Genomic DNA, 57671 nt, shown 5'->3' on the forward strand with positions numbered 1-57671 from the left:
GACTTGCATGTGTTAAGCCTGTAGCTAGCGTTCATCCTGAGCCAGGATCAAACTCTCCATTGTAAAATATGTTTTGGTGATAAGTGATGGGTGATAAATGATAATGGATACCATGTTAACCCAAACGCTTCACCGAGTAATCTCTGTTTCAGAACGCTTATCCTAAAAGTATCAAGTTAAAAAGCACCTATTCTTTTATTCCTTAATTGTTTTGAGGCGATGCCTCAAAAGCAGGAACAATGAATTGATCGGTTCGTTTCTTTTACCCATCTGAATGACAAATAATGTCAGACAGACGCTTCTTGTACTACTTCTCTGTTTATGTAAATATTTTCAAAGAACTCTTTCTTCTATGCTTTAACTAACTTGCCAGGAGGCTTGTTTTGTAAAGCGAGTGCAAAGGTATACAGAATTTCCGTACCCTCCAAACATTTTGAAGAAAAAGTTTCAAAAAAGTGCACTTTTTCTTCTTTCAGGCCTAATTTGAAGCTTAATAATCGGTTTACACCTTATATAATATAAGCAACATACAACCGTAATAAAAGCAATCACACATCATTCTCATGCCTCTTTAAATTCAACGGAACAGTATCAACAAGGGGCAGAGGCTCTATCTTTGAATAAAAAAAGTCAGAGATTAGCCTAACGACCCACCCGATGCACACCGGTTTACAGTCCTCTGAAGGCAGAAGACTACTGCTTATCACGCTCACGAATCTCTACACGACGAATCTTACCAGAGATAGTTTTAGGCAAAGCATCCACAAATTCAATGATACGCGGATACTTATAAGGAGCAGTCACACGTTTAACATGACCCTGCAACTCCTTTATGAGCGCCTCTTTATCCTTATCCTTCCACTCCTTAGCAAGGACAACAGTAGCCTTAACAACCATACCACGAATTTCATCAGGTACACCCGTAACTGCACACTCAACGACCGCTGGATGCGTCATTAACGCACTCTCTACCTCAAACGGACCAATACGATAGCCCGAGCTCTTAATGACATCATCAGCACGACCTACAAACCAAAAGTATCCTTCCTCATCACGCCAAGCCAAATCGCCTGTATGATAGAGATTATCATGCCACACCTTCTCCGTCAGTTCTGTATCCCGATAATAACCCTTAAAGAGCCCCAACGGTTTTCCTGCACTGGTATCGATACATATCTCACCCTTCTCACCATCTTCACACGGTGTTCCGTCAGGCCTCAACAATTGTATATCATACTGAGGATTAGGCTTTCCCATACTTCCAGGTTTAGGTTTAACCCAAGGGAAAGTACCCAAAGTCATCGTTGTTTCAGTCTGTCCAAATCCCTCCATCATTTTAACTCCAACGAGGTCGAAGAACTTTTGGAACACAACAGGCTCAAGTGCTTCTCCTGCCGTAGTACAGTATCTTAGCGAAGAGAGGTCGTATTTTGAGAAATCTTCTTGCAGCATAAAGCGATAGATAGTAGGTGGAGCACAGAACGATGTAATGTGATATTTCTCCATCATACGCATAATCTTCTCAGCCGTAAATTTCTCATGATCATACACAAAGACCGTTGCACCGGCAAACCACTGCCCATAAAGCTTACCCCACACAGCCTTTCCCCAACCAGTATCAGCCACCGTCAGATGGACACTATCCTCATCGAGGTTATGCCAAAAGACACCCGTAATAAGATGGCCCAGTGCATAGAGATAATCATGTGCCACCATCTTCGGCTCTCCACTGGTACCACTTGTGAAATACATCAGCATCGTGTCTTCATTGGAGTTTACCTTCTCTGGACGAACAAAGGCCGGTGCCTTCTCCAATTCGGCAAACCAATCATGAAAGCCTTCAGCCACAGGCTTATTTCTCTCAGCCAATGAGTTAACAGCAACGAGCATTTCAACTGTTGGACTCTCCGCCATAGCCTGCAGAACCTGCGTCGTTACGTATTCATCATTGACACATATAATAGCCTTCACCGACGCACGTTGATTACGATAGACAATATCACTTGCCGTCAACATGTGGGTTGCAGGGATAGCCACAGCCCCTATCTTACACAAAGCCATCATTGAAAGCCACCATTGATAATGGCGTTTCAAAATCAGCATAACCTTATCTCCACGTCGGATACCAAGACTTAGGAAATAAGCAGCAGCTTGATCGGTCTGCTCTTTGAACTCCGCATACGTAGCTTTCAGCTCCTCTCCACGCTCACTGGTCCACAACAAAGCCAACTTATCAGGTGCCACTTTCGCCCATTCGTCCATGACATCATAAGCAAAGTTAAATGTTTCAGGGACTTTGAAATGCAAGTGTTCTCGAAAATCTGCCTCTGACGTGAAATGTGTTTGCGTCAAATATCTTTCTATCATCTTATCCTATTGAATTAAAATCATGGTCTATAGACTACTCTATAGCACATAAATATACATTAAAAGACCAAACCCTTCTCTAAGTCTCACGATATTCCATCGTTTACTTAGAGTTATTGAGTAAATTAAAAACCTAAAATATAATTGCCAAGAAGCGCATCGTCACGTTATCCAAAGCACGCATACAGTGAGGCTGATTAGCATCAAAATAAATACAATCGCCTGGTTCTAAGACAAATTTCTTATCCCCTATTCGCAGGTCCATACGGCCTTCCCAAACCATATTGAACTCTTGTCCAGGGTGTATATCCATATTTACAGGGGCATCTTCAGGCTTCGGCTCAACCGTCACAAGGAAGGGGTCGGCTCGACGCCCACTGAATCCGCTTGCTAAACTCTGATATTTATATGCGAACTTACGCTCTACGCTCATACCTTTCCCCCTACGTGTAAGGAAATAAGAACACATGTGTGGCTCCTCACCAAACATCAAAGCGTCCAATGCAATACCGTACTTTTGAGACAACTTATACAGTCTACTAACCGACAAGTCGTTCTCACCCGCTTCCATCTTTAGATATTTATCCTCCGTGACACCGCAGGTCTCTGCCATTTCCTGTACTGAGAGGTCTAAAGATTCACGTAACCCTTTTAATCTTTCGCCTATTTGCTTTATCGCTTCTTCCATAATTCAACATACTACTTTACTCTCCGCAAAAGTAATAAATAAAACCATATCGACATTAAAAAGTAACAAGTATTCGATAAAATAAGCATTAAATAATTAAATTTATACACACTTGTAGGATGTTTGTGCATATAAATAGTAACTTAAAAGCGTAATCTGACAAAGCTAAATAAGCCTACACAGAAATAGAGGATATTTATAAAAGAAGAAGGAAGAACCCTAAACATGCCCGTATGATTTGTAAAGATATTTTGGCGAACTTTTCCTTCTCCATTCGAAGAGAGCCTTGACTTGTTACAAGAAGATGCCCTTCTTCATCCAAGAACATGCCCTTCAAGAAGCAAGAAGACGCCTTTCTTGGAGCAAGAAGGGCGTCTTCTATATCGTTATTCACAACATACTGATTACTTGTTGGTTACAGATTCTATTATAAGAGATAATACACTCCTATTTCGAAGATACTTGTCGAGACCAACTGTAATAGTTTTTTACGCTTCACCTAAGTCCTCCGAAATATGGAGTAGCGACCAAGCTACCACTAAGAAGATAGGATAAGCCATAAATAAAGCTCGTTGCGTAAAGCCCTATTCAAAGGAAATACGCAACGAGCTAACGTCGTATATAGTTGATTACTACCTACGTCTTATCCTATCTCTGGGATTACGTAAGACAAAGCATCCAGCACTTGCCCACGAGTAGAACCCTCACGAAGAGCGATGAAGATGGTATCATCGCCAGCAATAGAACCTAAGATGTAAGGAGAATCCAAGTTATCAATATCGTATGCAATAGCACTGGCGTAGCCAGGGCGCGTCTTGACAATAGCCAACTGACCAGAGATGTTCACCGAGATATACCCACTTCGCTGCAACATCTCAGTTGCCTTACGAGGCGTTGTCACCCGTCGGTACATAGTTTCATTTGGTAGAACATAAACGTACTTACCGTTCATTGAAGCGGCCTTAGCCACCTTCAACTGTTTTAGGTCACGACTCAACGTAGCCTGCGTCAGCTTAAATCCCTCTTGTTCCAATACCCTCAATACTTCTTCTTGGGAACTTAGTTCCATACTTGAAATAAGCATTTTCAATGTTTCAAGTCTGCTGTTTTTTACCTTCATAACCCGTATATAAATTCTAATTCGGCTGCAAAAGTATGCAATTACACCGATATATGCAAATAAAAACGTATAAATTAAGAAGAAAGAGTATTATTATACCGCATCATGTTGCATAAATACTCAATAATAAAACATACATACTTCCAAACTTATCTCCACCTATCAGTCATCCTATCACATTACGTCTCTTAAAGCTAACCTTATTGTTATGACTATCTAAAAGCACAGTGACGAGACAAGAAAACAGAGGAACATGTATCTACAAAACATCAGAGGAATTGTGTAACCCCCATGTGAAGCTTACTTATAAGACACTTGTTACACCATTATATATATCCCCCCGTCATTCTGTCAATATCTTACGTGCATGGAGAACACTCTCTTCCGTAGGAGGTTTCACGTCTGTGAGTTTATAAGGAATGCCCAACTGCTCCCATTTATAGACTCCCAAGTCATGGTAAGGCAGCACCTCAACACGCTCCACATTGCTTAACGTGTCTATGAAAGAACGAAGTCTGTGCAACGACTCATCATCGTCATTAATACCAGGGACTAAGACATGTCTTATCCACACAGGTTTATGAATATCCGACAGATAACGTGCACAATCTAAGATATTCTCATTCTCCCACCCCGTAAGCCGTTTATGGGCATCATTGTCAATATGCTTTATGTCTAATAAGACTAAGTCGGTATATTTCATTAATGCTTCAAAAGCCGAGAAACGACCATCCTTTCTGCTGAAAGGTTGGGCAGAAGTGTCAAGACAAGTATTGATACCTAAGTCCTTAGCCTTATGGAATAGCTCGGTCAAGGGCTGTATCTGTAGCAGCGCCTCACCCCCACTCACCGTGATGCCACCCTTCTCACCCCAATAGCTGCGGTATCTAAGTGCTTGTGAAAGGACATCATCAACAGAGCGGAGGTTACCCCCCGCCCTGTCCCATGTGTCTGGATTATGACAGTACTGGCACCGCATAGCACATCCTTTAAGGAAGATGACGAAACGAATACCAGGCCCATCAACCGACCCGAACGACTCTACAGAGTGCACTCGCAGCATCGTCTCGGATGTCGGCAAATCCGATAATTCAATATGTTGACTATTCACTTTACATTGATCCATGTGCTCGACGAGCAATAACGTCCATCTGCTGCTCACGTGTGAGGTCGATGAACTTCACAGCGTAGCCACTCACACGGATGGTAAAGTTAGCATACTCCTCCTTCTCAGGGTGCTCCATACAGTCGATTAGTTTGTCTACACCAAAGACGTTCACGTTCAAATGGTGTGCACCACGGTCGAAGTAGCCATCCATAACACCCACGAGCGTGTTGACACGTTCCTCATCATTGTGGCCAAGAGCGTCTGGGCTAATCGTCTGAGTGTTTGAGATACCGTCAAGCGCATACTCGTATGGGAGCTTGGCAGTTGAGTTCAACGATGCTAACAAGCCATTCTGCTCTGCGCCATAAGACGGGTTAGCACCCGGCGCAAGCGGTGCGCCAGCTGGACGACCATCTGGCATATTACCTGTAAACTTACCATATACCACGTTTGAAGTGATGGTAAGGATACTTGTTGTAGGTTCAGAGTGACGATAGGTGTGGTGTTTACGAATCATATCCATGAAGGTCTTTAACAACCATACAGCTATATCGTCAGCACGATCATCGTCGTTACCATAACGAGGGAAGTCACCCTCCGTCTTATACTCTATTGGGAAACCAGTCTCATCACGTATGATGTTCACCTTAGCATACTTGATAGCCGAGATTGAGTCGACCACATGACTGAAGCCAGCAATACCCGTTGCGAAAGTACGACGTACATCAGTATCAATGAGAGCGAGCTCTGCAGCCTCATAGAAGTACTTATCGTGCATGTAATGAATGAGGTTCAATGTGTTTACATAGACACCCGCCAACCACTCCATCATATCCATGAAGCGAGGCATAAACTCCTCGTAGGTAACAACATCACCCTCTATTGGACGGTAAGCAGGTCCACACTGCTCACGTGTCTTACTGTCAACGCCACCACTAATAGCGTATGTAAGACATTTAGCGAGGTTTGCACGAGCACCAAAGAACTGCATCTCCTTACCTGTCTGGGTAGCAGATACACAGCAACAGATAGAGTAGTCGTCGCCCCAGATTGGTCGCATCACGTCATCATTCTCGTATTGTATAGAGCTGGTAGAGATAGATATCTTTGCAGCATAGTCCTTGAAATGCTTTGGAAGACGTGAGCTATAGAGCACGGTGAGGTTAGGCTCTGGTGAAGGACCCATATTCTCAAGTGTATGAAGGAAGCGGAAGTCATTCTTAGTAACCATAGAACGGCCATCCATACCTAATCCTGCCACCTCGAGCGTAGCCCATACAGGGTCGCCAGAGAAGAGCTGGTTGTATGAAGGAATACGTGCAAACTTAACCATACGGAACTTCATAACCAAGTGGTCGATAAGTTCTTGTGCCTCTTTCTCCGTTAGTGTGCCTTCTTTGAAGTCTCGTTGAATGTAGATATCGAGGAAGGTTGAGATGCGACCCACCGACATCGCCGCACCGTTCTGGGTCTTTATGGCTGCTAAATAGCCAAAGTAAAGCCACTGAACAGCCTCATGTGCATTGTTAGCAGGCTCAGAAATGTCATAACCATAGATAGCTGCCATCTCCTTCATCTCCTTGAGAGCCTTTATCTGCATAGAGATCTCTTCACGTAAACGGATTATCTCTTCGGTCATCGTACCGTCTCCACAGTTGCGAAGGTCCTTTGCTTTCTCGTTGATAAGGAAGTCTACACCATAAAGTGCAACTCGACGATAGTCACCAACGATACGTCCACGACCGTAGGTATCAGGGAGTCCTGTAAGAATATGGTTGTGTCTTACAAGTTTCATCTCGTCTGTATAAGCATCGAAGACACCATCGTTATGTGTCTTACAATACTTTGTGAAGATTTCATGTAGCTTTTCAGAAGGTTCATAACCGTAGGTTGTGCAAGCTTGCTCAGCCATCTTGATACCACCATACGGCATAAACGCACGCTTCAGAGGTTTATCAGTTTGTAAACCAACAATTTTCTCCAAATCCTTGGTTCCTTCTCCGATGTAGCCAGGGCCGTAGGCAGTCATACTGGAAACGACCTCGGTCTCCATGTCTAACACACCATTCTTAGCACGTTCCTGCTTTTGCAGCTCTTTGAGCATGCCCCAAAGTTTGTTTGTTGCGGCTGTAGGTTCTTCAAGGAATGAAGCATCACCATCATAACTTTCGTAATTATCTTGGATAAACTGACGCATATTGACTTCGTCGAGCCACTTTGTACCAGTGAATCCTCTCCAGGCTTTTTTCATAAATGTCTGTTTGTTACGTTGTGAAATATTTAATACTTTTAGCTATAACACATCATACTTACAAAGTACTATGTATTACAGTGACCAAAGTTAGGCAAAAAAAGCGTAATAGCAAGTAATTGAACACATTATTATACATAAAATACATAAAAGTAGGTATGCCTTTCGTAAAGTCGAAGCGAAAATGATAATAACACGTAACCCACCTTATTATATAAAGCAAAAACCATAATATCTAAAAAAATGAAAAAACATGTACTACATTTGTCAGTATCTAATCTTTCCATTATCTTTGCGTTTGAATGGCATGACATTTGTACATTCAAACATAGATGGCACATTTCTTTTGAGCCAATAACCCATTGATAACAAATTAAAAAGAATGAATATGAACTTTGACAATTTCACTAACGTAACAAACACACAAGAGCGTGACTTAGAGATGTCACGTGTCTTCCCTTCCTTAATGCGTAAGGTTTATATATGGATGACTATGGCGCTTGCTATCACTGGCGTCGTAGCATACGGCGCGGGGAACTCTCCTGCGCTCATCCAGTTCCTTTACATGGGTAGAGGTGCTATGATTGTCATGGCATTAGTAGAGTTTGGTATCGTCTGGTATCTATCTTCACGCATTGACAAACTGTCTCTCACAGCAGCAACAATATGGTTCATTATCTTTGCTACTGTCAATGGACTCACATTAGGATGGATTTTCGCAGCCTTCTCATCAGCGGCCATCACGAAGACATTCCTTGTAACAGCAGGAACCTTCGGAGCAATGGCGTTGATAGGTTCTACTACTAAGAAGGACTTGACGAAGATGGGTGGTATCCTCTTCATGGCCCTTATCGGTCTTATCATTGCAGGTCTTGTGAACATCTTCCTAAAGAGTGCAATGTTCGATTTCATCGTAAGTGGTATCGGTGTACTTGTCTTTACAGGACTTACTGCATGGGACGCTCAAAAGATTAAGCGCAACCTTCAGATGGCACCAGATGCTGACGAGGGTGCTCAGAAGATAGCACTCCTTGGTGCATTGAGCCTCTACCTTGATTTCATCAACCTCTTCCTCTATCTTCTCCGTTTCTTCGGTAACAACAGAAACTAATCAGACAAGAGAAATAAACATCTAAGGACAGCCGCATTACGACTGTCCTTTTTTTATTGTCCTACGTAAAAGAAGACATGAGTTTTCTATCAGCTCCTAATTTCTTGACCATAGATATAAGGCAAAAACACCAAGATTATTTTTATTTTCAGTTGCTGTCTTATTTAACATTTAGCGTAACTATCCTATTATCTAACTACTTACACGACCACAAAGGATGATAGATATGACAGGAAAAATTGTTTTTAGCAAATTGAGTTATCAGTAATGACCACTCTCATCACACATGAAATGTGAAAGAGAGCATGCCTTTTCAGAACGCTTAGACTATGGATAACAAATAAAAACATCCCCAGACGAGTTTATTCATAACGCCTTACTCACTCTTAGTATTAGGTCATCATCTGGCTTCCCTACCCTCATCTATCAATATCCGAACATCTCGGACAACTTGTCCGAACGCTTCGGACAAAGTGTCCGGAGGCCTCGGACAGATTGTCCGAAGCCTCCGGACACATGATGAAAACGGCAGATAGCAACCGTATTTCAGCTTACAGAGATGGGAAGAGACCACATATACCAAACAAGCACAGGGTTAATACTATTTCAAGTACACGTTGAAGGCAGTTTTCTTAATAATTATATACATAATAACACACTAAATATTAATCAAAAGAGACCCATCATTAACCCAATTTTAAATAAAATTTAAAGAAAATAGAAAGCCCTAATTTAGCTTGTGTAATCAAAAAATAATCAATACATTTGCACTTATAAGAAATATTATTAATTACTAAAATCGTATGAAAAAAAGTATCTTTAGCGTATGCGTTAGTGCCCTACTCTTATTAGGTTCCATGCCTGCAATGGCACAGTTCAACATTGGTAAAGCAGCAGGTGGTGCTACGAAAGTGCTAAAAGCAGCCACATTAACAGATGCCGACATGGCAAAGTATGTAAAAGAGTATATTGAATGGATGGATGAGCACAACCACGTTTGTGACGCAAATAGTCCTTACACGAAGCGTCTGAATAGACTGACAAAGGGACTGACATCGGTTGAAGGCATCCCTTTGAACTTTAAGGTGTACTATGTTATAGACGTTAATGCCTTTGCTTGTCCTGATGGTAGTGTTCGTGTCTTCTCTTCTCTGATGGACGCAATGACCGATGATGAGTTGTTAGGTGTTATCGGACATGAGCTTGGACACGTCGCACACAAGGACTCAAAGAAGCGATTCCGCACAGCTTTGCTTACCTCTGCCTTGAAAGACGGTATCTCTTCAACCAACGGTGTGGCTTCATCTCTTAGCCAGTCACAGCTTGGCGACCTTGGTGAGGCTCTCCTTCAAGCTAACTATTCACAGAAACAAGAGAGTAAGGCTGACGCCTACGGCTATGATTTCCTCAAGGAGAACGATAAGAACCCATGGGCTATGGCACTTGCATTCGAGCGTCTCAAGAAATTAGAAGAGGATGCTGGCGTTCAAAAAGATAGTAAATGGCAGCGCATGTTCTCATCTCATCCAGACCTCGACAAACGTATCAAGACTATGAGTAAGCGTGCTGAGAGAGATGGATTCACCCGTCCAGAGAACAAGATGCCAGAGAAGATTGTACGTGAAGAGCCTGCACAGACTCAGCAAACAACTGAGAAGACGGTCAGCAACCGCACTCCAAGAAAGCAAACCGTTGGTAAGCGCCCAGCTGGCAAACGCCCTGTAGGCAAGCGTCCTGCACGTCCTGCACACAGACGTAGATAATAATTACCTGTTTGTTCGTGACTTCCTGTCAACGAACAAACACGAAAAAGAGAGGGTATCAGAAAGCCTGTCGGAAGGACAATGGCATATCTGATACCCTCTCTTACTTTATGTTATCTTGAAAGAGATAAACTCTATCCTTTCACTAAAACTGATTCTCAACAATATCGGATAGTACATCCTTGATATCTAAACCAGCTGCTCGTACCTGTTGAGGGATGAAGCTGGTAGCTGTCATACCAGGAGTAGTATTGATTTCGAGCATGTTGATGACATCATTACCGTCCTTATCCTTTGAAATGATATAGTCAATACGGATGATACCATTGGCATGAAGGATGTCATAGATGCGACTGGTCTCGGCTGCTACACGCTTAGCTGTCTCCTCAGACATACGGGCTGGGGTGATTTCCTCAACCTGACCGTTATACTTAGCATTGTAGTCAAAGAACTCGTTGCTGGTTACTACCTCCGTAGCAGGGAATACAACAGACTTATTCTTAGTCTTATAAACACCCTGAGAGATTTCCATTCCATCCATGAAAGCCTCTATCATCACCTCATCACTCTGCATAAAAGCAACACGAAGAGCTGGTGCTAACTGGTCGATATTCTTCACCTTTGACACACCAAAGCTACTTCCATCAGAAGAAGGCTTAACGAAGCAAGGCATACCAAGACGCTTTTCTATCTCTGCCTCATCGTACTCTTCACCACGACGGAGCAAGATGCTGTCTGCTACCTTTATCCCAAAGTTGCGTAGATAGTTATTAAGAACATATTTATCAAAGGTCAAAGCCTCAACCAACACACCTCCTGTTGAGTAAGGAAGATGGAGAAGGTCGAAATAGCCTTGCATTACCCCGTTCTCACCAGGCTGTCCATGAATTGTAATATAAGCATAATCAAACTCCGTACGCTTACCGTTCATGACAAAAGAGAAGTCGTTCTTATCGATTGGAGCCAGATTTCCATCAGGCAATTCAACATTCCAATCGAGACCTCTTACGTCTACTATATATATATTGTAACGCTCCTTATCAAAGAAAGAGTATAACCCTTGTCCTGAACGCATAGATACATCATGCTCTGATGAGTCGCCACCACAAACGATAGCAATTGTACGCTTTAATTCTTTCATTGTGCCTTTTTTATTTTTATTCCCTCTTTTCCCTTGCTGAGAAGGATATTTTTTATTCCCTTCGTAGGGCTTATTTGGGTTATTATTATTTCTATCTTTATGAATAGTCAATGGTATGGACGAATTAAAAACCTACTAATAAGCGATTTACCCAACCATCAACTCACAATTTCACTACTCGTCAGCTTGTTTGCTTGCTAAGCCTCCAACGTAGCTTCTCCATTTCTCTATCAATGTGGCAAGGTCGTTTGGAAGTTCACTCGTAAAGTCCATCTGCTCGCCCGTAACGGGATGAACGAATCCTAATGTCCGTGCATGGAGTGCTTGTCGGTCGCAGATAGCAAGACAGTTATGGATGAACGCCTTATAAGAACTCGACCGTTGCCCACGCAGAATCTCCGTTCCTCCATAACGCTCGTCCCCGAACAAAGGATGACCAATATGTTTCATGTGTGCACGAATCTGGTGTGTACGCCCCGTTTCAAGGATACACTCGATAAGTGTTGTATAGCCGAAACGCTCAATGACACGATAATGTGTGACAGCAGACTTACCGATCTCCGAATCAGGAGGGAATACTGTCATCCGCAATCTATCCTTCGGATCACGCGCAATGTTCCCTTCGATGCGCCCTTCATCATCTGTCAGATTACCCCAAACAAGGGCATTATAGCTGCGATGGGTTGTCTTATTAAAGAACTGTTTACCCAAGGCTGTCTTCGCATCAGGCGTCTTTGCAATCACCAAAAGGCCACTCGTGTCCTTGTCTATTCTATGTACCAACCCAACCTCAGGGTCATTAGGGTCGAAGGAAGGCATATCCCGCAGATGCCAAGCCACTGCGTTGATCAATGTACCATGGAAGTTGCCTGCTCCAGGATGTACGACAAGACCTGCCGGCTTGTTTACTACCATCAAGACATTGTCCTCATAGACAATATCTAAGGGTATATCCTCTGCCTCTATCGTATTATCATGCTTTGGACGGTCGAGCATTAAGGTGATAACATCCTCTGGACGCACCTTATAATTACTCTTCACTGGTGCGTTATTCACATGGATATACCCAGCATCAGCAGCCTTCTGAATACGGTTACGACTGGAGTGTTGCATCCGTTCAAAGAGGAACTTATCAATACGGACAGGCTCTTGCCCTTTGTCTACCACGACACGGAAGTGCTCATACAATGTTCCCTCCCCTTCTCCACTGCCTTCAGTAGGAAGGAGATCATCGTTAAGCTCATCGTCAAAAACAATCTCTTCTTCTGTTGTCATCGTAAACTACTCTTTTGATCTAACCGAAGATGGGTCGGTAGGTAAGCCCGACTGTGAAGAGGGACCCGAACTATTAGCGCCCGACCTTCCACGGCTATCTTTTATCTCGTTGCCATTCTCATCAACAGGCACCTCTACATATTCCTCTACCTCATCGTATTTAGGAACCTTCTCCTCTACTTCCACGTCTTCATACTCAGGCTCATTCAGTCCTGCTGTATCAGAGATTTGACGTGTACCATCACCCACCTGCAAGACAATCACAGCATCAGACGGAACACGATCGCCTGCTTGTACATGCTTACCATTAACTAAGATGCCATAAATCCAGTCTTTCTCACCTGGGATATATTCTGGTTCACCGACCTTAAAGCCCATAGAGAGCAACTGAGCCTGCGCCTCACGAAGCGAGTTATTATCAATAATATCAGGGATGACAAGCGATGGAGCGCTCGCAGCATTAATCGTTACATAAATTACATGGGTAGACTTAACGCGCTTACCACCTGCTGGCGATTGTTCAAGAATACAATCAGCAGGAAGCTCCTTCACATATCCTGTATCCGTAACCTCGATTGTCAGTCCTACTTTATCCATAATATCCACAGCATCATCATACTGCTTATGAATAACATTCGGCACGACGATAGACTCACCATGGAGTGTATAGTAGTCAAGCCCAAACCTGACTCCTATCGAGAGTATCAGCACAAGGATGACAATAGCAAGGATATTACCCCAGATATATGTGCTGTTAAATTTGTGGAAGAATTCTCTTGATGTCATTCAACTTGTCTCTTTTTCTTCTAACTAATCAACTCGTAGTATTCTCAAATAACTTGTTTACTCGTTTACTTGTCAACTCGTAGTATTCTCAAATAACTTGTTTACTCGTTTACTTGTCAACTCGCAGTATTCTCAAATAACTTGTTTATTCGTTTACTTGTCAACTCGCAGTATTCTCAAATAACCTGTTTACTCGTCAACCTGTCAACTTGTCTACCTACCAACTCACCAACTTGTCAACTCATAATTCTATCTGGCAAAGTTAGATAAAAAAACGGAAAGAAGCAAAGAATACTCTCTACTTCTTTCCGTTTTCACCTATTTCCTCATCAAGGACAGGCGTACTCATTTACTTTCCGTGATGCTCGTCAGAAACAGTTAACTTCTTACGACCCTTGGCACGACGGGCAGCTAATACGCGACGACCGTTCTTTGTTGCCATTCTCTCGCGGAAACCATGCTTGTTGACACGGCGACGATTGTGCGGCTGAAATGTTCTTTTCATTTTCTTATCCTATTTTATTGTTATTATGCAAATTATCAGTACGGCAGGACAAAGCCTGCCATTATGGGTTGCAAAATTACTTAATCTTTTTGAATTAACCAAGAAAACGATGATTTTTACGCCCTTTATTTACGTTTTTTTCTATATTTTCTGTAACTTTGCACCGCATTTACAAGATAACAGCATATAAAAAATAACAAATTAGATATTAACAGATTATGATTAATTCACAGGAAATCAAGATCGGAACATGTATCCGTCTCGATGGTAAAATTTGGACTTGCATCGACTTCCAGCACCGCAAGCCAGGTAAAGGAAACACTGTTATGATTACCAAACTAAAGAATGTATCAGACGGCCGTGTGCTTGAGCGTACATTCCAGGTAGGTTTCAAACTTGAAGATGTACGTGTTGAGCGTCGCCCTTACCAGTATCTTTATCAGGATCCAACGGGTTACATCTTCATGAATCAGGAGACTTTCGAACAGATTCCTATCCCTAAGCACCAGATTACTGGTTCTGACTACATGAAAGAAGGTGACGTTGTAGAGGTTGTTACAGACACTTCTGACGGCACTATCCTCCTCGCTGAGATGCCTGTTAAGACTACCTTGACTATCACACACAGCGAGCCAGGCGTTAAGGGTAACACTGCTACAAACGCAACAAAGCCTGCTACGCTTGAGACAGGTGCTGTTGTTCGTGTTCCTCTCTTCATCAATGAGGGTGAAGTTATCCAGATTGACACTCGCGATGGTAGCTACTTGGGCCGTGTAAACGCCTAAGTCTTGCCTGTCGGAAGACAGATATTATCATCAAATAGCATATAGAATAGGATATGTCAGACGCCTGGCATATCCTATTTTTTTTGCTTCCTTCATTCCTTAAAAGCCTATCACTAAATCTAACTCCTTACTTTCCTCAATTCTTAACGATAGAATACTGTAACCTATTTCTTGCTTTCCTCATTCCTTAAAAACCTATCACTAAATCTTATTCCTCACTTTCCCCAATTCTTGGCGATAGAATACTGTAACCGATTTCTTGCTATCCTCATTCCTTAAAAGCCTATCACTAAATCTTATTCCTCACTTTCCACAATTCTTGACGATAGAATACTGTAACCGATTTCTTGCTTTCCTCATTCCTTAAAAGCTTATTATAGGATAAGAGAAAAGAGTATAACGGCCCATTCGCAAGGCTCAACCCATCATTTGATTACACCTTTCTACCATCTTCACAACTCGTTCTACAGTAGGAGAAAAGTTCCACCTCCAAATTATTTTCACGACAGGAAAGATTTATTTTCATGAAGAAAAATATTTTTTTTCATGACAAGAAATATTTTTTTCATGAAAATAATTCGAGACCTAACGCCACTCTACCTTCATCTTATCCTTTTTATTAAGTTCTAAAAACCTCATTCTACCATACAAATAACGTCACTTTTCCACATCACCAACTCCCCCACCTCCCTGTTATCATGCCTTATAACGTCCCCAACTACCCTATTACCCTGTCTCAAACATCTCCTGTCCACTCTGTTACCATGTCTTAAAACCACCCCACTCTACCCTGTTACCCTGTCTTAAACATCCTCTGTCTACTCTGTTACCATGTCTCAAAACCTCCCCACTCTACCCTGTTACCCTGTCTTTAACATACCCCGTCTACTCTGTTACCATGTCTTAAAACCACCCCACTCTACCCTGTTACCCTGTCTTAAACATACCCTGTCTACTCCACTAAGTTATTTTTTTCAATTCAAAATTCCCATATATGCTACTTTTGCATTACCTTTGCGGATATGGAGAATATGAACCTTGGGGCAGACGTAAAGCCCACTAATTACACCATCAACGTACGAGGGCAGCTCATCGACTTGAGTCATCCACTCGTCATGGGTATCATGAATGTAACACCCGACTCTTTCTTTGCTGGCAGTCGGGTACAGACAGAGGAAGCTATCCGCCAACGTGCACACCAGATAATGGCTGAGGGAGCAAAGATTATTGACGTCGGTGCATGCTCAACACGCCCTGGCGGCGAGGTTGTCAGTGCTGATGAAGAGATGCGTCGACTGGCTTTTGCACTCCCCATCATACGAGATGCCGAGCCAGATGCTATCCTTTCTATCGATACCTTCCGTGCGTCAATAGCCAAACGAACGATAGAAGAGTTTGGTGCCGACATCATTAATGATGTTGAAGAAGGCAAAGATCCAAACATGTTCCCTTCTGTCGCCGAATTAGGTGCACCTTATATATTAATGTCTACGGCAGCCAATCTGCACGACATGCTCATCGACTTCTCACGTGAAGTGCAAGAACTACGTGCTTTAGGACAGAAAGACATCATCCTCGACCCAGGCTTTGGCTTTGGAAAAGGGGCCGTTGACGGTAACTACACACTACTGAGCGTGATGGAGCGACTGCAGGTAATGGAACTACCTATACTCGTTGGCATTAGTCGTAAGCGTATGATTCATCAGCTCTTAGGCATAACAGCCGCAGAGAGTCTTAACGGTACAACCGTTCTGAACACTATCTCCCTCATGAAAGGAGCCAATATTCTTCGTGTTCACGACGTTCGTCCTGCCGTTGAAGCAGTGAGAATCGTTGAGGCAATGCGCCAGAATGCCGAGCAGTAAGCTCGATTTTACACATTAATTATAACCCAACAGATAACCCATACTTCACCCACTATCAGCTATCCTCTGCCCTACATGGTCAGAGACGATGGTAAAAAGACGGGGAGTAGTTTTGTAATTATGTTTTTTCCATTTGGTATAAAGGATGTAATCGACATCGTGCTGGTAGCATTGATGCTCTACTATAGTTACCGATTGATGAAAGAGTCGCGTTCGCTGAACGTCTTTATCGGTATCATGGTATTCATTATCGTGTGGCTCATTGTCAGTCAAGTGTTAGAGATGCGCTTATTAGGTAGTATCTTAGACAAGCTCGTTTCGGTGGGAGTCATCGGTCTTATCGTTCTGTTCCAAGAAGATATACGTCACTTCCTCTATAGCCTTGGCGCACACCGAAAGGTGAATAACATCATGAAACTATTCACAAGAAAAGGCAATAAAGGCGAGGTAGACAAAGAGACCATTATGCCTATCGTCATGGCCTGTATGAGTATGAGTCGTGGAAAGGTTGGTGCACTGATTGTCATAGAGCGTGGTGTGATGTTGGAAGACATCGTTGAGACTGGTGACCTGATTGATGCTCGTATCGACCAACGCCTAATAGAGAACATCTTCTTTAAGAACTCACCCCTTCATGACGGTGCGATGGTGATTTCAAAACGCCGTATCAAAGCAGCAGGTTGCATCCTTCCTGTAAGTCATAAGCAGGATATTCCAAAGGAACTTGGCCTTCGCCATCGTGCAGCCATGGGTATCTCGCAAGACTCAGACGCCTTGGCTATCATCGTATCAGAGGAGACGGGCCGCATTAGTGTTGCCATGCACGGTGAGTTCCAACTACGTCTTTCAGCCGAGCAGTTGGAGAGTATCCTCACAAAAGAGATTGTCACTGTGTGATGGGTGTTGGGTGTTGGGTGGTAGGTGTTGATGAATAGCGATGAATGATAGGTGTTGGGGGATGAGTGGTAGATGTTGGGGGATGAGTGGTAGATGTTGATGAATACTTATAAAGGGTGTTGGATAAAATGTAAATCAGCAACCAACATTCAACACTCAACACCCATCAACCAATATCACCATTCATCAACACCTAACATTCAACACCTATCACCCATGACTCAACACCTAATTAAGCATTAAGTTCATCTCAAGGCTATCATCCTTAAAGATATAATCAGCTAACTCGGCAATCGTTAGTGAGCGCGTATCAGGCAACGGTCGATTTGTTCGAACGACGTGTCCTCGCTTGATTTGGAAGTATGTGTTGTTCATTGGAATATCCGAATCGTCATACACACGGATATTCTCTGTACGTTCAGGATGGCGTTGCGCATAGAGTTCTAATGCTTTCTCCGCATTGATAACACGTATCATAGCAGGGATATCTTTGGTCTCTTGCTGTTCAGTCGGGTTAAGCGTCAATGTGAGACGATTGTCCTCCTTAATAATCTCCAACCCTTCCTCGTCATGTAAGAGTACACAGTCTTTCTTACGTTGCCACTCATCAAAGGTCTTAAAGTCCATCTTGTCAACCTCCTTCGGATCCGGAGTACAAGTGATGTTACGTGTGTAACCACATCGAGCATACCAGTCATAAAGCCATTCCTCAGCAGGTATTAATGTGGCAAAGACAATATCCTTGTGATAAAGACGGAAATGAGCCTGTGACATAAGGTTGTTGCCCATGTTCTGCTTGCGGTACTCCTCTCGTACACTCACACCACTAATATAAGCTGTTCGCACCTCTTCTGAATAATACTTCATCGTATAAGGGAGCGTCTGAAGAGCTGCCACTGTATGCTGATTAACCTGACAAATAACGTTATACTCAGGTTTGAAGACACGTGAGAAATAAAGTTGAATAAAGGGTTCAACGTCATGGAAGGTGTCACGCCATAGTGCTATCGTCTCCTCCTTAATCTCCTCCTGTGTCTCTTCCTGCGCCAGAGGGTATTTCTCCATGATAACATTCTTCTCCAAGAGGATGTCTGGCTTATAAGAAAGCTTCGCATATCGGAGACCCTCTATACCAAGGTCTTCCTCACGATTCATATACTCATATTGTTCTGGGAGATGCTGTGCGAACTCCTGATTGATGATAGAGAAAGCTCCTTCGTAGGCCGTGTCAGCCTTCTCAACACACACGTCAAAGACCGTATTCGTAATAGGACAGCCAAAGGTAAAGGCTATCAGCTTGCCATCTACCCATATTGTCCCACCGAGAGCACCAATCTCATCCCACAAGTCGAAGACACGTGTCATTGAACGAAGCTCCTCTGATAGTTCTTCAGACTCGTCTGTATCGTCCTTTGTGACAGCTCTCCATGACTCTTCCACAGCGATACACTCTGGTATCATGTCCTTTGTTAGTGGTCGATACTCATAGTTTGGGAAACTCTTACGGAACTTATTACAGTGGTTACGCTTCCCTTGTAGCTTCTTACCAGATAGTGTTGCCAGCTTTTCTCGTGTGTAGATATAATCGAAGTGGTCGCGGTCTGGCTTAATATAAAAGGTCTCTGGGAAGGTTTCCTCTAATATTTTCGTCATATAAGAACATACGCCTAACATCAAGAAGGGATGACCCAAGATGATAGCATCGTCTCGCATCTGACGGACAACAGCAGCAAAACACTCTCGCATCCCCTCCTCCCACTTGCATTTCCACACCGGAGCCATATAAGCAAGATGGTGTCCTGTATAGAAACGGAACACTAAGAAGCCATCAACCTCAGCTATTTGCGTATTATATAAGAACCTCCATGAAATGATGTTGGCAAAGCTTAAGTCGCAATTCATGCGGTCGCCACACAGCGTATAACGCTGTATTAATTCACGGTCGGTCGTCTTTACATCATGAAACTTAATCATATAATTATCTACATTGTTTAGATTACAAAGATAACCAGAAAACTTTAGACTCGCAAAGGCAGGCTTGTTTTTATTCTTATAAGGGTGAAATAAAATGGTATCTCCTATCATCATATAAGCTAATGTAAGTAGATAGCGTCCTATTTAGCCCCGATTACCATTGATGTACACTATCTGCACATGCGGTGTGAAGTCCCTGTACAACTACGAAAGAAGGTAAAATAGGAGCATTTTCACCCCTACCACATTCAAAAGACAGCCATAGTAAGGTCATTACTAAAAATGTTTAGCAAACAGCATAATTCTGTTTTAGAAGAGAAAACAATAATTATGTTTGGCATTACAACTTTCTTTTGCTATCTTTGCATAGCAAAACTGAATTTATAATAAATACATTTTAAGATACAAATATGGACTTATTAGAGCAAATCGTTGCACGTGCTAAAGCCGACAAGCAGCGTATCGTGCTCCCCGAGGCAGAAGAGGAGCGTACCTTAAGAGCAGCTGACAGAGTGTTGGCTGACGACATCGCCAATCTGATCCTCATTGGAAACCCAGCCAACATACGTAAGCTTGCCACAGAGTGGGGGCTTAAGAACATTGACAAGGCTACCATTGTCGACCCAGAAAACAACCCAAAGAGTGAAGAGTATGCCGCTAAATTGGCCGAACTACGCCAAAAGAAGGGTATGACATTAGAGCAGGCTCGTGAGCTGGTAACCAAGAACAATCTTTACCTCGGCTGTATGATTATTAAGACGGATGGTGCTGATGGACAGATTTCTGGTGCCCTCTCTACAACAGGAGATACCCTTCGTCCTGCCTTACAGATTATTAAATGTGCACCAGGGATTAGCTGTGTGAGTGGTGCTATGCTCATTCTTACACACGAGGAACAGTATGGTGAGAACGGAATTGTCGTTATGGGCGACGTTGCTGTTACTCCTAACCCAACAGCCGACCAGTTGGCTCAGATCGCATATACCACCGCTGAGACCGCAAAGAGCGTTGCTGGCTTCCAGAACCCATACGTTGCTATGTTGAGCTTCTCTACTAAAGGCTCTGCACAAGACGCTAAGGACCGCGAGACAGGTAAGAGTGTTTATATCATCGATAAGGTCGTTGAGGCTACAAAGATTGCCAAAGAGAAGTTCCCAGAACTGAAGGTTGATGGCGAGCTGCAGGCAGATGCCGCATTAGTCCCAGCCGTTGCTGCAAAGAAGGCACCAGGTTCTGACATTGCTGGTAAGGCTAACGTGCTCGTTGTTCCTAACCTTGAGGTGGGCAACATCGGCTATAAACTGATTGAGCGCCTCGGTGGTGCGAAGGCTATTGGCCCTATCCTCCAAGGTATAGCACGTCCTGTAAACGACCTCTCACGTGGCTGCTGCGTCGATGACATCTATTATATGGTAGCTATCACAGCGTGTCAAGCACAGGACGCAAAGAGGTAAACTGAAATCAAAAGTGCTGATCTAATAGTTATTACTTCGTCTGTTGCACTATTAGAAACCAGCAAGACTCAAAATCAATATTACTAACAACATCATTCAATAATCACAATTACGTATATGAAGATATTAGTTTTAAACTGCGGAAGTAGTTCTATTAAATACAAACTGTACGATATGGCAGACGAGTCTGTACTGGCTCAGGGTATCGTTGAACGCATTGGTCTTGATGAGGCATTCATCAAAGTGAAACTTGACAACGGTGAGAAGAAGCAGATTATGGCTGACCTTCCTACCCACAAGGAGGGTGTTGCACTCGTATTCAAGGTGCTCCTCGACCCAGAGATGGGTGCTTTGAAGAGCTTGGACGAGATAGACGCTGTTGGTCATCGTGTCGTACAAGGTGGCGATCTATTTGAGAAGAGCTGCATCGTAACCAAGGAAGTGGAGGAAGGTATCGAGAGTCTTATCGACCTTGCACCTGTTCATAACGCAGGACACTTGCGTGGTTTGCGTGCTGTTGACGCTTTAATGCCCCACACACCACAGGTAGTAGTATTCGACAATGCGTTCCACAGCACCATGCCTGATTACGCTTACCTCTATGCAGTGCCTTACGAGTTCTACAAGAAGTACCATGTTCGCCGCTACGGCTTCCATGGAACGAGCCATCGTTACGTGTCACACCGTGTCTGTGAGATGCTTGGTGTTGACATTAAGACACAGAAGATTATCACTTGTCACATCGGTAATGGTGCTTCAATGGCTGCTATCAAGAACGGTAAGGTCATCGACACCTCTATGGGACTTACCCCATTGGCAGGTTTGATGATGGGTTCACGCTCTGGCGACATCGACCCTTCTGCCGTTACATACCTAATGGAGAAACTCGGAAAGAAGCCACAGGAGATGGCAGACTTCCTTAATAAGGAGTCTGGTGTACTTGGTATTACAGGCATCAGCTCGGACATGCGCGACATTGAGAACGCTGACAACGCTGGCGACAAGATGGCTCATCTGGCATTACAGATGTACACCTATCGTATTAAGAAGTACATCGGTGCTTACGCAGCAGCAATGAATGGTGTGGACATCATCGTTTGGACAGCTGGTGTGGGTGAGAATCAGACTGGTCTTCGTTGGGATGCTTGCAAGGACATGGAGTATCTTGGCATTAAACTCGACAAGGAACGCAACATGTGCCGAGGTGAGGAAAAGGTACTCTCTACCGACGACTCAAAGGTAAAGGTTGTCCTTGTTCCAACAGACGAAGAGATTGTTATTGCACGCGACACACAGGACTTGGTCAGAGACTTGAAGAAGTAAACATCGTAACTTAGACGTATTAGGCGGTTATAGACATCCCATAGGGAGCTATAACCGCCTATATTTGTATAAAGACATTGTCGAATAACGATAAAGACACATACAAACGCGAAAGGTAGTTGTCTCACGACAACTACCTTTCTTTTGACTAAACTTAATCTACAAACCTGAGTTTTATTTTTATATTATGAATGTCTTAAATCAAATCAAAGGCTGAACACCAGTCTTCTTCTCTATCGGTAATGGTTTAATGTCCATCCCTCTTAAAGACAATGCAAAGTTACGCTTTTGTTTGATAACCTCCAAATTCTTTTGCGAAAATTTATATTTTATACTCAAAATGGGTCCATTTGTCTTTACAAATAGGAAATTTTTACGTTTGTTAAGGCTTACTTTCACCCTCTACATACTCCTCTAAGAACATGTGTTCACCATCGAAGACGGCGTAAGTAAACTGCCATATCCAATCGCCAAGGATGAGCATACGCACTTTTCGCGACAGCGTGAGATCCAGTTCGATGTGGCGATGACCATAGATAAAGTAGTCTATATCCTTATGAGTAGCCATATACTTCTTCGTATATTGCACCAGATACTCCTTGTCTTCGCCCAAGTAGGGTATTTCCTTCCCATCGACACGTTTCAATCTACTCTTCTTTGCCCAGTTAAGGCCCAACTGCATTCCCCACCAAGGGTGGAAGAAGTTAAGCAGTCGTTGACAGAAACGATTATGAAACACCTCCCGAAGAAAGCGAAACATTGGGTCTGGATCACCCAAGCCATCGCCATGTGCCAGATAGAACACCTTATCATAGATTTCCGTTGTCACTGGTTTGCGATGAAGGATGACACCACACTCCTCCTCTAAATAGCCGTAGGTCCATAGGTCATGATTACCTGTAAAGAAATGGACCTCCACTCCCATGTCCGTCAACTCAGACACTTTCCCAAGGAAGCGAGTAAATCCTTTGGGGACAACATACTTATACTCATTCCAAAAGTCGAACATATCTCCAAGGAGATAGACCGCGGCAGCCTTATGCTTAATGCTATCCAAGAAGCGTACAAGGCGGCGTTCGTGTGTTCGACGGTGGTCAATGGCAAGTGAGCCAAGGTGGGCATCAGAAAGGAAATAGATATTTTTCATATCATTGGGAGGGTGAATGGGTGATGAAAGGTGGGTGATTTCGGAGGGAGTTCTGAGGTAGTACCTCAGAAGCGGGGACCCAGCTGGGGACGAGGGGACACCTCTGGCCTAACGAAGAAGGAGCGAGGATGCTTAGTCGAAGCCTAATTCAACACGTGCCTCTTCTGACATCATGCTCTGATCCCAGACCGGTTCAAACACAAGATTAATGTTTGCAGTCTTAACACCCTCAACACTCTCCACCTTTGTGCGCACATCTTCAAATATAAAGTCAGCTGCTGGGCAGGATGGAGAAGTAAAGGTCATATCCATGTCAAGGTTACCCTCATCATCAAGATCAATCTTATAGATCATACCAAGGTCATAGATATTCACAGGTATCTCTGGGTCGTAAACGGTCTTCAACACATCAACGATACTCTCTTCTATCTTTGTTTTCTCTTCTATTGTCATATCTTTTAATATCCTTTTAAGGTGAATTACTCTTTGTGATGATAGTACACACGAGCGCAATAAAAGCTTGCTTTGACATTGCCGAGTGCCGCCTATCTTCTGCAAAGATAGTGCAAACGAGTGCAATGAAAGCTTGCTTTGACATTGCTGAGTGCCGCCTATCTTCTGCAAAGATAGTGCAAACGAGCGCAATGAAAGCTTGCTTTGACATTGCCGAGTGCCGCCTATCTTCTGCAAAGATAGTAATTAAAAACAATAAACACAATAAATCCACATGGAAAGGTTCAGTCTTAAAGGCTGAAAATATCGTATTCCACGAATTATTTTCATGAAAAGAAATATTTATTGTCATGAAGAAAAATATTTTTTATCGTGAAAATAAATATTTCCGTTCATGAACATAAACCCAAGCTAAGCGATGAGTCGTATTAAGACAGGTCTAAACAAGACATTAATATGCCATGCCAACGAGGACAAAAGGGGGTGTAGATATTCCGCAAAGAGGGCAAGAAAAATCAACTAAGAGGGTCATTTCAGGTTAAACAAAGTTACGATTACATTCCTCTCCACGAAAAACAATTACGAAAAAGGGTATATAAGAAAACTTTTATGTAAGTTTGCAAAAAACAAATAGATAGCTATGCGTAGACAAGTCGTACTTTTCCTCTTGCTATTACTACTCCCCTTGGCCTCACTTCAGGCCCAGGAGGTGCTGGTATGCGATGGCGTCTCACATTTCCCAATACGTGATGTTTTAGTCATTGCAGACGGTAAGAATATCGGACTAACCACATGGAAAGGCCTCATCACCCTACCCGATACCTTCCAAACAGCCAGCTTCAAAAAGAAAGGATACGCACCAGAGAAACTGTTACGCAATGAGGTTTTACGCGACACGGTGTTTCTCTATCCCGCAGAACATTACTTAGATGAAGTCATAGTGACAGGCAAACAGATTGTTGACGGACGTGAACTCTTAAAGAGAATGCCGAAACGTGACATCTTAGAGAAGAGACCACCCAGTGGACTTGGTGGCTTCGATTTAGGTCTTATACTTGACAAACGATACCGTAGAGACCGTAGGCATGTTAAGACTTTACGTGAGATTTTTAAGAAAATGGACGGTTTAGAGGATAAGGAAGACCCTATCCTCAAGGCCTATCGACAGACACAACAGGAATTAAAAGCCGACTCTATTCAGAAAAAAAACGAAGAGAAAGAGCCGAAGAGATAGCTTTCAATGCAAATAAAGGTTAAATACAAGATTAATAAAGCAATCTTTTTGTATAGTTTACTTGACTTTTAGAAAGGTAAATGTTACTTTTGTAGCGTGATAGAAATCTTTTCTTATTAATCAAAAAAGCTACTTTATGAAAGCAGACTACCTTTTACCCCACATCTTTAGGAAGATTGGTTGGATTATTTTCACCCCCTGTTGTGTCATGCTCTTGGTTTCCTGGTTAGGTATCAACGACTGGTTTAATGATGACAGACTGAGTTTTATTACCTTACACATTGGGAACCTTAATTTCTTTGCGCCTGAACAAGAGGGTCGTTCTTTCTTTTATTTTGCACAGGAAGACATGTTCTCTGAACTTGTCTACTGTTTGACCTTTCTCTCTCTATATATGATAGCATTTTCAAAGAATATAGTTGAGGATGAATATGTTGAACATCTCCGCATGCGTTCATTATTATGGGCATTGAAAGTAAATACGATTTTCTTTATTATCTTCACTTGGTTCTGCTTTGGTATGGTTTATATAACTTTATTAATGCTCTCAATGTTCAGCATATTCCTGCTGTTTCACTTCCGTTTTCTGTACGAACTACATAAAAGAAGAATAGGTAATGAAGAATAATATAAGAGTAGAACGAGCTATAAAACGCATGACTCAAGCGCAATTAGCAGAACTTATTGGAGTGTCCCGACAAACAATTGTCGCCATCGAAAGCGAGAAGTATGTTCCCTCAACAGTTCTCAGTCTGAAGATTGCACGTGTTTTCAATAAACGTGTAGATGATATTTTCGAACTTGAAGAGGGCGATTAAGGATTTATGTTTACCCCCCTATAAGCTCCCTCCTATTGGTAATCATGATTCTAACAGTCACTTTTCATTTTTGGAATAAACCATAAAAAAGCCCGATAGACAAGGTGACAACATATCACACCTGCCTCATCGGGCTCAAAATATACTCAAGTTATGGAAAAGTTCTATTCGTTATATCAAACCACGGATACGGTCGTCAAAGGCTGAAAGGGCAGCCTTCGCACCTTCTCCCATAGCGATTGTAATCTGTTTGTAAGGCACCGTTGTAACGTCACCAGCAGCATATACGCCCCTTAGACTGGTTCGATTGGTTGCGTCAATGACAATCTCATTGCGAGGACTAACCTCCACCTCGTCTCTGAAAGCATCACTGTTTGGCGATAGACCAATCTGAACAAAGACACCATCCAAGGCTATATTACGCTCCTCATCATTGGTACGATCCTTCACGGTAATGCCCGTTAGCTTCTTACCATCGCCCAAGAGAGCTGTTGTCTGAGTAGAGAGAAACACATCAACATTGGTCAAGCTGGCCACTTTCTGCTGTAGTACCTCATCAGCACGCATAGAGTCAGCAAACTCAAGGACGGTCACATGGCGGCAAATACCAGCCAAATCAATGGCTGCTTCGATACCAGAATTACCGCCACCGATGACTGCTACGTCCTTACCCTTATAGAAAGGACCATCGCAATGAGGGCAGAAATGCTCGCCATGACCAATATATTTATCCTCATCAGGCAGCCCAAGTCGACGCCAACTTGCACCTGTTGCAATCACAACAGCTGGTGCGGTAAAGGTTTCACCACCCCTTACAGAGACAGTCTTAACAGCCTCCTTTAGGTTAGTTGCCACCACCTTACGATTGTCGAATACATCTATTGAATATTCATTGATATGTGTGCGGAGGTCAGCAGCAAGTTGTGTACCAGTCGTCTTAGCAACAGAAATAAGATTCTCGATACCCGTCGTGTCGTTTACCTGTCCTCCGATGCGCTCAGCAACGATAGCTACACGCAAGCCTTTGCGGGCAGAATAGATAGCAGACGACGCTCCAGCAGGACCACCACCAAGTACGATAACATCATAATCACGTACGGTTTGCACGGAGTTAGCGTCATGGTCGGTGCCAACCTTGTCTTCTAACTCTTGGAGAAGGACGCCGAGGTCGCCACGACCAGTGTGTAATGGTTCACCATTGATGTACACTGACGGTACACCCTGTATGTTCAAACGTTGTATCTCATCCTGGTATAGCCCCCCATCAACCATCTCATTGCTGATATTAGGGTTGATAAGTGCCATTACGTTGAGTGCCTGAACAACGTCAGGGCAGTTGGTACAGGTGAGAGAAACGTAGGTTTGAAGGCGTATTTCACCCTTCAGTGCCTTGATACGAGCCGTTATCGCCTCATCAGGAAGGTTCTTACCCTGTCCGTCAGCATTAAGTACAGCGAGGAGCAAGGAGGTAAACTCATGTCCGTTAGGTATGCCTCGGAAGCTGATACCCGTCTCCTCACCATTACGAAGAATACTGAATGAGAACTGTTCTCCTTCTTGGTAAACAGCCTTAACCTTGTCGGAAGTAGAAGCGATGTCCTCTATGAAGGAAGAGAACTCAGCCGAGTTCTCGTCATTACTATTGCGTGTAACGCTAAGCGTTATATCAGATGAGAGCGAAGCAAAGACACCCTTCACCTGTTCAAGTATGTTTGAATCTAACATGGGGCTTGTAAATTTCTCTATACATTATAAAGAATGGAGAGATAAAGTACGGTGACCTATCTCTCCATTATAACTACTATGACAGTCTTATGTCTGTTATTACAGATAATAAGTCTTAGAGCTTACCTACGAGGTCGATGCTTGGCTTCAAGGTCTCACCGCCCTGCTTCCACTTAGCTGGGCAAACCTCACCATCGTGAGAAGCAACGAAGAGAGCAGCCTCAACCTTACGTACCAACTCATCAGCATTACGACCAATGCTGTTGTCTTGTATTTCTGCAATCTTAACAAGGCCTTCTGGGTTTACAAGGAATGTACCACGATAAGCGACGCCCTCGTCCTCTTTATAAACACCGAAGCCACGGCTCAATACGCCAGTTGGGTCAGCAAGCATAGTGTACTTAATCTTCTTGATTGTATCAGAGGCATCGTGCCATGCTTTATGTACGAAGTGAGTATCAGTACTAACTGAGAACACCTCTACACCAAGGCCCTTAAGCTGCTCATACTTATCAGCCAAATCCTCCAACTCCGTAGGACATACGAAGGTAAAGTCAGCTGGATAGAAGAAGAAGAGTGCCCATTTGCCCTCGATATCCTTGCTTGAAACGGTCTTAAACTGTCCGTCCTGAAATGCCTGAACGGTAAACTCTGGTGCGTGTGCATTGATAATTGGTTCCATATCTAACTTAATTCTATTTATGTGATTATACTTTTTTGTTTCGCAGTGCAAAGTTAGTATTTGTAATCATTACAGCCAATAGATAAAATCTATGTGCTGATAAATAAAATCTATCAAGCCCCACTACACTACTGATTATCAATAGGTTACACTCTGGTAAAAGCCGAATTAAAAGATTGATAGTCGCTGTTTTTTGTGTTGGGTGGTAGTTGGTGGATGGTAGGTGATGGGTGGTAAGTGTTTATGAATACTGATGAATAGGTGTTAAGTGATGGGTGATTATAAATACTGAGGAATGGGTGGTGAGGGATAAGGAATACTGGGGATGGGTGGAGAGGAATACTGATACGGAGCTTATATGGGGAGAAAACGATACTTATTAATGATGATGGAGGGGTGAAAGTAGTCACTATAAAGGATGAAAAAGACGAGTATAAAGAATAAAAACACGATGAAGACACGGTTATTCGACTTTTTTTATCTATTTTTGTCATAGTCTATATATTGTATTAAAAGCATGACACTACAACAATTAGAATATGTAATGGCAGTCTATCGACTGAAACATTTCGCAAAGGCAGCCGATGATTGCAATGTTACACAGCCTACCCTTAGTTCGATGATACAGAAGTTAGAGGACGAATTAGGGGTTAAAATCTTTGATCGTAAGCGTCAACCAATACAACCAACACAAGCGGGAATGAAGGTGATAGAGGAGGCGTGGAAGGTTCTTAACCGTGCAAAGAAACTCAGACAGACTATCGACGAGGAGCGACAGACCCTTACAGGCACCTTTGAAGTGGCTGTGCTTCCAACGATAGCACCTTATCTTATCCCCCGTTTCTTCCCCCAGTTGATGAATGAACACCCCGAGATGGATGTGAGAATCACGGAGATGAAGACCGAAGACATGCGCAAAGCACTTCGAAGGGGTACTATCGACGCTGGTATATTAGCACGGGTTGACGGCTTGGAAGAGATGAACTGTACGTCACTCTACCGTGAACAGTTCTTTGCATACGTAGCTGAAGACGACCCACTGTACGTTAAAGAGTTCATTCGTCCAGCCGACTTGTCTGGTGAATACCTATGGTTACTCGACGAAGGACATTGTTTTCGCGACCAACTTGTGAAGTTCTGCCAGCTAAAGTCGGCCGCATTAAGTAAGAAGAGCTATAACTTAGGAAGCATAGAGACCTTTATGCGCATTGTAGAGAACGGTAAGGGAGTCACCTTCATACCGCAACTTGCACTCTCACAGCTCACCAAGGAGCAACACCGACTCGTACGTCCTTTTGCGCACCCAGTGCCCTCTCGCGAGATTATCCTTATGACTTCGCCTAATTTCATACGTCATACACTACTCCGAATGCTCGTTGACAGAATAAAAGAGTCACTCCCTGATGACATTCAAGACTAATGTTTTAGCAGCTTCACCTAAGTGATAATGCACGCAGAAAACGATAAGCCCCAGTTATATCTACCATAGCTGGGGCTTTGTCTATCCCTCAAAAAGCACAGTAAAAATAAGTGATAACCTCCATAAATATTTGTGACATATTATTATTTTCACTATCTTTGCAATCATTAGAAAGTACATCATACAAGCAACAAAACAAAGTCTATCTATATGAATCCTAATCAAAGACAAAACAATCAACAGCGTTTAAGTTCTAACCTCTCTAATTTCTTTAACATGAATAATTCTAAGAAACTATTAATCCCAGTAGCCCTTATTGCCACATCCTGTGCGCTTAGCCTCGTATTCTTCACTTTCGTAAACCCTTCATACGACCAAGAAGCAGCATTGAAGATGAAGCCTATCTTCTTTGGTAGCACACGTGTATCTGACGAACCAGTCAATTCTATCACACTCGTAGCGCCTACGACGTCGGCTGTCTACTTCAATATCCTACCGCAGAAGATGCAGTTTCAGTTTGACGACCTACTCTCAAACGATAATACCCCACTTGATGTCAATATGTATATGATTATTCAAGTGAAGAAGGGACAGACCCCCGACTTACTAAGAAACTATGGTGAGAATTGGTTTGAGAACTTTATTGAACCCTATTTCCGCAATAAGGTACGTGAGTATGTGTCATCTTGTTCGCCATTCGACTTGATGAGTAATCGCGAAGTACTCGCTAAGTTCGACGACCGCATTAAGCAGTCTATGCGACAGTATGTAGCTTCCTTGTCACGAAAAGCCAATTTCCCTGTTGACATCCAACAGGTGATTACCGACCGTGTGATGCCTAACAAGGAGCAATTAGAGGAGATGAACAAGACTGCTGCAAGTATTCAAGCCAAGCAAACACAGGAGAAACGAGCTGAGATGGAGCTAGCACGTGCTAAGGCTGAGCGTAATAAAGCGGTGGCCGACAAGGCTTACATGACCGAACTAAACCTCTCTCCAGCACAGTTCATACAGTTACGTGCATGGGATGTCATCGAGAAGAAGAATGGAGCTAACATTGACGTTCTCTTCGGAGGAGGTGAGACACCGATGTGGAACATCCGCCGATAGGCTACGTCTTCACCGATTGTAAATAAAATAAGAACGCTTAGACCTATGACAAAAGGTGAGGTCTATCTTGTGGTTCTTTCCAACCTACTTTTTATATTGGTAATAATCTTCTTTGTTGGACGGCTTGTACTCAACCCTCCAAAGAGCCTTATAAATAGCTTTATTATAGTTGATGGTTACCTGTATCCCCGTTTTCAACAGGGCCATATCGCACTGATTAAGCCTCCTCAACCTATCTGTATAAAAGATATTGTTAGGATAAAGCTTAATCAGAGCATATATTTCAATGGTGCCTTTTCTGTTGTCGTGGATATAAAGGATGGGAGACGTGTCACGCTCTTCATCGGTGGAATCTCTCCAAGTCGAGAACTTCAACGACTTCGAGAAGAACTATTAGCAAGTGAGTTTGACGGAGAAATCTATTGAAATCACGCTCATGAATATTGGGTGATGGGTGTTGAGTGATGGGTGTTAATGGTTTGCTTCGTGGGTGATGGGTGTTGGCTGTTAGGTGATGATGGTTTGCTTCGTGGCTGATAGGTGTTGACTGTTAGGTGTTAATGGTTTGCTCCGTGGGTGATGGCTGTTGAGTGATGGGTGTTAATGGTTTGCTTTGTGGGTGATGGGTGTTGACTGTTAGGTGATGATGAAATGTTCGCCTAAGAGAAGATATTCTGCTTGGGTGATAGGTGTTGGGGGTTGTATATTGATAGATGAAGAAGTGCGCATCTGAGGGAACTTTTTAATAAATAAGATTACAGCAATCTTTATCCTGTTAGGGGCTCCCCTCCTTCGGAGGGGCTGAGGGAGGTCCATCCCTATTTAGGTCATAAAGAGGGGTTCTCCCTTATCCTTTTGTAAATACTTTTCACCCTTCTCGATTCTAACACTTGCCCTTTATGGGTGAAGAAGAGGCCCTTCTACGTTTAAGAACAGGCCTTTCTTGAGGCAAGAAGAGCCCCTTCTTGGAGCAAGAAAGGCGTCTTCTTCAACGATACTCATATCATACTGATTTATAAATAGTTACAGACTACTTATAAGAGGATTACATCCCCTTATCTTGCATGTATTTTCCATGATACAATGTAATGATTTTTCGCAACATGAAAGATATCGGCAAAAGCAATAGGATGTGTGCCTGCTCATAGAAAGGAGATGATTGAAACCCCACTCGAAAAGGCGGAGAAACCGTACAACTTACGATTAAGAAAAAGCTATAGGACTGATGAGAAAATAATTTTCCTGTCATTTCTGTCATCCAAATCAACCGTCTAACTCATTAATTTATAGCATAATTACACCAAGTGTTAAATATGACAGCAAACAAAAATAAAACTTTTTTTGGTATATAGAGCTATATCTCTCTCCTTAAAACAGCAGTCTTTTTTATCATTCTTATTACGGTCATCCATACCATACGACCAAAGATAAACAAACTGTGGAGGGTTAGTAAACTGACAATCTACAAACCCATACAAACCAAGGGACTGCCAGTAAGAGCGCATACAAACTGAGTTTTAATCGTAAACAATGAATATTTCTCTTATTTCTAATTAAGATTAAGAAAAAATAATATACCTTTGTAGTCCATTAATCCAATTAGTATAAACCTGACATGATTAATTCTATATTTCAAATTAACTTTAGAAAGACGGTGTTTTCAGCACATAACAAACTATTGAAAAGAGGTTTTCTTGTTCTTACCCTCCTACTTTCAGCAACAGCAAACTATGCTGACAATGTTGATTTCAACGCTGCACTGCGCATTGCGAGGACGTATGTAAACATTAGTAAGAAAGCCGCCAAGAACTTAAAAACACGTGCTGCAGCAACGACAACACAACAGCCTTACTACGTCTTCAATGATGATACGGGTAAAGGATTTGTAGTTGTTGCAGGCGATGACAAGATGGGTGAGGTGTTAGCTTATAGTCATGAGGCATCCATCGACATGGCTAACCTCAATCCCGAAGCACGTTATCTCTTCGATACCTATCGGCAGGTGTTTGAGGTATTGGGCAAGAACAAGGGGCTTACCACACGTGCAGAAACAGCTACAAAGGCGACTGATGATGTGCAGCCTTTGCTAAAAAGCAAGTGGGGACAGGACTATCCCTACAGCAAGCAGACCCAATATGTAACGGGTTGTGTGGCTACTGCGGTTGCACAGGTGATGTATTACCATAGGTGGCCAGCACAAGGAAAGGGACAAGAAAGCTACACGGTGAAGTTTGATAACACCGTTCGGTCAGCCGATTTCACAAAGTCACACTACGACTGGGACAATATGTTGCCCGATTATAACCGCAGAAACGTTACTGCAAAGCAGGAAGATGCAGTGGCTTTATTGATGAATGATGTGGGTATTGCAACCAATATGCAATACACAGATAGGGCAAGTGGTACGCAGAGCTATATGGCTGAGCGTGCATTGCGCAATTACTTCGACTATGATGCAGCGTTGGTAACAAGATTCGACGAGGGTGAAGACAACTTTATCGAGATTGTAAAGAAAGAGCTCCGCAATGGTTTTCCACTCTACATATCCGGTGAGTCGAAGACTGGGGGTGGTCATGCGTGGGTTTGCGATGGCTTTGATAAGGAAGACAGGTTCCACATGAACTTTGGATGGAACGGTCAGGCAGATGGCTATTACTCACTTGCTACCTTGGATGTAAAGTCTACAGGTAGTGAGTTTAATGGTGCACAGCATAGCTTTAACAAACGTATTCATGTCATTGCGATACATCCAAACAAACCTAATACACCTAAGATAGATGATGATATAGCGTATCAGTCGCCTACTATCAAGTTTAACAACGATGGTATGATGGCGTTCGTAGGGGATGCTCCTACCACAACATCCGATGCAGCAAAGGTGATGTTTACTGGGTTTGTCAACTATGCTAATGCTGTTCTCGTGGGCGACATCGGTTTAGGTATCTATGACCAAGAGGGCAAACTGGTAAAAGTAACACCATACGGACAGGACGGAAGGAAGATATTCAGCAAAGAGCGATTTGTCTTCAACGATGGTGAGTGGATTTCTGGAGGTGTGATTAACGATAAGGTGACCTTCACCCTCGACTTTAAGGCATTGTCTGATGGAACCTATTCACTCTGTCCTATTGCTGCACGAATGCTGGAAGATAGCACGTTAAGTGCTTGGGCAAGAATGAAAAAAGCCCCTCGTATCGTGATGAAGGTGGAGAACAGTAAGATAACCTACTTAGAGCTGCCAACGGAAGAGCCGGCCTTCCTGCTCACAACAGAACCAGAGTTAGACAACAAAGTGATGTTAGGTGAACCGAATGTGCTACGTCTGAACATCCGCAAGCTGGATGCTAATATCTTCTATGGAACCGTAAAGGTTGAACTAATTAACAATGAGAATAAGGTGGTATATACCACAGAGACCGCAGGAACAGTAGACTTTGATGCCTTCAACACAAAGCGTGTTAGACTGCCGTTCAACCTTCCTTACGACATAGCTTCTGGTACTTATCACTTGCGCACGACTATCACCAGTACCGACAACATAAGCTATCCAGTACGTGAGAAGGCTTCACAAGAGCCTTATACACTCACGATTGAGGGAAAGAGTCAAGCTGGTATTTTCTCAAAAGCGACTGTTTATACGCAAGATAACGAGGAAGGAAGTGTCCCTATGGAGAACTTTGATGTATCAAAAAGTCCAACTTTCAGAGTAACATGTATTGCCACTCTTGCAGAGAACGTACAATACAAGGGTGGTCTGACGCTCTATCTTATCGACACTGTGACGGGTATGTCTATCCAAGTGATGAAGAAGCCGCTACAAGTAGACCTCTCGCAGGCTGATGATATGACAATAATAACCAGCGACTGGATTGACCCAAAGACTGAGAAACTCATCAATAACCGACGTTATCGAGTGGCATTGTTTGGTGTAGTGGATGGTAGGAACGTTGACTTATTACCAATTTCAACAACGTCACCTTACCTTTTTCTCATCAATGGACCGTATGACAAATATCCTGAGGGAGGAACAGATGGTGTGGAGGAAGTGAACATCAAACCTGCACTGCAGTTCGTTGACGGTCGCTTACACATACAGCAGCAGGGCTTGAAACGTGTGGAGGTATATGGTATGAATGGTATGTTAGTAGCAAGCAATAGTGTGAAAGATAGCAACAACCTTACCCTTTCCGTACCAAAGGGAACTTACGTGGTGCGCATCATCACACAAAATGGCCGTTATACGAGCACTATCCGATAAGATGTCGCATAGCATTAAGCGTGTGTAACAGTATTGTGACACCTTCTTTATATATACAACACACTTCTGATTTAAGGTTGAGAATAAATAAAAGGCTGAATTCCTATCATGGAGTTCAGCCTTTATTTTATATGTGTAGAGCCTGCCAAGCTGCGATAATGGCCGTTCTTGGCAGTGCTCACAAATTCTATTTCAATACACCAAGTTCCTTACCAATCTTGATGAAAGCATTAATACACTTGTCAAGCTGCTCGCGGTTATGACCAGCAGAGAGCTGAACACGGATACGAGCCTCGCCCTTTGGTACTACTGGATAATAGAAGCCAGTTACATAAATACCCTCCTCAAGGAGCTTAGCAGCGTAAACTTGAGACAACTTAGCGTCATAAAGCATCACAGCACAGATGGCACTCTGAGTTGGTTTGATGTCAAAACCAGCAGACATCATCTTGTCTCTAAAGTAGTTAACATTCTCTACAAGCTTATCATGAAGCTCATTACTCTCCTTTAACATCTTGAATACTTCAAGACTGGCACCAATGATACAAGGTGCAAGAGAGTTAGAGAAGAGGTATGGACGACTACGCTGACGAAGCATGTCAATGATTTCCTTGCGACCAGTAGTAAATCCTCCAAGTGCACCACCAAAGGCTTTACCAAGTGTACCCGTGTAGATGTCCACACGATCGTATGTCTTGCAGAGCTCACTAACACCATGACCTGTCGCACCAACGACACCTGCTGAGTGAGACTCATCGACCATCACGAGTGCATCATACTTCTCTGCGAGGTCGCAAATCTTATCTACTGGAGCGACATTACCGTCCATAGAGAACACACCATCCGTTACGATGATACGGAAACGCTGTTCCTGTGCCTCTTGTAGACAACGCTCAAGGTCGGCCATGTCGGCATTTGCATAACGATAACGCTTCGCCTTACAAAGACGTACACCGTCAATAATAGAGGCGTGGTTGAGGGCATCGGAGATAATAGCATCCTGATCGGTGAGCAATGGTTCGAAGACTCCACCATTAGCGTCAAAGCAAGCAGCATAAAGAATAGTATCTTCTGTCTTGAAGTAGTCGGAGATAGCCGCCTCAAGCTCCTTGTGGCTGTCCTGCGTTCCACAGATAAAACGAACAGAGGACATGCCAAATCCGCGTTTATCCATCATCTTCTTAGCTCCTTCAATCAGCCTTGGATGATTAGAAAGACCGAGATAGTTGTTAGCACAGAAGTTCAATACCTCTTTACCTTTAACCTCTATTGCCGCACTCTGAGGACTCTCAATGATTCTTTCCTCCTTGTAAAGTCCTGCTTCTTTAATCTCAGCAAGTGCGTTACTGAGATGTTCCTTCATCTTACCGTACATAACATTAGATTTTATTTAATAGTTAGCAAAGTAACTGATAAAAAACGAGAAAAAGGCCGTTAAGGAGGTTTTTTTTACGTGACAACTCAAATTTTTAATAATTTTAATACCTAATAGTGGTGTAATCAACAAAAAATATGCTTACTTTGCACCCAGTTACAATAAGCTTAACAATATTTATGAAAAATGTTTTGGTCATAGGCTCTACAGGTCAAATCGGCTCAGAGCTTACCAGAGAACTTAGAAAACGTTATGGAAACGACAGCATTATTGCTGGTTACATTAAAGGAGCAGAACCTAAAGGTGAACTGAAAGAAAGCGGCCCATCAGCTGAAGCCGACGTTACTAACCCAGAGATGATTGCCAATATTGTAAAGAAATACAACGTTGACACCATCTACAACCTTGCTGCATTACTATCTGTAGTAGCAGAGAAGAAACCACAACTGGCATGGAAAATTGGTATTGACGGTCTGTGGAACATCTTGGAAGTAGCACGTGAGAACAACTGTGCTGTCTTTACTCCAAGTTCCATTGGTTCGTTTGGTCCAAGTACACCACACGTACAGACGCCACAGGACACTGTTCAGCGCCCTTGCACCATCTACGGAGTGTCAAAGGTTACCACAGAGTTGCTCAGCGACTACTACTTTAAGAAGTATGGTGTCGACACACGCTCGGTACGTTTCCCAGGATTAATCTCCTACGTAACACCTCCAGGTGGTGGTACTACTGACTATGCAGTAGACATCTATTACTCCGCAGTACGTGGTGAGAAATTCGTGTGTCCTATAAAGAAAGGAACCTTGATGGACATGATGTACATGCCAGATGGTCTACATGCTGCTATCTCATTGATGGAGGCTGACCCAACACGTCTGGTCCATCGTAATGGTTTCAACATAGCTTCTATGAGCTTCGACCCCGATGAGATCTTCCAAGCCATCAAACGCCACAAGCCTAACTTTGAGATGGAATACGACGTAGACATGCTCAAACAGGGTATTGCTGACAGTTGGCCAGACAGTCTCGACGATAGTTGTGCACGTGCTGAATGGGATTGGAAACCACAGTACGACCTTGAGTCCATGACTGTTGATATGTTGAAGAACCTTGAGGCAAAGCTGAAATAAAATACTCTATACGATTAGGTAGGTTATAAGACGTGCCGATTAGAAAGCTAAGGACAGGCTTTCCTTATCGCACATAGCATGTAAAAGGTTTCTTTAACCTACTATTGTTCAAAAAACAAAGAGGTGGCTTCCCTTACAGAAGTCACCTCTCTTATTTTATACTAAGATTTATGTTGAAATCACACATGGACCTATTTTATTCCTAAACGTCCATGACATTAAAAGAAAAGCTTATTTACGAACTTAGTAAACAACCTCTTTTCTTACTACCCCTTTATATGTATTAATATCAAGGCAAAGGACATCATTAGGAGTAAGCCCCGTTAACGGAATACTTGTATAGACTCGTTTACTATAGTATTCAGGTACTCTGTTCTGGCTATGGCACAATCGGAGATAGAACTTCCTACCCCCAGAAGCCTGCTTCCTAATGGAGTCGCAGACAAGTGCCAACGACTGTATAGCCTTTTTATCATCTGTCTGTCCACTCTTCAACACAAGTGTTAGATTAAGATACTTACGATTCTTACTCATCCATAGACTCTCAAAACCAAGTGGGTCGGTACGAACGGAAGCTATATCAGACGTCAGATGAGGACGAAGAACCAAGACAGGATTTAAGGCAAAAGACGTTGTAACGCCCTTCTCTACCCTATCATAATATAACAGAGCACGGTAAGTAGTATCAGGTCTTGTAGCCCACTGCTCTTTTACAGCAGGACTTAGCGTAAGTTCCTCACCATCGTCAGTCTTTGCAGAGACGAACGCTCCCAGTTCGTTTGTCCGTGCATCGACGAAATCAGTATGCAGATAAGACAGCTCACTGTCGCCTGTCTCATAGAAATCATGCTCACAAGCAGAGACTACAAGTAGCGACACAAGCGCCGCCACCATAGTCAACATGCTGTAAGCTGTCTGTCTGAACCTTTCCACAGAATACTATTTTAAGAATGTGAGACGACTCAACAATGATTTCAAACGCCCATTCTCTGACGATGCAGCAATATAATTCTTTGCAGGATAAGCATACTGTGTCAACAGACAGGTACGTAGGAACTTATCATCACGGTTGTCTATCTTAACCTTTTCAATCTGTCCTTCGAGGTAAGCCTCAAAGTTCTGATAATCTTCTGCAGTGTAATACTCTTCATAGACACGTGTATCTTGAATCATATCCAGTGCCACGTAGTTAATTGGATAGAGTCGGTAATTGCAGTGTATCTCATGATCAATATGCGCAGCTATCGTATCGAAGAGTTTATTCTTAGGTAACTCCTCATCAACAGTATCGAGCCAATCATCAATGCAAGGCGCACACTTATAGAAAATATGGCCTTTGTAGCCTTTTATACCTACCAACATACTCTCAAGATCGTCCTCTGCCGTCTTCTTCCAATAAGGTAGATCGCGTCGCAACTGATACTCACGTGCTTTAAGGTAATCGCATGGGTCGTACTCGTAGGAGATAGATAACGGAACGATATGTAGCTGTTTAAGACGCTCTATAACGGTTCCTTCCCCTCCCATAGCCATCATCTTTAAGATAGCGGGTTGGGTGAGGTCGTTCGAATTCTTTGCTCTTCCCTGTCGTTGTGCAATCCATACATTCTCGTTCTTCTCCCTTACAGCGAAGTGAATATACTCTGACATACGCTTGCTTGCACGCAGCATTTCAACCGAATGAAGGGCACGCTCTACAGTAAACGACTTGTTGATACGTACAAGATCACGCACCCAGTCTAATGAAAGGAGATTATCACCGATAGCAATCTCACATGTCGTAGCAAAGCCTACATCAATAAGCAGTTTGTCAAGAAAGGCAGAGTCGAGCACAATGTCACGATGGTTGCTAACAAAGGTATAGCGTTCCCGTGTGTTGATATTTGCTGCATCCATACAACAACCTAAACTAAGCTCAGTAACAAGACGCTGAAGGAAGGTATAACAGAAAACCTTTTGAAATTCAAAATTTGTCTTGCAAGCATACATCTTCTGCTTTATCGCCTCTATTGGAACATCAGGGTAGAGATAAGCCAACACTTGCTGAAACTGCTTATCAGCAAGGATTCGCTCGTATGCTGCGGGTAGCTCCTCCGGTTCGAACGGACGAATAGGGTCAAACTCTGATGGTATTTTCATAATTCTAATAATTAATAAGTTTCTGTTTTATATTCTTTTTCTATGCTGAAAACGTCTATTCAGAATGGTTCTACCCCTCCTTCTAACGCTTTTACACCAATGTCTATCCTTGTGAAGAGCACCAATAGAGAGCATGAATTCTACCTTCTCCGTTAGAAGATAGCTGAAAGCAAAGTTTCACCTGTCTCTCCCTCCCTTCATCAATGCCTCTTCATGAGGGCCATCAGCAGCCGTTTTGCATGCTTTATCACCCAAGAATAGTATCGTACAAATATAGTTAAAATAAATCAATGAGTAAAGGTGACGCTCTCGTTTAACAGAAGATTAACAATTATTTGAGGGTGAAAAATGGGCTTTCTCATCGTATCATAGCTAACAAACAAGCCTCCTGTCAAATCTTACCGTTTAATAGAAAGACCATTATTTAGGAAGAATAATCTTTCAAATTACTTGTCATTCACGAACAAAATAGTATCTTTGCAATATTATGAAGTACAGTATTATTGTCCCAGTCTTCAACCGTCCGGATGAGGTTGACGAACTATTAGAGAGCCTGCTCAGCCAGGAAGAGAAGGATTTCGAGGTCATCATCGTTGAAGATGGCTCAAAAGTTCCGTGTAAGAAGGTGTGCGACAAGTATGCCGACAGGCTCGACCTGCACTATTACTACAAAGAGAACTCAGGTCCAGGACAGAGCCGCAACTATGGTGCCGAGCGTGCCAAGGGGGACTATCTACTGATTCTTGACTCCGATGTTGTACTTCCCAAGGGTTATATTTGTGCTGTTAGCGAGGAGCTGAACCGTGAACCTGCCGATGCCTTTGGTGGTCCTGACTGCGCTCATGAGTCCTTCACCGACACACAAAAGGCCATCTCTTATTCAATGACATCGTTTTTCACAACGGGAGGAATACGTGGTGGCAAGAAGAAACTTGACAAGTTCTATCCTCGTTCATTCAATATGGGCATCCGACGTGACGTCTATCAGGAGTTAGGTGGGTTCTCTAAGATGCGCTTTGGAGAAGACATTGATTTCTCTATCCGTATCTTCAAGGCCGGCAAACGCTGTCGTCTGTTCCCTGAAGCATGGGTGTGGCACAAACGGCGAACGGACTTCCGCAAGTTCTGGAAGCAGGTTTATAATTCTGGTATAGCCCGAATCAACCTCTATAAGAAGTATCCCGATTCTCTGAAACTTGTCCATCTGCTACCAATGGTATTCACCGTTGGCACTACTTGTCTGCTCTTATTAATCCTCTCCGGACTCTTCCTTCTCTGCATACCGATACTCAACATCATTGGTAGTCTCCTCGTCATGATAGGGTTGATGCCGTTATTACTTTACAGCATCATCATCTGTGTAGACTCAACCATGCAAAACAACAGTCTAAAGATAGGACTCCTTAGTATCGCTGCAGCCTTCATTCAGCTCACAGGCTACGGTTGTGGCTTCATCAGTGCATGGTGGAAACGCTGCGTATGTGGCATGGATGAGTTCTCTGCATACGAGAAGAACTTCTACAAGTAAATCCTAATGATAACTTAATATAATGCCTTCTGAACCAAAAACCTTATCTATTACTCACTGGGCGGAGGCCGACCGCCCACGTGAAAAACTTGAGAGATTGGGCGCAAATGCGCTAAGTGATGCCGAACTACTTGCCATACTGATTGGCTCTGGTACCCCGAAAGAGAGTGCCGTAGACCTCATGAAGCGTATTCTCAACGATTGTAAGAACAACCTGAACAGCCTTGGTAAACTGTCTCTGCACGACTTAGAACAATACAAAGGGATAGGTCCTGCAAAGGCTATCACCATCCTTGCTGCCTGCGAACTGGGCAAAAGACGACAAAAGGCTACCGTAGAAGAGGCGCCAATACTCAATAGTGCTGATGGTATCTATCAGTTCATGCACACCACAATACAGGACCTTGACATCGAAGAAGCGTGGGTTTTAATGATGAAACAGAACTTCCGTCTCATCGAAGCAAAGCGCATCTCGGTGGGTGGACTTACTATGGCTCCTGTCGACATACGTCTGATGATGAAGGAAGTACTATTGAAGAACACGACCATTCTGGTCTTTTGTCATAATCATCCAAGCGGCAACACCACTCCAAGTCGTGATGATGACCTCCTTACATCACGCATACAAAAGGCCTGCGAATTGCTTCACATTCACTTTGCCGACCATGTTGTGCTTACCGATGGAGGCTATTTCTCCTATCGAGAAGAAGGAAAACTATAGAGAAGAAACAACCTTTCTCGATTTTTCTTCACGAACAAAACGAATTATTTTCATGAAAAAAAATATTTTTGTTCATGATAATAAATATTTCTTTTCATGAAAATAATTCAGTGGAGAGGCCGTTCTATCGTGCTCGCATCGCATTAAGAACAGCAAGAACCATAACGCCAACATCAGCAAAGACGGCTAATCCCATGTTTGCCAACCCAAACGTAGCAAGGAGAAGGACTGCTACTTTAATGCCAATAGCAAACCATGCGTTCTCTTTCGCTATAAAGATTGTACGTCGAGAGAGCTTAATAGCAAGTGCTATCTTCGATAGCTTATCATCCATCAAAATAACATCAGCAGCCTCGATAGCGGCATCACTGCCCAAAGCACCCATCGCAATGCCTACGTCAGCACGTGCCAGTACAGGCGCATCGTTGATGCCATCGCCAACAAAAGCTATCGTTTCGCCCTCCTTCTTAGCTGTGATAAAACGTGTGATATAGTCTACCTTGTCGGCTGGAAGGAGGTCGGCATGATACTCCGTGACCTTTGTCTCTTCGGCTATCTGCCTTGCAACTTCCTCTTTGTCGCCAGTCAGCATCACCGTCTTTCGTACTCCTAACTGCTTCAAACTGTCGATAGCTGCTATCGAATCGTCCTTTAACTGGTCGGAAATAACTATGTGTCCAGCATACTCACCATTGACAGCTACGTGAACAACTGTTCCTGTCTGATGCGCACAACGCTCACAAACAGGGGGTGTGATACCAAGTGTTGTCATCAAACGAACGTTGCCTACGCTCACTGTCTTACCATTGATAGAAGCCGTAATACCCTGTCCTGCCGTCTCTTTTATATCCTCCACCTTACAACTATCAGCCTCATTCTTATAAGCCTGACGAAGTGCAAGGGCAATAGGATGAGTAGAGTAACGTTCGACATGAGCTGCCAAGTGGAGCAATTCATGCTCTGATAAGGTCTCTGGATGGACAGCCTCAACAGCGAAAGTGCCTCGCGTTAATGTTCCTGTCTTATCGAACATCACCGTGGAGAGCCTTGCCAAAGCATCCATATAGTTTCCTCCCTTGATAAGAATACCCCTGTGTGAAGCTCCTCCGATACCAGAAAAGAAGGTTAACGGGATAGATATCACTAAGGCACATGGGCAACTTACGACCAAGAAGGTCAATGCTCGATAGAGCCAAACGCCTAAGGCCGTAGCATAACTATCGTAGAAGAAAGGTGGGATAATGGCCAATGCAAGGGCAGAGATGACTACTATCGGAGTGTAAACACGTGCAAATCGACGGATAAACGACTCACTGCGCGACTTATTCTCACTCGCTTTCTCTACAAGTTGGATAATCTTAGCTGCCGTAGACTCGCTAAATGGCTTGTCTACTCGTACCTTCAACACCCCCGAAAGATTGACACAACCAGAGATAACCTCCATCCCCTCGCTCACATCACGTGGTAGACTCTCGCCTGTCAACGCCACTGTGTTTAGACTCGAGGTCCCTTCAAGAATCGTACCGTCCAATGGTATCTTCTCTCCCGGCTTTATAATCAATGTTTCACCGATATTTACTGCGTCTGGACTTACCTTCTCTACGCTTCCATTTCGCTCTACATAAGCAACATCAGGACGGATGTCCATCAGGTCGGAGATAGACTTACGGGCCCTATCCTCCGCATAATGTTCAAAGAGTTCGCCCACTTGAAAGAACAACATCACGAAGACTCCTTCAATAAACTGGGGTTCAGCACCTGGGAGGAAACCGATGAGCAATGCTCCAATTGTCGCAAGACTCATGAGGAAATCTTCGTCGAATGGGTCGCCTTCCATGATTCCTTCAACAGCTTCTCCAAGTACATCATAACCGATAACCAGATATGGTACCAGATAAACAAGCAACAACTGCCACATTGGGAGTGCTGCAAAATGCTCTACCAGCCATGCTCCTACAAGGAGAACAACCGTGAGAATGATTCTTAATAGTTTCTTATTCATAACTTAAAACCTGTTACTGGATTAATATTCTGCCGCAAAGATAAAGATTAACTTTTGCAACTTGGTTGCAAAGATGGCCTTCTCAAGAAAAAAATTAAGAATATATATCCTTCCCAACAACCATAGACTACCCTCTTATCAAGGCTTTCTTATCCCCTACCCAACAGAGAGAAGTGAGCCTTTTCGTCCTCCTTTCACTTTTTTACTACCCTACCTTTTTACTATTCAAAGCCTTTTCCTTACCTTTGCAGTATGAAAATAGGAACAATAGACTTAGGAGAACGCCCTCTATTCTTAGCCCCTATGGAGGACGTAACAGACATAGGTTTTCGCAAGATGTGCAAGCGCTTCGGTGCAGCTATGGTCTACACGGAGTTCGTTTCGGCTGATGCTGTAATCAGAAACATCAAGTCGACCCTTGCAAAGATAGTCATTGATGATAGCGAACGACCTGTAGGAATACAGATATATGGCAGGGACGTGGCTTCAATGGTTGAAGCCGCAAAGATCGTTGAACAGGTAAGACCAGACGTAATAGACATTAACTTCGGTTGTCCCGTTAAGAAGGTTGCTAACAAGGGGGCTGGTTCTGGTATGCTGAAGAATATCCCCTTGCTACTTGACATCACCCGAGAGGTTGTGAAAGCAGTTAAGACACCTGTCACAGTAAAGACCCGCTTGGGTTGGGATAACGACAACCTTATTATAACAGAACTGGCAGAACAACTACAAGACTGCGGTATTCAGGCATTAACCATCCATGGTCGCACACGTTCACAGATGTACACTGGTGAGGCAGATTGGACCCTCATCGGTGAAGTAAAGAACAATCCACGTATTCATATACCAATCATTGGCAACGGCGACGTGACGAGTATCGAACAAGCAAACGAACGCTTCGACCGTTACGGGGTAGACGCAGTGATGATTGGGCGTGCTACCTTTGGTTGTCCGTGGCTCTTCTATCAAGGAGAGAAACAGTTGACAATAGACGAGAAGATTGACATTCTTGAGGAGATGTTACGTATCAATGTGGAGCGTATTGACGAACATCGCGGTATTCTTCACACCCGTAGACACTTAGCATCATCGCCTATCTTCAAAGGAATACCAGACTTTAAGCAGACGCGTATAGCCATGCTTCGCACAACAAAGATGGCTGAGTTGTTAGCTATCCTTGAGGATTGCAGGGAAAGACTAAGGAGATGATAGTTAATAAGGCTTATAGGCCTAATTAGACTAATAAGCCTTATAAGCCCTATAAAACCCAAAAAGGGAAGAAACCACACGGTTTCTTCCCTTTTTCAGTCGGGATGACCAGAGTCGAACTGGCGACCCCTACGTCCCGAACGTAGTGCGCTACCAACTGCGCTACATCCCGATTGCTATGATAAGCAAGTGCAAAGATAAGTATTTTTCTGCAACTAATGCAAACAATCTCGCCCTTTTTACAACCCGTTATAACAAGTCTGTCAATTCAAAAAGACGGATTCCATTACTTCCTTTTATCAAGATGTAATGGTCTTCTGGACGGTGAGAAGCAATCTCAGCCTTGACCTCCTCGACATCATGGAACTTACGGAAAGCAGTCTGTGTCTTACTAAACTCTTCACCAACAAGCCATACGTTACGGATATCAGTAGCCTTCAATAAGTCAACAACCTTCTGGTGTTCGACTGCAGAAGCATCTCCCAACTCACGCATATCACCAAGAATAGCCATCTTATTATCCACCTCCATCAGTTGGAAATTGTCTATCGCAGCAGCCATACTGGATGGGTTAGCGTTATAAGCGTCCACGATTAGCTTGTTATGAGCAGTCTCTGTCAGCTGTGAGCGATTGTTATGAGGAATGTAATTCTCCAATGCGTTGTTTATTTGTTGCGGTGTTACGCCAAAGTGAAGACCAATGGCTATGGCCGCCAACATATTATCTAAGTTGTAAGAACCTATCAGATGGGTTTGCACATCATAGATGGTAGGAGCTGGCTGGTGGGTATTCAGACTTGATGACTGCCATTCGAAATGTAAGAAAGGAGCACAATTAACAACATAGCCCTGCACGTCTGCCGTCTCATCCTGCCCGTATGTGATGACACGATTGAACTCTCGTTGCCCTGCCATCGCCGTCAGGTCGGGGTTACTCTCATTGAGGAAGAGCAATCCATCATGAGCTTTAAGGAAGTCATAGAGTTCGCCCTTCGTCTTTTTCACACCTTCAAAACTACCGAAGCCCTGCAGGTGAGCACGTCCAACATTGGTTATCAAACCACAAGTTGGCTCTACGTAAGTAACGAGTTTCTCGATATCTCCAGGGTGAGAGGCACCCATCTCGATGACAGCTATCTCATGTTCAGGACGAATACCAAGTAAGGTACGTGGCACGCCAACGTCGTTATTATAATTTGCCTCCGTATGGTGTACGTTGAATTTCTCGGCTAACACGGCTGAGATAAGCTCTTTACTCGTTGTCTTACCATTAGTTCCTGTAATACCAATCACAGGGATTGAGAACTGACGACGGTGTTCGCGCGCCAACTCCTTATAGGTGATTAGGGCGTCGTCGACAAGGATGAAGCGTTCATCACCACCCTTTGCGTACTCTTTTTCATCAACGATAGCATAGCTACAGCCCTTTTCTAAGGCTGCTTCCGCAAACTTATTACCATCGAATGAAGCTCCCTTCAATGCCACGAAGATACTTCCTTCAGGACAGTTACGACTATCAGTAGTAACGACGGGATGCTCTTGGTAAATCTTGTATATCTCCTGTATGTCCATTGCCATTAGTTTTTCTTACTGCAAAGGTAATCTAAATGAAAGACAATGCAAAGTATTGTATGTCTTTTTTAATGCTTATCTTGCGATTTAAGGTAGGTTTTATAGATGAGAGAACACTATCAAGACGGTTCTTAGAAACCGTCTTTTCTCATTCTGTAATCGCTTCGCAAACCGCCTCCCAACCATTCTGACCGAATTATTTTCATGACAAGAAAGATTTTTTCTCACGTAAATAAATATTTTTTTTCATGACAATAAATATTTATTTTCATGAAAAAAATTCACTACGGGTGGTGTTCATTGAACAGAATGAACGTTTCATAAGACTGTGAAGACTTTCTTTTTGACCATTATAACCACTCATTTCTAACCTTATATAATGTTGTAACAATCTTAAAATCATGTATATATGCTACATGAAAGCACCTATTTAGAACTCAACATAGGGACGTAGGCGTTCGATAACATCTGGGGTAAATTCCTTTAACAGGTGGAGTTGTGATAGAGTTGTGAGTTTTCCCTTTAGTCGCCGATAGTCGCAGACCGCCTTTGCACGATAGAAGTTCATATAAGGATGACGCCTAAGTTGTGAAAGACTTGCCGTATTTAGGTTGATTTTCTCAGTCTTTGGATTGGCGATAGAGAAGTAAGGTAGGGCCTCTTCTGGGAACCCCTCAATCTCTTGTAACTGTCCCACGGCAACATATCCACCTAATCGTTTACCATAATTGAGGATGGCTCGTGCCCATCCCGACCCTATCCCTGGTATCTTCTTTAGCTGTGTTGTATCCGCAGTAACGAGGTTGACGTGTTCTCCCGCTCTCAGTTTCACAGGATAACGGAGCGTATCACGCTCGTAACCTTTGTAGGGTTGATACGTATTTTGTGCCTTATAAGCTTCGTAAGCGGCATGGGCTGCCTGCTTATTGGCTTCTTTCTGGGCTATATAAGCTTGTACAGAGGCCAGTGTTGAGGCAGGTTGATAATCGTCGCCTATCGTTATATAAGGTTCTAAAGTACGATATTGCTTACGTGTAAGACCGTAGACTCTGGCAAAGTCCATCGGTGAACGATACACTCCTCCTTTAGTTCGATACTTCATGATGTTACGCACTTGATAAGGAGCCAAGCCTAACTGCTGCAACTGTTCGGCCGTGGCTGTGTTCGGATCAAAGGTGAAGAGGTGGTTACCTTCTGCTGTCACCACTTCAGGAAGCGGTGCTTTATGGGCAAAGGCTACTGACTTCTGATGTGAAAGACTATCGTTCTTAACATCCGACGTCGTCTTCGTCTGGTTGCCAACAAGGAGTATTATACCAACACATCCAGCAACGAATAGTAACAACAGGAAGATTACTTTACGGTCAGAACGATGGAGATAGAATATAGATTTGAGGTTCATTGGTTGTAAGGTTTAAGTCCCTATAATCCCTCGAGAGCATACGCTTCTGAAGGGTTGAGGATAGTCATGTAATTATTAAGTACTGATTTAAGATTTTAGGTAGTAGAGAGTAGAAGATTGTGGAATATCTTTTCAACTCTTTCCTCCCTCCTCTTCGCCCGTCGTCCCTACTTAATAACGTCATAAGACGTCGTTCATTTGAGAAGAAGAGGAGGGAGGGAAGAGAGTATCTGTTCGTTTAGAAGACTCCTAACTGATGTAGGAAGATGGCCAAAATAGCCAATGGACAGACGAAGCGAATGAGGAAATAATACACTCCAAAGAAGGTTCCACGTATCGTTCCCCAGTTAGTAAACTCGTCTTTCACCAACTTCTTTGGTACATACCACCCTATGAACAGACAGGTAAGGAGTCCGCCTACAGGCAAGAATATCTGTCCTGTGACAAAGTCGAAGACGTCGAAGAGGTCGACACCAGCTATCTTCAAGAAGTTCCAATCGCCCAATGACAAAGAACAAACAGCCCCTATCAGCAAACAACCCACCGTAACAATCATTGCAGCACGTGGTCGGCTGATGTGTAACTCCTCTTGGAAGAAAGCCGTGCTCACCTCGTGTAAGGAGATTAACGACGTCAAAGCTGCCATAGAAAGGAGTAGATAGAATGCGAACGAGATAACATATCCGATGATAGGCATACCCGAGAAGGCCTGTTCGAAGACGTTTGGCAAGGTGATAAAGATAAGAGAAGGACCACTGTCAGGGTTGATTCCTACCGAAAAAGCTGCTGGGAAGATCATCAGACCAGCAAGAATAGCCACGATGGTATCAATCAATCCAATCTGAACAGCTGAGTTTAAGAGGTTCGTATGACGACTATAATAAGAGGCGTAAGTACAGATACACCCCATAGCAATGCTCATCGAATAGAAAGACTGACCTAACGCACCAAGGAAAACATCGCCTGTTACCTTACTAAAGTCTGGCTTCAACAGAAATTCCACACCTTTGCTTGCCCCTGGAAGAAGGCAAGAAGCAATGACAATAGCAACTAACAACACGAAGAGGGCAGGCATCATAATCTTTGAAGCACGTTCGATACCGTTCCTAACACCATGAATAATAATGTAGTGGGTGAAGAACAGAATAGCAGCTGTCCATAAGATTGGCTTCCAAGGATTGGTGGAGAAGTCTGAAAAATAGGATTGGAAATAAGCTGGTGAACCGTGTAAATGATTCATCACAGAGGCAAAACCATATTGCAAACACCATCCTGACACCACAGCATAATAGCCTGTAATCAAGAAGCCAGTGAGCACTCCCAAGTAACCCACCCACTTCCAAGCAGTGCCATTAGACACTTTCGTGTAGGCACGGGCCGTATTAGAAGCAGCATGACGACCAATGATAAACTCGCTTATCATACACGGTAAGCCTAATAACAAGATACAACCAATATAAATAAGAATGAAGGCTGCACCACCATTCTGACCTGTCATGTATGGGAAACGCCATACGTTCCCTAAACCAACAGCTCCTCCTGCTGTGGCAAGTATCATCCCAAGTTTGCTTCCAAACTTTGCTCTTTTATGTTCACCCATATAGATTTAACTTGAATACATGTGCAAATATACGAAAAAATATCTACCTTTGTATCAGATTCAAAGTTAATTATGCATTTATTACATCATATCCTCACAAAGTATCCATGTAGTTGCATCATCGTTATTGCTACTTGGGTGTTATGCTTTATACCTATTCCAGAGACGCCACTGAGCGATATTAGATTTATTGATAAGTGGACACATAGTGTCATCTACTTGGTCTTAGGAGTAAGTATATGCCTTGAATACATACGCACAACCAAGCATCCAAGCCCCTCCTTCATTGTTGGCTGGGCCTGGCTTGTACCTCTTTTGATGGGTGGACTCATAGAGATTCTTCAGTCTTACTGCACGAATGGCAATCGAAGTGGCGAATGGCTTGACTTCTTTGCAGACTCCTTAGGCTCCACAATAGCCCTCATCATCGGTATTCTTCTGGTACGATATCGCACCAAAGCTTGAATGGGTTGCGACGCATCTGGGAGTTATAGAAATGACGATCGCCCGTTACCTCTAAGCCAAGGAAGTCTGGTTTAGCAAAGGCTTCATCCTCACTTCCTAACTCAACCTCGGCTAAGACGAGTCCTTCATTGTCCCCATGAAACTCGTCAACCTCGAAGGTGTGACCCTCAAAAGGGACAAGGTAACGGTGCTTATCAATAACTCCAGGCTCGCACAACAGCATTAACTGCTGTGCTTCCTCAAGTGAAATCACTCTCTCAAACTCGTAACGTGACAAGCCGCCATTGCTTGATGGACCTTTAATCGTTAGGTATCCTTTATCGTCTCGGATACGTACACGAACGGTGTTAACGGCTGCGAAATATCCTTGTTGTATATGACTACAACTGCTGGCAAGCCTTTTCCAATCCCTATCTTTACGTACTAAGAACTTCCTTTCAATCTCTAATCCACTCATAAGAAACGTTGTTATGATAAGTATCTACCGTCTTATTTTATAGATGTGTTCGTCGTCTCATTGCCTATCTATGGCCTTTAAGACATATAGGAAGCAATGACAATGGTCAAAACACCTAAGGCTACCAATATCAATGCAAGCCATCCAATAACACGGTTAGCATACTTCTCTTGTTTAAGTTCACGCTCTTTGCGATTATATTTACTTCTTTCACTCATAGTTATATTACTTAAAAAGGTTATTAAATCATTCTGTTTAAATCAAAGAGAAGCAATTACTCCTCCACAGGGAACTCCATCAAATAAGCCTTAATGAAATCATCTATCTTACCATTCATCACCCCGTCGACATCAGAGGTCTGATAGTTCGTGCGGTGATCTTTAACACGTCGGTCATCAAAGACGTAACTCCTTATCTGACTTCCCCATTCTATCTTCTTCTTACCAGCCTCTATTTTAGCCTGCTCCTCCATCCTCTTCTTCATAGCACGGTCGTATAACTGTGACTTCAAAAGCTGCATAGCCTTCGCACGGTTCTTTGGCTGGTCGCGAGTCTCAGTATTTTCGATAAGGATCTCTTCCTGTTCTCCAGTGTCAGGGTCCTCATATTGATAGCGCAAACGAACTCCCGACTCCACCTTGTTGACGTTCTGTCCACCCGCACCACTCGACCGGAAAGTATCCCAACTAACACGAGCTGGGTCGACAAAGACCTCGATTGTGTCATCAACCAACGGTGTTACGAACACGCTGGCAAAGCTTGTCATACGCTTACCTTGGGCATTAAAGGGGCTAACACGTACCAATCGGTGTACACCATTCTCACTTTTCAGGTATCCGTAGGCGTATTCTCCACCCTCGAACTTCATTGTCACGCTCTTAATACCAGCTTCATCGCCCTCTTGAATATCAGAGATAGTCACCTTATAGCCCTGTGCCTCGCCCCAACGCATATACATACGCATCAGCATAGAAGCCCAGTCTTGACTCTCCGTACCGCCTGCTCCAGAGTTAATCTTCATCACACACTCCATCGGATCTTCCTCTTGTCGAAGCATGTTCTTTAACTCTAAGCTCTCAATTAATCGAAGTGCTTTATCGTAGGCAGCGTCAACCTCCTCTTCAGACACAAGTTCATCCTTATAGAAGTCGTATGCTAATTGCACCTCATCAGCCAACGCCCGCACCTTATCATAGTCTTTCACCCACTTCTCAATGTCCTTTACTTTCTTCATCTGCAGCTGTGCTCTGCTTGGATCATCCCAAAAGTCAGGTGCTTGTGTACGGAGTTGTTCCTCCTCAAACTCTATTCTCTTCTTATCAATATCAAGATAACGGTGTAACGCTTCAGTGCGTTCTTGTATATCTTTAAGCTGGTCTGCTGTTATCATCTTTATTCTTTTATCGTTGTTAGAGGCTTAGGGAGCTGGCAAAACTAATAAGTTTAGCAGGACTTGCAATACTTGTAGAACTAGTAAGACTAGTAACGCTCGTAAGGCTCGTAAGGCTCGTAAAGCAAGCAAAACACTGCCTAATTCATCTTAACAATTAACCCATCAACCTGCCAACCCATCAACTCGTCAACCCATCAACTCATTTACTTCCCTACTCTTCGTACATCTTCTCAATCACATCATGGTAACGATGGTTTACGACAGAACGTCTTAGCTTCAGCGTATTAGTCAACTCTCCGTTCTCCATAGAGAAATGATGAGGGAGCAGTGTGAACCGTTTAATCTGCTCGTAGGACGCCAAGCGCTGTTGTAAAGTCTCTATACGCTCACGCATCATCTCGTTAACACGCTTGTTCTGGCATAACTCTTCACGGTCTTTGAACGTTATATGGTTCTCCTTAGCCCACTCTTCAAGCACAGAGAACTCAGGGACTATCAAAGCAGCCACAAACTTTCTCTGGTCTGCTATGACCGACACTTGTTCAATAAACTTATCCACTAATAGCATACCCTCAACCATCTGCGGTGCAACATATTTACCGTTTGAGGTCTTGAAGAGGTCTTTGATACGTTCTTTCAAGAACAACTCGCCATCTTTCATATACCCCGCATCACCCGTATGGAAGTATCCGTCTTTATCAAAAGCTTCTGCATTAGATGTCTCACGACGGAAATATCCAGGCATAATCGTAGGTCCTTTCAGCATTACCTCACCTTCTTCACTAATCTTGATGTCGATACCTTCGATTGGACGCCCTACTGAACCTATAGTATATGGCTGTCCAATATGGTCGCAGGTAACGGTTGCCAGACTCTCTGTCAGTCCGTATCCAACAATCATGTTAATACCAACACTATGTACAAACTCCTCTACCTCTGGTGACACGTAAGCACCCGCTGTTGGGAAGATATGAGGGTTCTCCAGTCCTAACTGCTTACGAACAAGACTTAGCACAGTCTTATTAACAAGCTTATACTCCATCTCTAACGTCAGCGGGACACGCTTTCCACGTGCAATATACTGTATATTACGTTTCCTTCCTACGTTCAAAGCATGATAGAACAGCTTGCGCTGAACGACACTGGAGTTCTCCATGCGTTCCTTCACAGCCACGTAAACCTTCTCCCAGAAGCGAGGTACGGCTGCCATACACGTCGGATGCGTCTCGCGCATACTCTGTTGTATCTCCTTAGGATAGGTGTTTACTATCAATTCGCTCCCAAGAGAGAGGGCCAGATAAGCCCATCCTCGCTCGAAGACATGGCTGAACGGTAGGAAATTGATGACACGGTCTTTATCATTCAAGGGTACACTCTTTGCATTGGCACGCAAAGCTGCATGATACATCTTATATGTTAAGACCACGCCTTTACTCTCTCCTGTGGTACCACTTGTATAGAGTATGTTACAAATATCTGCTTCATTCGCCTGCGTCCAACTCTCTTCTACCTCAGCTTCACGTGGGAAACCTTCCCCTAACTTTAGGAAATCTTCAAAGTAAATAGAATTGGGGTCGTGCTGACTAAGTCGTACACTCGAATCAAAAACAATAATTCTTTCGAGCGAAGGGCAAAGCGATTGGATGCGACGTGCCTTGTCATACTGCTCCTGCTCACCAACGAACAGGAACCTTACACTGGCATCCTGAATCATATACTGTATCTGTTGTTCAGAACTTGTGGCGTAGAAAGGAATACTAATCACCCGCACTCCGTATGCACCAAACTCTGTATAAAGATGGTGAATACAATTCTGTGAGAACACAGCAATCGTCTCTTGAGGCTTCATCCCAAGGTTCAAAAGAGCATTTGAAACCTCCTTTACGCGCATTGAGAACTGATTCCATGACACTGCACGCCACTCCAGACTACCAAAGTTACGGAAGGTAATGGCCGCTTTAGTACCGTGTTTTTTTGCTTGTTCATGTATAAGAACAGAAAGATGACTGATTGTCTGCATTGTTTTCCTTATTTTTCTTCATCCCTTCAGCAGATACTCTATCTACAAGCTAAGCTTATAGACGGATTGCCGATTATACTTTATCTCCTGCAAATATAAACATTTATCCGCAAAGCAAAAAATAAATTAGATATTAAATGATAATTTTTACCTATTCCTTTCGACCTCTCTAAACTTAGAATAACAGAACAATTATATTCCTTTATAGGACAGAACAAGCCCTATTCTACCATCAACTAATAATCAACAGAGCTGATTATCCGCATTAATTGAGTTGTCACTCGACAGAATGTTTCCCATGATTAATTTGCCGATGGATGCCTGACGCTTTCCCAATACGTGGTTAGCAAGTGGCTTGATGATTGTTAGCAGAAAATGAGACTACGCTGAGCATACAAACTATTGTACGTTAGAGAGTTTACACACCTCGGTATATTGCTATCGAGCCTATCACGAACAGCATCGCACAAAGGTGTTTTCACTTTTATTTCTCTCCGTTGGTAATCATCTATTTAACAACCACTTGCGCAACAGTAAAGCAAAGGCTCCGAATTATTTTCATGAAAAAAAATATTTTTCTTCATGAAAAAAAATAATTATCTTCATGAAAAGAAATATTTCTCTTCATGAAGATAATTCAGTTATGATGTTTTATTGAGATGAGAAAGACGATGAAAAGCCAAGCTAACTACCGCCAATTAGATCTCAAGAAATCCACCTTATTAATATAGAAGACCGATAGTTAGTTAGCGTAACCACTGCTCTGGATTCAGTTTAGCAGTCTCTTTACGCAGCTGGAATTGGAGTATACCAGTCCTACCAACCGTTCCGATGGTCTGTCCTGTACCTACCTTCTGTCCCTTGCTGACGCCTACAGAACCCAAGTTAGCATAGACGGTGATGTAAATACCGTGACGAATCATTACGACACTCATACCACCTGCCATGAAGACACCGCTCACCTCGCCCATAAAGACGCTACGAACAGCACTGCCAGGAGCACCCTTAATATTAATACCATCGTTGTTCAAGCGGATATTCGACATGCCTGCCACATTATACTGACCAAAGTGACTGACTATCTGGCCCGACAATGGCATTGGTAATCGACCACGGTTATTAGCGAAGTTACCCGTTATCGCACGGTCAGCCGAGCTTAGCATATCATTGTTCTCAGCGGCAGCGGCCCTTGCAGCCTCAGCCTCTCGAGCAGCACGAGCACGGTCGGCATCGGCCTTGCGTTCGGCTGCCACACGGTTTGCCTCAGCCTCACGAGCCATCTGGTCGGCACGAGCTTGCTCAGCAGCAGCACGTGCTTCGGCCTTTTCCTGTGCTGCCTTAGCCGCAGCCTCCTGCTCCTCAGCCTTGCGAATAGCCCGTTCACGAGCGGCAGCACGTTCCTTCTGCAATGCTTCCTGACGTGCCTTCTCAGCCGCAACACGGGCAGCAGCGGCACGAGCGGCAGCCTCCTGACGAGCCTTCTCGGCAGCCTCAGCAGCAGCACGAGCAGCCGCCTTGGCTTTTTCCTCACGTTCTTTCGCCTCAGCAATACGCCGAGCATTCTCACGGGCAGCGGCCTCTGCAGCCGCTTTCTTACGTGCCAACTCCTCTGCACGCTTCTTTGCTGCAGCGGCACGAGCGGCAGCCTGCGCCTTTGCCTCAGCTATGGCACGTTCGCGCGCCTTCTGTATTTCAATCTGAATAAGGCGATCTATCTGTGCATTCAACGCTTGTTGCTGCTGACGACGTTGTGCTATTACGCCCTGCAACACCTTCTGGTCGTTCTGTAGGGAGGTCACCACAGCCTGCTGTTCAACACGCTTACGCTCCATCTGGGCATGTACCTGACGATCTTTATACAGAAGGTTACTCTTATTGACACGTACGTGCTTCAACTGAGTATGCTTCTCGTCCACCTGCAACTGCTTAACTTTAAGCTGCTCGCCCTGCGCCCTCTGGTAAGCTGCATACTCACGTACGAAGCGAAGACGACGATACATCTGGGTCAAGTTCTTTGCTGAAAAGACGAACATAAGCTTGTCTTGAATACTACGATGACGTGCCATGTAACGCATAGAACGGATGAAACGAGCGCGACGCTCGCTCAACTGTGCTTCAAGAGAGGCAAGTTGACCTTTCAGAATACCGATATTCGTATCTAAGCCTTTGATATCTGTGGCTATAGTGTCAATCGTTTTCTGCTGATGACCGATTTCGGTATCAAGCCGAACAATCTTCTGCAAGCGGTCATCAACGTCCTTCTGCTTCACTTTCATCTCTTCTTCATGCGCGGATATCTCCTGTTGTAGCTTCTGATTCTGCTGTTGCAATCCTTTAATCTCAGCCGTCGTCACATAGGCAGGACCCTTCGCTCCTTTCTTACCAACGACAGCATTGCGTGCTGCAGCTTTCCCATTCGTAACTTGTTGACCCTTTACAAGAACTTGTTGTCCCTTGATTTGCTGTTGTTGTAAAGGCTTTCCATGTTGCTGTTGCTGCTTTCCATGTTGCTGTTGAAGCTTGCCCTGTTGTTGTGTAGCCGTCACTTGCTGATGTGATCGACCTCTAACAGGAGCCTGATACTGTATTTTCTCCACCGTCGGCTTACGTCCTCGTAAAGGAGGCACAGGGGTTGTTGTCTGCTTATTATCTGCTGCCGCAGTAGCATGTCTACCTTTTTCTTTTACAGTAGACTTCGTCTCAACGGGTTGAGCAACAGCCGTATTCCGATGGCGTGAATGCCTTCTTGTGTGCTGAGCAGAGGTTGTCAGCACACACATCATTGCTAATATAAATAGTAAATAAAGACGTTTCATTTAGAAGTTCATTAGTTTGCCGAGGATATCCTCTACGCTTACTTTTGTGTACTTATCCGATGGCTGGGTTAAAGTCTCCCAATCACTACCATCACTAAAACCATCAAGAACGAAATTAGCTTTCAGTGTCTTTGCTGGCTTCTGACCAATTGCTGGAGTATTGATAGTCAAAGTCTGATCGGCAGGAAACAGCTTTGAGCCAAACGCTCTAAAGTCATTATAGGTCCAAGAGAGCTTGGAAGCGCCGTGAGCAGTACTATTATATGTTATAGTAGTAAGCTGAATAAGATTGTTCTTAGGGTTGACAGACCACTTATAGTCCATCTTTCCGTCCTTAAGACTTACTGTTATAACACCTTCCCCCTGTGCTTTACTCTCGTCAACAGTAAACTGTGATAAGTCAGCCTCGCTCATCCCTTGCTGGCGAGGGACAAACACTTGATTCCAGAAGAGCGATTGAAGCGAATAGAAGTTGATACCATTATCACGCAAGAACCCTACCTCGTCGTAGCTTGCCTTTACGTATTGTTTATGGATACGGTCGATGAAAAGAACGTAATCCTTGGTAAACTCAATGCG

The 57671-nt window shown here is 43.5% G+C and carries 47 protein-coding genes and 1 tRNA gene (1 of these 48 running past the window's edge); 20 read left to right on the forward strand and 28 right to left on the reverse strand.

The genetic code is table 11. From position 1 onward, the window contains the following. Positions 1–693: 693 nt before the first annotated feature. From CHB62_RS01320 to pflB, 5 genes are all read right to left on the reverse strand, one after another. On the reverse strand, positions 694–2367 hold the full coding sequence (locus CHB62_RS01320; protein WP_089365377.1) for an AMP-binding protein: 1674 nt from the start codon (positions 2365–2367) through the stop codon (positions 694–696). Between the two features lie 133 nt (positions 2368–2500). Next, positions 2501–3055 carry a helix-turn-helix domain-containing protein gene (locus CHB62_RS01325; RefSeq protein WP_089365378.1) on the reverse strand — a complete coding sequence of 185 codons (555 nt, stop codon included), beginning with the start codon at positions 3053–3055 and terminating at the stop codon, positions 2501–2503. A 643-nt stretch (positions 3056–3698) separates the two neighbouring features. Next, entirely contained in the window at positions 3699–4175 is a 477-nt protein-coding gene (locus CHB62_RS01330; protein WP_089365379.1) for an arginine repressor, read from the reverse strand. 343 nt (positions 4176–4518) lie between these two features. Further along, positions 4519–5301 carry a pyruvate formate-lyase-activating protein gene (gene pflA, locus CHB62_RS01335; protein WP_167386060.1) on the reverse strand — a complete coding sequence of 261 codons (783 nt, stop codon included), beginning with the start codon at positions 5299–5301 and terminating at the stop codon, positions 4519–4521. Beyond that, entirely contained in the window at positions 5288–7534 is a 2247-nt protein-coding gene (pflB, locus tag CHB62_RS01340; protein ID WP_009012539.1) for a formate C-acetyltransferase, read from the reverse strand. The genes pflA and pflB overlap by 14 nt, the downstream gene beginning before the upstream one ends. 382 nt (positions 7535–7916) lie before the next feature. Between pflB and CHB62_RS01345 the strand changes: the two genes are divergently transcribed. Both CHB62_RS01345 and CHB62_RS01350 read left to right on the forward strand, forming a co-directional pair. Then, the gene (locus CHB62_RS01345; RefSeq protein ID WP_089365381.1) at positions 7917–8645 is read left to right on the forward strand and encodes a Bax inhibitor-1/YccA family protein; all 729 of its coding nucleotides are present in this window, start codon (positions 7917–7919) and stop codon (positions 8643–8645) included. 803 nt (positions 8646–9448) lie between these two features. After that, entirely contained in the window at positions 9449–10408 is a 960-nt protein-coding gene (locus tag CHB62_RS01350; RefSeq protein WP_089365382.1) for a M48 family metallopeptidase, read from the forward strand. 145 nt (positions 10409–10553) lie between these two features. On the opposite strand, the gene CHB62_RS01355 is transcribed toward CHB62_RS01350, so the two are convergent. From CHB62_RS01355 to rpmH, 4 genes are all read right to left on the reverse strand, one after another. Beyond that, the gene (locus CHB62_RS01355; RefSeq protein ID WP_089365383.1) at positions 10554–11549 is read right to left on the reverse strand and encodes a D-alanine--D-alanine ligase; all 996 of its coding nucleotides are present in this window, start codon (positions 11547–11549) and stop codon (positions 10554–10556) included. 174 nt (positions 11550–11723) lie between these two features. Continuing rightward, the gene (locus CHB62_RS01360) at positions 11724–12824 is read right to left on the reverse strand and encodes an RluA family pseudouridine synthase (RefSeq protein ID WP_089365384.1); all 1101 of its coding nucleotides are present in this window, start codon (positions 12822–12824) and stop codon (positions 11724–11726) included. Positions 12825–12830: 6 nt separating this feature from the next. Further along, positions 12831–13610: a PASTA domain-containing protein gene (locus CHB62_RS01365; protein ID WP_089365385.1), complete on the reverse strand. Its 780-nt coding sequence runs from the start codon at positions 13608–13610 to the stop codon at positions 12831–12833. A 349-nt stretch (positions 13611–13959) separates the two neighbouring features. Next, positions 13960–14115, reverse strand: coding sequence for a 50S ribosomal protein L34 (gene rpmH / locus CHB62_RS01370; RefSeq protein ID WP_004361653.1), 156 nt, complete (start codon positions 14113–14115; stop codon positions 13960–13962). Positions 14116–14333: 218 nt separating this feature from the next. Here rpmH and efp point away from each other — a divergent pair, with 218 nt between their 5' ends. The 3 genes from efp to cdaA all read left to right on the forward strand — a co-directional run bounded on the left by efp (position 14334) and on the right by cdaA (position 17662). Further along, positions 14334–14900: an elongation factor P gene (gene efp / locus CHB62_RS01375; protein ID WP_009012547.1), complete on the forward strand. Its 567-nt coding sequence runs from the start codon at positions 14334–14336 to the stop codon at positions 14898–14900. Positions 14901–15922: 1022 nt separating this feature from the next. Further along, a complete protein-coding gene (gene folP, locus CHB62_RS01380; RefSeq protein ID WP_089365386.1) occupies positions 15923–16765 on the forward strand; it encodes a dihydropteroate synthase in 843 nt (280 codons plus the stop codon). Between the two features lie 120 nt (positions 16766–16885). Beyond that, entirely contained in the window at positions 16886–17662 is a 777-nt protein-coding gene (gene cdaA / locus CHB62_RS01385) for a diadenylate cyclase CdaA (RefSeq protein ID WP_089365387.1), read from the forward strand. A 228-nt stretch (positions 17663–17890) separates the two neighbouring features. Here the strand turns inward: cdaA and CHB62_RS01390 are convergent, their stop codons facing one another. Next, a complete protein-coding gene (locus tag CHB62_RS01390; RefSeq protein ID WP_089365473.1) occupies positions 17891–19636 on the reverse strand; it encodes a GNAT family N-acetyltransferase in 1746 nt (581 codons plus the stop codon). 410 nt (positions 19637–20046) lie between these two features. Between CHB62_RS01390 and pta the strand changes: the two genes are divergently transcribed. Together pta and CHB62_RS01400 are read left to right on the forward strand one after the other, a co-directional pair. Next, complete coding sequence (gene pta / locus CHB62_RS01395) at positions 20047–21090, forward strand: phosphate acetyltransferase (protein ID WP_009012551.1); 1044 nt, start codon at positions 20047–20049, stop codon at positions 21088–21090. Between the two features lie 117 nt (positions 21091–21207). Further along, positions 21208–22413, forward strand: coding sequence for an acetate kinase (locus CHB62_RS01400; RefSeq protein WP_089365388.1), 1206 nt, complete (start codon positions 21208–21210; stop codon positions 22411–22413). A 382-nt stretch (positions 22414–22795) separates the two neighbouring features. Here the strand turns inward: CHB62_RS01400 and CHB62_RS01405 are convergent, their stop codons facing one another. Continuing rightward, on the reverse strand, positions 22796–23560 hold the full coding sequence (locus CHB62_RS01405; protein ID WP_009012553.1) for a UDP-2,3-diacylglucosamine diphosphatase: 765 nt from the start codon (positions 23558–23560) through the stop codon (positions 22796–22798). Between the two features lie 132 nt (positions 23561–23692). Beyond that, complete coding sequence (locus tag CHB62_RS01410; protein WP_009012554.1) at positions 23693–24013, reverse strand: metal-sulfur cluster assembly factor; 321 nt, start codon at positions 24011–24013, stop codon at positions 23693–23695. Positions 24014–24051: 38 nt separating this feature from the next. Here CHB62_RS01410 and CHB62_RS14785 point away from each other — a divergent pair, with 38 nt between their 5' ends. The 4 genes from CHB62_RS14785 to CHB62_RS01430 all read left to right on the forward strand — a co-directional run bounded on the left by CHB62_RS14785 (position 24052) and on the right by CHB62_RS01430 (position 26065). Then, positions 24052–24345 carry a hypothetical protein gene (locus tag CHB62_RS14785; protein ID WP_089365389.1) on the forward strand — a complete coding sequence of 98 codons (294 nt, stop codon included), beginning with the start codon at positions 24052–24054 and terminating at the stop codon, positions 24343–24345. A 308-nt stretch (positions 24346–24653) separates the two neighbouring features. After that, positions 24654–25247, forward strand: coding sequence for a hypothetical protein (locus CHB62_RS01420; protein WP_089365390.1), 594 nt, complete (start codon positions 24654–24656; stop codon positions 25245–25247). A 136-nt stretch (positions 25248–25383) separates the two neighbouring features. Beyond that, positions 25384–25875: a hypothetical protein gene (locus CHB62_RS01425; RefSeq protein WP_089365391.1), complete on the forward strand. Its 492-nt coding sequence runs from the start codon at positions 25384–25386 to the stop codon at positions 25873–25875. Continuing rightward, positions 25865–26065 carry a helix-turn-helix transcriptional regulator gene (locus CHB62_RS01430; protein ID WP_089365392.1) on the forward strand — a complete coding sequence of 67 codons (201 nt, stop codon included), beginning with the start codon at positions 25865–25867 and terminating at the stop codon, positions 26063–26065. Before CHB62_RS01425 ends, CHB62_RS01430 begins: the two co-directional genes overlap by 11 nt. Before the next feature lie 171 nt (positions 26066–26236). Here the strand turns inward: CHB62_RS01430 and ahpF are convergent, their stop codons facing one another. Both ahpF and ahpC read right to left on the reverse strand, forming a co-directional pair. After that, positions 26237–27790 (reverse strand): alkyl hydroperoxide reductase subunit F, encoded by a 1554-nt coding sequence (ahpF, locus tag CHB62_RS01435; protein ID WP_089365393.1) that lies wholly within the window; start codon positions 27788–27790, stop codon positions 26237–26239. 115 nt (positions 27791–27905) lie between these two features. Beyond that, a complete protein-coding gene (ahpC, locus tag CHB62_RS01440) occupies positions 27906–28472 on the reverse strand; it encodes an alkyl hydroperoxide reductase subunit C (RefSeq protein ID WP_089365394.1) in 567 nt (188 codons plus the stop codon). A 517-nt stretch (positions 28473–28989) separates the two neighbouring features. Here ahpC and CHB62_RS01445 point away from each other — a divergent pair. The 4 genes from CHB62_RS01445 to CHB62_RS01460 all read left to right on the forward strand — a co-directional run bounded on the left by CHB62_RS01445 (position 28990) and on the right by CHB62_RS01460 (position 35260). Next, positions 28990–29892, forward strand: coding sequence for a hydrogen peroxide-inducible genes activator (locus tag CHB62_RS01445; RefSeq protein ID WP_042856322.1), 903 nt, complete (start codon positions 28990–28992; stop codon positions 29890–29892). Positions 29893–30102: 210 nt separating this feature from the next. After that, a complete protein-coding gene (locus tag CHB62_RS01450; protein WP_089365395.1) occupies positions 30103–31002 on the forward strand; it encodes an SPFH domain-containing protein in 900 nt (299 codons plus the stop codon). A gap of 45 nt (positions 31003–31047) precedes the next feature. Then, positions 31048–31428: a hypothetical protein gene (locus CHB62_RS01455; protein WP_089365396.1), complete on the forward strand. Its 381-nt coding sequence runs from the start codon at positions 31048–31050 to the stop codon at positions 31426–31428. A gap of 1189 nt (positions 31429–32617) precedes the next feature. Next, complete coding sequence (locus tag CHB62_RS01460) at positions 32618–35260, forward strand: C10 family peptidase (RefSeq protein WP_089365397.1); 2643 nt, start codon at positions 32618–32620, stop codon at positions 35258–35260. Between the two features lie 187 nt (positions 35261–35447). On the opposite strand, the gene kbl is transcribed toward CHB62_RS01460, so the two are convergent. Then, complete coding sequence (gene kbl, locus CHB62_RS01465) at positions 35448–36635, reverse strand: glycine C-acetyltransferase (RefSeq protein WP_009012568.1); 1188 nt, start codon at positions 36633–36635, stop codon at positions 35448–35450. Positions 36636–36814: 179 nt separating this feature from the next. Between kbl and CHB62_RS01470 the strand changes: the two genes are divergently transcribed. After that, positions 36815–37768, forward strand: coding sequence for an NAD-dependent epimerase/dehydratase family protein (locus CHB62_RS01470; RefSeq protein WP_089365398.1), 954 nt, complete (start codon positions 36815–36817; stop codon positions 37766–37768). Between the two features lie 243 nt (positions 37769–38011). On the opposite strand, the gene CHB62_RS01475 is transcribed toward CHB62_RS01470, so the two are convergent. Together CHB62_RS01475 and CHB62_RS01480 are read right to left on the reverse strand one after the other, a co-directional pair. Beyond that, entirely contained in the window at positions 38012–38701 is a 690-nt protein-coding gene (locus tag CHB62_RS01475; protein ID WP_394341626.1) for a NigD1/NigD2 family lipoprotein, read from the reverse strand. A 6-nt stretch (positions 38702–38707) separates the two neighbouring features. Then, entirely contained in the window at positions 38708–39907 is a 1200-nt protein-coding gene (locus CHB62_RS01480; RefSeq protein ID WP_089365399.1) for a 1-acyl-sn-glycerol-3-phosphate acyltransferase, read from the reverse strand. Positions 39908–40394: 487 nt separating this feature from the next. Here CHB62_RS01480 and CHB62_RS01485 point away from each other — a divergent pair, with 487 nt between their 5' ends. Together CHB62_RS01485 and radC are read left to right on the forward strand one after the other, a co-directional pair. Next, on the forward strand, positions 40395–41435 hold the full coding sequence (locus CHB62_RS01485) for a glycosyltransferase family 2 protein (protein ID WP_089365400.1): 1041 nt from the start codon (positions 40395–40397) through the stop codon (positions 41433–41435). A gap of 22 nt (positions 41436–41457) precedes the next feature. Further along, a complete protein-coding gene (radC, locus tag CHB62_RS01490) occupies positions 41458–42156 on the forward strand; it encodes a RadC family protein (protein WP_009012573.1) in 699 nt (232 codons plus the stop codon). A 124-nt stretch (positions 42157–42280) separates the two neighbouring features. Here radC and CHB62_RS01495 read toward each other — a convergent pair whose 3' ends face one another. Then, complete coding sequence (locus CHB62_RS01495) at positions 42281–44158, reverse strand: heavy metal translocating P-type ATPase (RefSeq protein WP_089365401.1); 1878 nt, start codon at positions 44156–44158, stop codon at positions 42281–42283. Positions 44159–44410: 252 nt separating this feature from the next. Here CHB62_RS01495 and dusB point away from each other — a divergent pair, with 252 nt between their 5' ends. Continuing rightward, positions 44411–45367, forward strand: coding sequence for a tRNA dihydrouridine synthase DusB (dusB, locus tag CHB62_RS01500; RefSeq protein WP_089365402.1), 957 nt, complete (start codon positions 44411–44413; stop codon positions 45365–45367). Between the two features lie 99 nt (positions 45368–45466). Here dusB and CHB62_RS01505 read toward each other — a convergent pair. The 4 genes from CHB62_RS01505 to CHB62_RS01520 form a co-directional block, all read right to left on the reverse strand. Continuing rightward, positions 45467–45539 (reverse strand) — tRNA-Pro (locus CHB62_RS01505). A gap of 77 nt (positions 45540–45616) precedes the next feature. Beyond that, on the reverse strand, positions 45617–46939 hold the full coding sequence (locus CHB62_RS01510; RefSeq protein ID WP_089365475.1) for a UDP-N-acetylmuramoyl-tripeptide--D-alanyl-D-alanine ligase: 1323 nt from the start codon (positions 46937–46939) through the stop codon (positions 45617–45619). A gap of 430 nt (positions 46940–47369) precedes the next feature. Next, positions 47370–48341, reverse strand: a complete 972-nt coding sequence (locus tag CHB62_RS01515) for a ComEA family DNA-binding protein (RefSeq protein ID WP_089365403.1) — start codon at positions 48339–48341, stop codon at positions 47370–47372. A 238-nt stretch (positions 48342–48579) separates the two neighbouring features. Continuing rightward, positions 48580–49941, reverse strand: a complete 1362-nt coding sequence (locus CHB62_RS01520) for a sodium-dependent transporter (protein WP_089365404.1) — start codon at positions 49939–49941, stop codon at positions 48580–48582. A 72-nt stretch (positions 49942–50013) separates the two neighbouring features. Here CHB62_RS01520 and CHB62_RS01525 point away from each other — a divergent pair, with 72 nt between their 5' ends. Then, the gene (locus tag CHB62_RS01525) at positions 50014–50406 is read left to right on the forward strand and encodes a VanZ family protein (protein WP_089365405.1); all 393 of its coding nucleotides are present in this window, start codon (positions 50014–50016) and stop codon (positions 50404–50406) included. Here the strand turns inward: CHB62_RS01525 and CHB62_RS01530 are convergent. The 6 genes from CHB62_RS01530 to lolB1 form a co-directional block, all read right to left on the reverse strand. Further along, positions 50366–50863, reverse strand: coding sequence for a CYTH domain-containing protein (locus CHB62_RS01530; protein WP_089365406.1), 498 nt, complete (start codon positions 50861–50863; stop codon positions 50366–50368). The two genes, CHB62_RS01525 and CHB62_RS01530, sit on opposite strands and share 41 nt — an antisense overlap. 77 nt (positions 50864–50940) lie before the next feature. Further along, entirely contained in the window at positions 50941–51081 is a 141-nt protein-coding gene (locus tag CHB62_RS14790; protein WP_009012581.1) for a hypothetical protein, read from the reverse strand. Between the two features lie 56 nt (positions 51082–51137). Then, positions 51138–52253: a peptide chain release factor 2 gene (prfB, locus tag CHB62_RS01535; protein ID WP_089365407.1), complete on the reverse strand. Its 1116-nt coding sequence runs from the start codon at positions 52251–52253 to the stop codon at positions 51138–51140. Between the two features lie 214 nt (positions 52254–52467). Further along, entirely contained in the window at positions 52468–54276 is a 1809-nt protein-coding gene (locus CHB62_RS01540; protein WP_089365408.1) for an AMP-dependent synthetase/ligase, read from the reverse strand. A gap of 746 nt (positions 54277–55022) precedes the next feature. Beyond that, positions 55023–57092 (reverse strand): murein hydrolase activator EnvC family protein, encoded by a 2070-nt coding sequence (locus tag CHB62_RS01545; RefSeq protein ID WP_089365409.1) that lies wholly within the window; start codon positions 57090–57092, stop codon positions 55023–55025. Then, a protein-coding gene (lolB1, locus tag CHB62_RS01550; protein WP_089365410.1) for a lipoprotein insertase outer membrane protein LolB1 crosses the window boundary here: on the reverse strand, positions 57093–57671 show its 3' portion. It continues 333 nt past the right edge of the window; only the last 579 of its 912 coding nucleotides appear in the window; its start codon lies off the right edge, out of view; it ends in the stop codon at positions 57093–57095.

The organism is Prevotella jejuni (assembly GCF_900187995.1).
Lineage (GTDB): Bacteria > Bacteroidota > Bacteroidia > Bacteroidales > Bacteroidaceae > Prevotella > Prevotella jejuni.

Bases quoted from the DNA above. Each gene is read 5' to 3' on its own strand.
- CHB62_RS01320 (WP_089365377.1), bottom strand. From the start codon at position 2,367: ATGATAGAAAGATATTTGACGCAAACACATTTCACGTCAGAGGCAGAT.
- CHB62_RS01325 (WP_089365378.1), bottom strand. From the start codon at position 3,055: ATGGAAGAAGCGATAAAGCAAATAGGCGAAAGATTAAAAGGGTTACGT.
- CHB62_RS01330 (WP_089365379.1), bottom strand. From the start codon at position 4,175: ATGAAGGTAAAAAACAGCAGACTTGAAACATTGAAAATGCTTATTTCA.
- pflA (WP_167386060.1), bottom strand. From the start codon at position 5,301: ATGGATCAATGTAAAGTGAATAGTCAACATATTGAATTATCGGATTTG.
- pflB (WP_009012539.1), bottom strand. From the start codon at position 7,534: ATGAAAAAAGCCTGGAGAGGATTCACTGGTACAAAGTGGCTCGACGAA.
- CHB62_RS01345 (WP_089365381.1), top strand. From the start codon at position 7,917: ATGAATATGAACTTTGACAATTTCACTAACGTAACAAACACACAAGAG.
- CHB62_RS01350 (WP_089365382.1), top strand. From the start codon at position 9,449: ATGAAAAAAAGTATCTTTAGCGTATGCGTTAGTGCCCTACTCTTATTA.
- CHB62_RS01355 (WP_089365383.1), bottom strand. From the start codon at position 11,549: ATGAAAGAATTAAAGCGTACAATTGCTATCGTTTGTGGTGGCGACTCA.
- CHB62_RS01360 (WP_089365384.1), bottom strand. From the start codon at position 12,824: ATGACAACAGAAGAAGAGATTGTTTTTGACGATGAGCTTAACGATGAT.
- CHB62_RS01365 (WP_089365385.1), bottom strand. From the start codon at position 13,610: ATGACATCAAGAGAATTCTTCCACAAATTTAACAGCACATATATCTGG.
- rpmH (WP_004361653.1), bottom strand. From the start codon at position 14,115: ATGAAAAGAACATTTCAGCCGCACAATCGTCGCCGTGTCAACAAGCAT.
- efp (WP_009012547.1), top strand. From the start codon at position 14,334: ATGATTAATTCACAGGAAATCAAGATCGGAACATGTATCCGTCTCGAT.
- folP (WP_089365386.1), top strand. From the start codon at position 15,923: ATGGAGAATATGAACCTTGGGGCAGACGTAAAGCCCACTAATTACACC.
- cdaA (WP_089365387.1), top strand. From the start codon at position 16,886: ATGTTTTTTCCATTTGGTATAAAGGATGTAATCGACATCGTGCTGGTA.
- CHB62_RS01390 (WP_089365473.1), bottom strand. From the start codon at position 19,636: ATGATTAAGTTTCATGATGTAAAGACGACCGACCGTGAATTAATACAG.
- pta (WP_009012551.1), top strand. From the start codon at position 20,047: ATGGACTTATTAGAGCAAATCGTTGCACGTGCTAAAGCCGACAAGCAG.
- CHB62_RS01400 (WP_089365388.1), top strand. From the start codon at position 21,208: ATGAAGATATTAGTTTTAAACTGCGGAAGTAGTTCTATTAAATACAAA.
- CHB62_RS01405 (WP_009012553.1), bottom strand. From the start codon at position 23,560: ATGAAAAATATCTATTTCCTTTCTGATGCCCACCTTGGCTCACTTGCC.
- CHB62_RS01410 (WP_009012554.1), bottom strand. From the start codon at position 24,013: ATGACAATAGAAGAGAAAACAAAGATAGAAGAGAGTATCGTTGATGTG.
- CHB62_RS14785 (WP_089365389.1), top strand. From the start codon at position 24,052: ATGATAGTACACACGAGCGCAATAAAAGCTTGCTTTGACATTGCCGAG.
- CHB62_RS01420 (WP_089365390.1), top strand. From the start codon at position 24,654: ATGCGTAGACAAGTCGTACTTTTCCTCTTGCTATTACTACTCCCCTTG.
- CHB62_RS01425 (WP_089365391.1), top strand. From the start codon at position 25,384: ATGAAAGCAGACTACCTTTTACCCCACATCTTTAGGAAGATTGGTTGG.
- CHB62_RS01430 (WP_089365392.1), top strand. From the start codon at position 25,865: ATGAAGAATAATATAAGAGTAGAACGAGCTATAAAACGCATGACTCAA.
- ahpF (WP_089365393.1), bottom strand. From the start codon at position 27,790: ATGTTAGATTCAAACATACTTGAACAGGTGAAGGGTGTCTTTGCTTCG.
- ahpC (WP_089365394.1), bottom strand. From the start codon at position 28,472: ATGGAACCAATTATCAATGCACACGCACCAGAGTTTACCGTTCAGGCA.
- CHB62_RS01445 (WP_042856322.1), top strand. From the start codon at position 28,990: ATGACACTACAACAATTAGAATATGTAATGGCAGTCTATCGACTGAAA.
- CHB62_RS01450 (WP_089365395.1), top strand. From the start codon at position 30,103: ATGAATCCTAATCAAAGACAAAACAATCAACAGCGTTTAAGTTCTAAC.
- CHB62_RS01455 (WP_089365396.1), top strand. From the start codon at position 31,048: ATGACAAAAGGTGAGGTCTATCTTGTGGTTCTTTCCAACCTACTTTTT.
- CHB62_RS01460 (WP_089365397.1), top strand. From the start codon at position 32,618: ATGATTAATTCTATATTTCAAATTAACTTTAGAAAGACGGTGTTTTCA.
- kbl (WP_009012568.1), bottom strand. From the start codon at position 36,635: ATGTACGGTAAGATGAAGGAACATCTCAGTAACGCACTTGCTGAGATT.
- CHB62_RS01470 (WP_089365398.1), top strand. From the start codon at position 36,815: ATGAAAAATGTTTTGGTCATAGGCTCTACAGGTCAAATCGGCTCAGAG.
- CHB62_RS01480 (WP_089365399.1), bottom strand. From the start codon at position 39,907: ATGAAAATACCATCAGAGTTTGACCCTATTCGTCCGTTCGAACCGGAG.
- CHB62_RS01485 (WP_089365400.1), top strand. From the start codon at position 40,395: ATGAAGTACAGTATTATTGTCCCAGTCTTCAACCGTCCGGATGAGGTT.
- radC (WP_009012573.1), top strand. From the start codon at position 41,458: ATGCCTTCTGAACCAAAAACCTTATCTATTACTCACTGGGCGGAGGCC.
- CHB62_RS01495 (WP_089365401.1), bottom strand. From the start codon at position 44,158: ATGAATAAGAAACTATTAAGAATCATTCTCACGGTTGTTCTCCTTGTA.
- dusB (WP_089365402.1), top strand. From the start codon at position 44,411: ATGAAAATAGGAACAATAGACTTAGGAGAACGCCCTCTATTCTTAGCC.
- CHB62_RS01510 (WP_089365475.1), bottom strand. From the start codon at position 46,939: ATGGACATACAGGAGATATACAAGATTTACCAAGAGCATCCCGTCGTT.
- CHB62_RS01515 (WP_089365403.1), bottom strand. From the start codon at position 48,341: ATGAACCTCAAATCTATATTCTATCTCCATCGTTCTGACCGTAAAGTA.
- CHB62_RS01520 (WP_089365404.1), bottom strand. From the start codon at position 49,941: ATGGGTGAACATAAAAGAGCAAAGTTTGGAAGCAAACTTGGGATGATA.
- CHB62_RS01525 (WP_089365405.1), top strand. From the start codon at position 50,014: ATGCATTTATTACATCATATCCTCACAAAGTATCCATGTAGTTGCATC.
- CHB62_RS01530 (WP_089365406.1), bottom strand. From the start codon at position 50,863: ATGAGTGGATTAGAGATTGAAAGGAAGTTCTTAGTACGTAAAGATAGG.
- CHB62_RS14790 (WP_009012581.1), bottom strand. From the start codon at position 51,081: ATGAGTGAAAGAAGTAAATATAATCGCAAAGAGCGTGAACTTAAACAA.
- prfB (WP_089365407.1), bottom strand. From the start codon at position 52,253: ATGATAACAGCAGACCAGCTTAAAGATATACAAGAACGCACTGAAGCG.
- CHB62_RS01540 (WP_089365408.1), bottom strand. From the start codon at position 54,276: ATGCAGACAATCAGTCATCTTTCTGTTCTTATACATGAACAAGCAAAA.
- CHB62_RS01545 (WP_089365409.1), bottom strand. From the start codon at position 57,092: ATGAAACGTCTTTATTTACTATTTATATTAGCAATGATGTGTGTGCTG.